Origin of the sequence: Buttiauxella sp. B2 (genome assembly GCF_006376615.1) — a bacterium.
GTDB lineage: Bacteria > Pseudomonadota > Gammaproteobacteria > Enterobacterales > Enterobacteriaceae > Buttiauxella.
Genome location: NZ_VEXQ01000014.1, coordinates 57672 through 115342, shown reverse-complemented (window position 1 = coordinate 115342; position 57671 = coordinate 57672). Strand labels below are relative to the sequence as shown.

53 protein-coding genes (2 of these 53 cut by a window edge) are annotated in these 57671 nt (G+C 47.9%); 20 read left to right on the top strand and 33 right to left on the bottom strand.

Translation table 11 applies throughout. The features are described 5' to 3' along the window. Positions 1–611, bottom strand: partial view of an acyltransferase gene (locus FH968_RS16000; protein WP_139881279.1) — the 5' portion only. Its footprint begins 277 nt before the window's first position; 611 of the gene's 888 nt are visible here — the first part of the coding sequence; it begins with the start codon at positions 609–611; the stop codon falls past the left edge of the window. A gap of 444 nt (positions 612–1055) precedes the next feature. Here FH968_RS16000 and polA point away from each other — a divergent pair, with 444 nt between their 5' ends. Next, positions 1056–3848, top strand: a complete 2793-nt coding sequence (gene polA, locus FH968_RS15995) for a DNA polymerase I (RefSeq protein WP_139881277.1) — start codon at positions 1056–1058, stop codon at positions 3846–3848. A gap of 287 nt (positions 3849–4135) precedes the next feature. Here polA and yihA read toward each other — a convergent pair whose 3' ends face one another. After that, on the bottom strand, positions 4136–4792 hold the full coding sequence (yihA, locus tag FH968_RS15990) for a ribosome biogenesis GTP-binding protein YihA/YsxC (protein WP_139881275.1): 657 nt from the start codon (positions 4790–4792) through the stop codon (positions 4136–4138). Positions 4793–5128: 336 nt separating this feature from the next. On the opposite strand from yihA, the gene FH968_RS24080 reads away from it, so the two are divergent. The 3 genes from FH968_RS24080 to hemN all read left to right on the top strand — a co-directional run bounded on the left by FH968_RS24080 (position 5129) and on the right by hemN (position 7444). Next, on the top strand, positions 5129–5251 hold the full coding sequence (locus FH968_RS24080) for a hypothetical protein (protein ID WP_255431511.1): 123 nt from the start codon (positions 5129–5131) through the stop codon (positions 5249–5251). 125 nt (positions 5252–5376) lie between these two features. Beyond that, positions 5377–5922: a Der GTPase-activating protein YihI gene (gene yihI / locus FH968_RS15980; protein ID WP_139881273.1), complete on the top strand. Its 546-nt coding sequence runs from the start codon at positions 5377–5379 to the stop codon at positions 5920–5922. 148 nt (positions 5923–6070) lie between these two features. Beyond that, the gene (gene hemN / locus FH968_RS15975) at positions 6071–7444 is read left to right on the top strand and encodes an oxygen-independent coproporphyrinogen III oxidase (RefSeq protein ID WP_139881271.1); all 1374 of its coding nucleotides are present in this window, start codon (positions 6071–6073) and stop codon (positions 7442–7444) included. A gap of 45 nt (positions 7445–7489) precedes the next feature. Here the strand turns inward: hemN and glnG are convergent, their stop codons facing one another. The 3 genes from glnG to glnA form a co-directional block, all read right to left on the bottom strand. Continuing rightward, positions 7490–8899: a nitrogen regulation protein NR(I) gene (gene glnG, locus FH968_RS15970; RefSeq protein ID WP_139881268.1), complete on the bottom strand. Its 1410-nt coding sequence runs from the start codon at positions 8897–8899 to the stop codon at positions 7490–7492. A gap of 8 nt (positions 8900–8907) precedes the next feature. After that, positions 8908–9957, bottom strand: a complete 1050-nt coding sequence (glnL, locus tag FH968_RS15965; protein ID WP_139881266.1) for a nitrogen regulation protein NR(II) — start codon at positions 9955–9957, stop codon at positions 8908–8910. Positions 9958–10224: 267 nt separating this feature from the next. After that, the gene (gene glnA, locus FH968_RS15960; RefSeq protein ID WP_139881264.1) at positions 10225–11634 is read right to left on the bottom strand and encodes a glutamate--ammonia ligase; all 1410 of its coding nucleotides are present in this window, start codon (positions 11632–11634) and stop codon (positions 10225–10227) included. A gap of 375 nt (positions 11635–12009) precedes the next feature. Here glnA and typA point away from each other — a divergent pair, with 375 nt between their 5' ends. The 5 genes from typA to fabY all read left to right on the top strand — a co-directional run bounded on the left by typA (position 12010) and on the right by fabY (position 16879). Further along, the gene (gene typA, locus FH968_RS15955) at positions 12010–13836 is read left to right on the top strand and encodes a ribosome-dependent GTPase TypA (RefSeq protein WP_139881262.1); all 1827 of its coding nucleotides are present in this window, start codon (positions 12010–12012) and stop codon (positions 13834–13836) included. Between the two features lie 157 nt (positions 13837–13993). Beyond that, positions 13994–14590 carry a glucose-1-phosphatase gene (yihX, locus tag FH968_RS15950; RefSeq protein WP_139881260.1) on the top strand — a complete coding sequence of 199 codons (597 nt, stop codon included), beginning with the start codon at positions 13994–13996 and terminating at the stop codon, positions 14588–14590. After that, positions 14587–15459: a virulence factor BrkB family protein gene (locus FH968_RS15945; protein WP_139881258.1), complete on the top strand. Its 873-nt coding sequence runs from the start codon at positions 14587–14589 to the stop codon at positions 15457–15459. The genes yihX and FH968_RS15945 overlap by 4 nt, the downstream gene beginning before the upstream one ends. Then, positions 15456–15893, top strand: a complete 438-nt coding sequence (gene dtd / locus FH968_RS15940; RefSeq protein WP_139881256.1) for a D-aminoacyl-tRNA deacylase — start codon at positions 15456–15458, stop codon at positions 15891–15893. Before FH968_RS15945 ends, dtd begins: the two co-directional genes overlap by 4 nt. Positions 15894–15937: 44 nt before the next feature. Beyond that, positions 15938–16879: a fatty acid biosynthesis protein FabY gene (fabY, locus tag FH968_RS15935; protein WP_139881253.1), complete on the top strand. Its 942-nt coding sequence runs from the start codon at positions 15938–15940 to the stop codon at positions 16877–16879. A gap of 14 nt (positions 16880–16893) precedes the next feature. On the opposite strand, the gene FH968_RS15930 is transcribed toward fabY, so the two are convergent. Further along, positions 16894–18576, bottom strand: coding sequence for an AsmA family protein (locus tag FH968_RS15930; protein ID WP_139881251.1), 1683 nt, complete (start codon positions 18574–18576; stop codon positions 16894–16896). A 125-nt stretch (positions 18577–18701) separates the two neighbouring features. Next, positions 18702–20093: an NCS2 family protein gene (locus FH968_RS15925; protein WP_139881249.1), complete on the bottom strand. Its 1392-nt coding sequence runs from the start codon at positions 20091–20093 to the stop codon at positions 18702–18704. Between the two features lie 229 nt (positions 20094–20322). On the opposite strand from FH968_RS15925, the gene gltS reads away from it, so the two are divergent. After that, positions 20323–21525 carry a sodium/glutamate symporter gene (gltS, locus tag FH968_RS15920; RefSeq protein ID WP_139881247.1) on the top strand — a complete coding sequence of 401 codons (1203 nt, stop codon included), beginning with the start codon at positions 20323–20325 and terminating at the stop codon, positions 21523–21525. A 4-nt stretch (positions 21526–21529) separates the two neighbouring features. Here the strand turns inward: gltS and recG are convergent, their stop codons facing one another. From recG to gmk, 5 genes are read right to left on the bottom strand one after another with little or no spacing between them, the layout of a single operon-like run. Next, the gene (gene recG, locus FH968_RS15915) at positions 21530–23611 is read right to left on the bottom strand and encodes an ATP-dependent DNA helicase RecG (RefSeq protein WP_139881245.1); all 2082 of its coding nucleotides are present in this window, start codon (positions 23609–23611) and stop codon (positions 21530–21532) included. A 4-nt stretch (positions 23612–23615) separates the two neighbouring features. Further along, complete coding sequence (trmH, locus tag FH968_RS15910; protein ID WP_139881242.1) at positions 23616–24305, bottom strand: tRNA (guanosine(18)-2'-O)-methyltransferase TrmH; 690 nt, start codon at positions 24303–24305, stop codon at positions 23616–23618. A 4-nt stretch (positions 24306–24309) separates the two neighbouring features. Further along, complete coding sequence (gene spoT, locus FH968_RS15905; RefSeq protein ID WP_139881240.1) at positions 24310–26421, bottom strand: bifunctional GTP diphosphokinase/guanosine-3',5'-bis pyrophosphate 3'-pyrophosphohydrolase; 2112 nt, start codon at positions 26419–26421, stop codon at positions 24310–24312. Positions 26422–26439: 18 nt separating this feature from the next. Beyond that, a complete protein-coding gene (gene rpoZ / locus FH968_RS15900) occupies positions 26440–26715 on the bottom strand; it encodes a DNA-directed RNA polymerase subunit omega (RefSeq protein ID WP_034499980.1) in 276 nt (91 codons plus the stop codon). A 54-nt stretch (positions 26716–26769) separates the two neighbouring features. Further along, a complete protein-coding gene (gmk, locus tag FH968_RS15895; RefSeq protein WP_139881238.1) occupies positions 26770–27393 on the bottom strand; it encodes a guanylate kinase in 624 nt (207 codons plus the stop codon). 256 nt (positions 27394–27649) lie between these two features. On the opposite strand from gmk, the gene ligB reads away from it, so the two are divergent. After that, positions 27650–29341 (top strand): NAD-dependent DNA ligase LigB, encoded by a 1692-nt coding sequence (ligB, locus tag FH968_RS15890; RefSeq protein WP_139881236.1) that lies wholly within the window; start codon positions 27650–27652, stop codon positions 29339–29341. On the opposite strand, the gene FH968_RS15885 is transcribed toward ligB, so the two are convergent. Together FH968_RS15885 and FH968_RS15880 are read right to left on the bottom strand one after the other, a co-directional pair. Next, complete coding sequence (locus tag FH968_RS15885; protein ID WP_120064359.1) at positions 29335–29952, bottom strand: trimeric intracellular cation channel family protein; 618 nt, start codon at positions 29950–29952, stop codon at positions 29335–29337. The two genes, ligB and FH968_RS15885, sit on opposite strands and share 7 nt — an antisense overlap. A gap of 392 nt (positions 29953–30344) precedes the next feature. After that, positions 30345–31208, bottom strand: coding sequence for a YicC/YloC family endoribonuclease (locus FH968_RS15880; RefSeq protein ID WP_139881234.1), 864 nt, complete (start codon positions 31206–31208; stop codon positions 30345–30347). Positions 31209–31332: 124 nt separating this feature from the next. Between FH968_RS15880 and rph the strand changes: the two genes are divergently transcribed. Together rph and pyrE are read left to right on the top strand one after the other, a co-directional pair. Next, positions 31333–32049: a ribonuclease PH gene (gene rph / locus FH968_RS15875; RefSeq protein ID WP_139881232.1), complete on the top strand. Its 717-nt coding sequence runs from the start codon at positions 31333–31335 to the stop codon at positions 32047–32049. 191 nt (positions 32050–32240) lie between these two features. Then, positions 32241–32882 (top strand): orotate phosphoribosyltransferase, encoded by a 642-nt coding sequence (pyrE, locus tag FH968_RS15870; protein ID WP_139881230.1) that lies wholly within the window; start codon positions 32241–32243, stop codon positions 32880–32882. 30 nt (positions 32883–32912) lie between these two features. Here pyrE and slmA read toward each other — a convergent pair whose 3' ends face one another. The 3 genes from slmA to coaBC all read right to left on the bottom strand — a co-directional run bounded on the left by slmA (position 32913) and on the right by coaBC (position 35276). Further along, positions 32913–33509: a nucleoid occlusion factor SlmA gene (gene slmA, locus FH968_RS15865; RefSeq protein ID WP_139881227.1), complete on the bottom strand. Its 597-nt coding sequence runs from the start codon at positions 33507–33509 to the stop codon at positions 32913–32915. Positions 33510–33628: 119 nt separating this feature from the next. Continuing rightward, the gene (gene dut, locus FH968_RS15860) at positions 33629–34087 is read right to left on the bottom strand and encodes a dUTP diphosphatase (RefSeq protein ID WP_189389156.1); all 459 of its coding nucleotides are present in this window, start codon (positions 34085–34087) and stop codon (positions 33629–33631) included. Continuing rightward, complete coding sequence (coaBC, locus tag FH968_RS15855) at positions 34065–35276, bottom strand: bifunctional phosphopantothenoylcysteine decarboxylase/phosphopantothenate--cysteine ligase CoaBC (protein WP_139881299.1); 1212 nt, start codon at positions 35274–35276, stop codon at positions 34065–34067. Before coaBC ends, dut begins: the two co-directional genes overlap by 23 nt. 176 nt (positions 35277–35452) lie before the next feature. Between coaBC and radC the strand changes: the two genes are divergently transcribed. The 4 genes from radC to mutM all read left to right on the top strand — a co-directional run bounded on the left by radC (position 35453) and on the right by mutM (position 37633). Next, on the top strand, positions 35453–36118 hold the full coding sequence (radC, locus tag FH968_RS15850) for a DNA repair protein RadC (protein ID WP_139881294.1): 666 nt from the start codon (positions 35453–35455) through the stop codon (positions 36116–36118). Positions 36119–36334: 216 nt separating this feature from the next. After that, positions 36335–36571, top strand: coding sequence for a 50S ribosomal protein L28 (gene rpmB / locus FH968_RS15845; protein ID WP_064561498.1), 237 nt, complete (start codon positions 36335–36337; stop codon positions 36569–36571). A gap of 13 nt (positions 36572–36584) precedes the next feature. Beyond that, positions 36585–36752, top strand: a complete 168-nt coding sequence (gene rpmG, locus FH968_RS15840) for a 50S ribosomal protein L33 (RefSeq protein ID WP_002208990.1) — start codon at positions 36585–36587, stop codon at positions 36750–36752. A 71-nt stretch (positions 36753–36823) separates the two neighbouring features. Then, positions 36824–37633, top strand: coding sequence for a bifunctional DNA-formamidopyrimidine glycosylase/DNA-(apurinic or apyrimidinic site) lyase (mutM, locus tag FH968_RS15835; protein ID WP_139881225.1), 810 nt, complete (start codon positions 36824–36826; stop codon positions 37631–37633). 4 nt (positions 37634–37637) lie between these two features. Here the strand turns inward: mutM and coaD are convergent, their stop codons facing one another. From coaD to rfaQ, 7 genes are all read right to left on the bottom strand, one after another. Then, positions 37638–38132, bottom strand: a complete 495-nt coding sequence (coaD, locus tag FH968_RS15830; RefSeq protein WP_139881223.1) for a pantetheine-phosphate adenylyltransferase — start codon at positions 38130–38132, stop codon at positions 37638–37640. Next, a complete protein-coding gene (locus tag FH968_RS15825; RefSeq protein WP_139881221.1) occupies positions 38129–38905 on the bottom strand; it encodes a glycosyltransferase family 2 protein in 777 nt (258 codons plus the stop codon). Before FH968_RS15825 ends, coaD begins: the two co-directional genes overlap by 4 nt. Continuing rightward, positions 38905–40179 carry a lipid IV(A) 3-deoxy-D-manno-octulosonic acid transferase gene (gene waaA / locus FH968_RS15820; RefSeq protein ID WP_139881218.1) on the bottom strand — a complete coding sequence of 425 codons (1275 nt, stop codon included), beginning with the start codon at positions 40177–40179 and terminating at the stop codon, positions 38905–38907. Before waaA ends, FH968_RS15825 begins: the two co-directional genes overlap by 1 nt. Before the next feature lie 167 nt (positions 40180–40346). Beyond that, positions 40347–41348, bottom strand: a complete 1002-nt coding sequence (locus FH968_RS15815; RefSeq protein ID WP_139881216.1) for a glycosyltransferase — start codon at positions 41346–41348, stop codon at positions 40347–40349. 20 nt (positions 41349–41368) lie between these two features. Then, complete coding sequence (locus FH968_RS15810) at positions 41369–42469, bottom strand: glycosyltransferase (protein WP_139881214.1); 1101 nt, start codon at positions 42467–42469, stop codon at positions 41369–41371. Positions 42470–42472: 3 nt separating this feature from the next. Further along, positions 42473–43600 carry a glycosyltransferase family 4 protein gene (locus FH968_RS15805; RefSeq protein ID WP_139881292.1) on the bottom strand — a complete coding sequence of 376 codons (1128 nt, stop codon included), beginning with the start codon at positions 43598–43600 and terminating at the stop codon, positions 42473–42475. Further along, positions 43600–44673 (bottom strand): putative lipopolysaccharide heptosyltransferase III, encoded by a 1074-nt coding sequence (rfaQ, locus tag FH968_RS15800; RefSeq protein WP_370451516.1) that lies wholly within the window; start codon positions 44671–44673, stop codon positions 43600–43602. The genes FH968_RS15805 and rfaQ overlap by 1 nt, the downstream gene beginning before the upstream one ends. A 157-nt stretch (positions 44674–44830) precedes the next feature. Between rfaQ and FH968_RS15795 the strand changes: the two genes are divergently transcribed. Next, on the top strand, positions 44831–45793 hold the full coding sequence (locus tag FH968_RS15795; RefSeq protein ID WP_139881210.1) for a polysaccharide deacetylase family protein: 963 nt from the start codon (positions 44831–44833) through the stop codon (positions 45791–45793). A gap of 15 nt (positions 45794–45808) precedes the next feature. Here the strand turns inward: FH968_RS15795 and FH968_RS15790 are convergent, their stop codons facing one another. The 6 genes from FH968_RS15790 to rfaD are packed head-to-tail and all read right to left on the bottom strand — an operon-like array spanning position 45809 to position 52040. Then, positions 45809–47023, bottom strand: coding sequence for an O-antigen ligase (locus FH968_RS15790; protein WP_139881208.1), 1215 nt, complete (start codon positions 47021–47023; stop codon positions 45809–45811). Beyond that, a complete protein-coding gene (locus FH968_RS15785) occupies positions 47011–47931 on the bottom strand; it encodes a glycosyltransferase family 2 protein (protein WP_139881206.1) in 921 nt (306 codons plus the stop codon). The genes FH968_RS15790 and FH968_RS15785 overlap by 13 nt, the downstream gene beginning before the upstream one ends. 35 nt (positions 47932–47966) lie before the next feature. After that, positions 47967–49058, bottom strand: coding sequence for a glycosyltransferase family 9 protein (locus FH968_RS15780; protein ID WP_139881204.1), 1092 nt, complete (start codon positions 49056–49058; stop codon positions 47967–47969). Between the two features lie 6 nt (positions 49059–49064). Further along, entirely contained in the window at positions 49065–50042 is a 978-nt protein-coding gene (rfaC, locus tag FH968_RS15775; protein WP_139881202.1) for a lipopolysaccharide heptosyltransferase RfaC, read from the bottom strand. Further along, positions 50030–51091 (bottom strand): ADP-heptose--LPS heptosyltransferase RfaF, encoded by a 1062-nt coding sequence (gene rfaF / locus FH968_RS15770; RefSeq protein ID WP_139881200.1) that lies wholly within the window; start codon positions 51089–51091, stop codon positions 50030–50032. Before rfaF ends, rfaC begins: the two co-directional genes overlap by 13 nt. 16 nt (positions 51092–51107) lie before the next feature. Further along, positions 51108–52040: an ADP-glyceromanno-heptose 6-epimerase gene (gene rfaD, locus FH968_RS15765; protein WP_139881198.1), complete on the bottom strand. Its 933-nt coding sequence runs from the start codon at positions 52038–52040 to the stop codon at positions 51108–51110. 217 nt (positions 52041–52257) lie between these two features. On the opposite strand from rfaD, the gene kbl reads away from it, so the two are divergent. Together kbl and tdh are read left to right on the top strand one after the other, a co-directional pair. Further along, complete coding sequence (gene kbl / locus FH968_RS15760; protein WP_139881196.1) at positions 52258–53454, top strand: glycine C-acetyltransferase; 1197 nt, start codon at positions 52258–52260, stop codon at positions 53452–53454. A gap of 10 nt (positions 53455–53464) precedes the next feature. Next, positions 53465–54490 (top strand): L-threonine 3-dehydrogenase, encoded by a 1026-nt coding sequence (gene tdh, locus FH968_RS15755; protein WP_139881194.1) that lies wholly within the window; start codon positions 53465–53467, stop codon positions 54488–54490. A 51-nt stretch (positions 54491–54541) separates the two neighbouring features. Here tdh and FH968_RS15750 read toward each other — a convergent pair whose 3' ends face one another. From FH968_RS15750 to FH968_RS15740, 3 genes are all read right to left on the bottom strand, one after another. Further along, complete coding sequence (locus tag FH968_RS15750; protein ID WP_139881192.1) at positions 54542–55462, bottom strand: hypothetical protein; 921 nt, start codon at positions 55460–55462, stop codon at positions 54542–54544. Beyond that, on the bottom strand, positions 55455–56687 hold the full coding sequence (locus tag FH968_RS15745; RefSeq protein WP_139881190.1) for a glycosyltransferase: 1233 nt from the start codon (positions 56685–56687) through the stop codon (positions 55455–55457). The genes FH968_RS15750 and FH968_RS15745 overlap by 8 nt, the downstream gene beginning before the upstream one ends. A 464-nt stretch (positions 56688–57151) precedes the next feature. After that, positions 57152–57671, bottom strand: the 3' portion of a protein-coding gene (locus FH968_RS15740) for a divergent polysaccharide deacetylase family protein (protein ID WP_370451515.1). It continues 443 nt past the right edge of the window; only the last 520 of its 963 coding nucleotides appear in the window; the start codon falls outside the window, past its right edge; its stop codon occupies positions 57152–57154.

Below are 57671 nucleotides of genomic sequence, written 5' to 3'. Positions count from 1 at the left end.
TTTGGCGGAAGTAAGTTTTGAAAAGCTGACCGAGTCTGCAATCGTTTTTCTTTTGTGAATCTTGATCCCTCGACAAAATTCACAATAGTTGTTGGATGAGAACGGAATTTTTCGCAGGAGCGGCGGGTTGTTTCAACGTCTTTACCGCGTTGTTCTGGGTGGCGGAGTAAATAACCGCGCGAGTAGCGCTTCATAAATGGCATATCTAAAGCCCAACATGCCAGACCCATAAATGGAACCCAAGCGAGCTGCTGCTTTAAAAAGTACTTATTCATCGGGATATGTTTGCGAAACAGTACGCATAAAATGACGATATCTGCCCAGCTCCGGTGATTGCAAATCAGCAAGTACCAGTTTTTCTTACTAAGCTCATTGAGTCCTTCAACATCCCATTTTAAATGTGGATTAAGCTTGAGTAAGAATGCCAATCCCTCGCACCAGCAGTACATCATAAAATCAGCAAATGCCGATATTGAGCGCCAGATAATGGGTATAGGCAAAAGCAGCTTAATGATGCCAGCAATAATAATGGGGACTGAGCACGCTACAGTGACCAGAATGGTAAGAGTGACGCTCAGACACAGTGTTATCGCGGCGAATAATCTCGACATAAATAAATTTTTCAGATGATTAGGGAGTGTCAGATGCTGGAAAAAGGATAATAAGAGGAGAATTTTATCAGAAATTCATCACTAGTGATTAAACTAAAACCGCTGATAAAAAACGCGTGGTATTGGGCTTTCAATATTTTCTGTCTATAACATAATTAATTTTTATATCCACATTTATAGATCACTCATAAAATGTCTTCTCAGTGAGTGGTAAAAATATAACTAAATGATAATTATATATATTTACGTGGTTTTTGATTTCCTTAAAACACAACAATCAATTGCTTAAAGAATTATGCACAAACTTATCCACAATATTGATCTTGAGGTCGATCTCGAAGATCAACAAAACTTTTCACCTTATCTTGCTCAAAAGTTCATGTTTTCAGCCAGGCTATGGCATCCTTTAGATATAAACTAAAACCAAGCACGGAACGGAACATTATGGTTCAGATTGCGCAAAACCCACTTATCCTCGTTGATGGCTCATCTTATCTCTATCGTGCCTATCACGCTTTTCCACCGCTGACTAATAGCAGAGGTGAACCGACCGGGGCAATGTACGGTGTGTTGAACATGCTGCGCAGTCTGTTGCTGCAATATCAACCGACTCATGCCGCAGTGGTCTTTGATGCTAAAGGTAAAACCTTCCGTGACGAGCTGTTTGAGCACTACAAATCACACCGACCACCTATGCCTGACGATTTGCGACAGCAAATCGAACCCCTGCACGCAATGGTGAAAGCCATGGGCTTGCCTCTGCTTGCTGTTTCGGGTGTGGAGGCCGACGATGTGATTGGTACTCTGGCGCTTGAGGCTGAACGTGTTGGGCGCCCAGTGCTTATCAGTACTGGCGATAAAGATATGGCGCAACTGGTTACGCCGGGCGTTACGCTTATCAATACCATGACCAACACTATTCTTGGCCCAGATGAAGTCAGAACTAAATATGGCGTTCCCCCTGAGCTTATCATCGACTTCCTGGCTTTGATGGGAGACTCATCAGATAACATCCCTGGTGTTCCAGGCGTAGGTGAGAAAACAGCTCAGGCGTTGCTACAAGGCTTAGGTGGGCTAGATACGCTTTATGCGAATCCGGAAAAAATCGCAGAATTGACGTTCCGTGGTGCGAAAACCATGGCGGCGAAGCTTGAGCAAAGCAAAGACCTTGCTTACCTTTCGTATAAACTGGCCACCATCAAAACGGATGTGGAGCTCGAACTGGGTTGTGAACAACTGGAAGTTCAGCAACCAGCCGATGAAGAGCTGCTCAGTTTGTTCAAACAGTACGAATTTAAACGTTGGATTACTGACGTTGAATCGGGCAAGTGGATGCAAGTTAAGGGGGCGAAACCTGCGACACAATCCACCAAAACCATCGAGATTGAAGCTGAGGTTGAACCGGAAGAACCCGCCTGCGTACTTTCTTATGAAAACTACGTCACCATTCTTGAAGAAAGCGTGCTTGAGGAGTGGATCACTCGTCTGAAGAAAGCACCTGTGATTGCCTTTGATACTGAAACAGACAGTCTTGATAACATCAGCGCGAATTTGGTTGGCCTTTCATTTGCCACCGAACCTGGCGTTGCATGCTACATCCCTGTCGCGCATGACTATCTAGATGCTCCAGTGCAAATTACTCGTGAACGTGCATTGGAATTGCTGAAGCCATTACTTGAAGATGAAAGCATTCTTAAAGTTGGGCAAAACCTTAAATATGACCGTGGCATCATGCAGAATTATGATATTGAACTGCGCGGAATTGCCTTCGATACCATGCTCGAGTCGTACATTCTGGATAGTGTTGCAGGCCGCCATGATATGGACAGCCTGTCTTCTCGTTGGTTGAAGCACACCACCATCACCTTTGAAGAAATTGCCGGAAAAGGTAAAAAGCAGCTGACCTTTAACCAGATAGATCTTGAACAGGCTGGGCGTTATGCCGCAGAAGATGCAGACGTTACATTGCAGTTGCACCTCAAAATGTGGCCGAAGCTCGAAAAGCGTGAAGGTCCATTAAGTATTTTTAAAAATATCGAAATGCCGTTAGTACCAGTGCTGTCGCGCATTGAACGTAACGGCGTTAAAATTGACCCGGTTATTCTGCACACCCATTCTGAACAGCTGACAAAACGACTGGCGGAGCTTGAGATAAAAGCTCATGAACTCGCGGGCGAAGCATTTAATCTTTCTTCTCCGAAGCAGCTGCAGACCATTCTTTTTGAAAAACAAGGTATTAAACCGCTGAAGAAAACTCCAGGTGGCGCGCCTTCCACTTCTGAGGAAGTGCTCGAAGAATTGGCCCTGGATTACCCGCTGCCAAAAGTCATTCTTGAACACCGTGGCCTGGCGAAGCTGAAATCTACTTATACAGATAAGTTGCCACTGATGATTAACCCGAAAACCGGGCGCGTACATACGTCTTATCATCAGGCAGTTGCTGCGACAGGGCGTTTGTCATCGACTGAACCAAACCTGCAAAACATCCCGGTGCGTAATGAAGAAGGGCGCCGTATTCGCCAGGCATTTATTGCGCCAAAAGATTATCTGATAGTTTCCGCCGACTACTCGCAGATAGAACTGCGCATCATGGCGCATTTATCCCGTGACAAAGGGCTCCTCACCGCATTTGCTGAAGGCAAAGATATTCACCGCGCGACGGCTTCCGAAGTTTTTGGCACTCCGTTGGATAGTGTTTCTGGTGAACAACGTCGCAGTGCTAAAGCCATCAACTTTGGTCTGATTTACGGCATGAGTGCATTTGGTTTATCACGCCAGCTCAACATCCCTCGTAAAGAGTCCCAGAAATATATGGATCTCTACTTCGAGCGCTATCCGGGCGTGCTGGAATATATGGAACGCACTCGCAAGCAGGCGAAGGAGCAGGGCTATGTCGAAACATTAGATGGTCGCCGTCTGTATTTACCAGATATCAATTCCAGTAATGCGGCCCGCCGTGCTGGAGCTGAACGAGCGGCGATCAACGCCCCTATGCAGGGAACGGCTGCGGATATCATCAAACGCGCCATGATTGCAGTCGATGCCTGGCTTGAATCCGAGAAGCCACGTGTGAAAATGATCATGCAGGTGCACGATGAATTGGTGTTTGAGGTTCATCAGGATGATCTCGCGGCGGTATCACAAAAGGTACATGAACTGATGGAAGGCAGCATGAAGCTTGATGTGCCGTTGCTGGTGGAAGTCGGAAGCGGTGCAAACTGGGACGAAGCTCACTAATTAAAGCTGGTTATGTAACTAAGCAACATAACTCATAGCTTTTTGTGATGACCCTTCAAGATTGGTATGTAAAAGGTGAAAAAAAACTACAAAAAATGCTTTTTCAACCGAATAAAAAGGAGTAGAGTTATTCGCGTAGGGTACAGAGGTAAGATGTTCTATCTTTCAGACCTTTTACTTCACGTAATCGGATTTGGCTGAATATTTTAGCCGCCCCAGTCAGTAATGACTGGGGCGTTTTTTATTGCGCGCGAGTCAGGAAAAGCAAGGGCGTACCCATGCTTTATTTATTCCCCAGTTGTCTCGTCGTCTTCTGGTTCCGCATTTTCTTCTGTTGCTGGCTCGATATCGTTATACCAGCCATCAAGCTTATGACGCAGAATATCAACACCGATTTTCTTCAGTGATGAAAACACTTCTACCTGAACGTCACCGTTAAAATCTACAGCGGCTTCACGTACCATATTTAATTGTGCTTTACGTGCGCCAGACGCTAGCTTGTCAGCCTTGGTTAAAAGCAGCATGACTGGGATATTGCTCGCAACAGCCCAGTGAATCATCTGCTGATCAAGGTCCTTGAGCGGATGGCGGATATCCATCAGTACGACTAACCCTTTCAGGCTATTACGCTTTTGCAGATACTCGCCGAGCGCGCGTTGCCATTTCAGTTTTACTTCTTCCGGTACTTCGGCGTAGCCATAACCCGGTAAATCCACCAGACGTTTGCCTTCAGCGACCTCAAACAGGTTGATGAGCTGGGTACGGCCAGGTGTTTTACTAGTACGAGCCAGAGCTTTCTGATTGGTCAGCGTATTTAACGCGCTGGATTTCCCTGCGTTAGAGCGGCCTGCGAAAGCAACCTCAATACCGGTATCAGAAGGTAAATGGCGAATGTCCGGTGCGCTAAGCACGAAGTGGGTCAGTTGATAGTTCCAGTTTGTCAAAACGGTTGTCTCCCTCAGGATGAGCATTGTGGGGGATTATACCTGAACATGAAGAAAACGCCGTGTTTCTCGGCACGGCTTACCGGATTACAGAAATCCGCTCGAGGTTTGTAAGACATTGACCATTCATATTGACAGATAACGTAGTGTTGTTAGATGCAGGGATAATTAAAAGAATTTAAATAACAAGTAGTTATGAAATAATTATTTGATTGCATCAATGACTTAACACAAATACTCATCTTGTAGAATCACGGGCTAAGAGTAAAGTAAGTGGCACAGGCAAAGGAGAGCTACAAAGGATAGCAACTCAGGATGAGGGTTCAGGATCGCCTGATGGCGAAGAACCAAGGAATGCCAGGAGGCAACGTCTGGAGACGTTTAAAAGGGACAGGGAATTACATGGAAGTTGTTTGCAAAGGAAAGACAGGGCGTCGGGTGCAAACAGGGATTGTGTGACCTATAAAGGGTCCAGAGACAAGAAAAAGGCGACAGGTTAACCTGCCGCCTTTTTTCTTTGCTTGCTTTCTGCTAGATTCCGCCGCAATTCTATACTGAATAAAAACGGCTCAAGACAAATTATTATGAAGCAACAAAACTCAGCAGCACCCGGTTCCAAAGCACCTGGTTCCAAAGCACCTGGTTCCAAACCTTCAAAAGCACGTCGCAAAACGCGTGAAGAGATCGATCGTGAAGCTCGAGACCGCAAACGTGAGAAAAAAAGTAGCGGACATGCAGCAGGCAGTCGTGCAACTGGCGGTGTCGAGTCTAAAAGTGGAAGCAGCAACAAACAGGCAGCAGATCCGCGAATTGGCAGTAAAAAACCCATTGCCCTGGGCGTAACTGAAGTTCAGGTCAAAAAACCTAAACAGCACAAACCTAAAATCGAGAAACCTATGCTAACACCACAGGCTGAACTGGATTTGTTGGAAAATGATGAGCGCCTGGACGCGCTGCTGGAACGTCTTGAAGAAGGTGAAACCCTCAACGCCGAAGAGCAAGCTTGGGTTAACGCTAAGCTTGATCGCATTGATGCATTGATGGAAGAGCTCGGCATCTCCTATGAAGATGACGAAGATGAAGAAGAAAAAAGCGATGATTTAATGCGTCTGCTTAAAGGTAGTGATTAACGGTTACCCCTATGGGATTACCTGTTCTTTTCGTGGTTATTCCTCTGGTGTGTTATCTGCTGTGGTTATTCGTTAAACTACGGCGGTTGTCGCGATTGCAAAAATCGTTGCGCCGTCAACGAATGCGGCATCACCGGAGGAAGTGAGTATGTCTGAGCAGTTAATCGATTGGGATCTGGCCCTGATCCAGAAATATAATTATTCAGGGCCGCGTTACACCTCTTACCCCACTGCGCTGGAGTTCTCTGAAGGCTTCGGCGAGGCTGCGTTTCTTGAAGCGGTTGCTCGGTATCCTGAGCGCCCGTTGTCGTTGTATGTTCATATCCCTTTCTGTCACAAGCTCTGCTACTTCTGTGGCTGCAATAAAATCGTTACCCGCCAGACGCACAAGGCCGATCAGTATCTTGATGCGCTTGAGCAGGAAATTGCTCACCGTGCACCGCTCTTTAAGGGCCGTCACGTAAGCCAGTTGCATTGGGGCGGTGGGACACCTACTTACCTGAGCAAAGCGCAAATTAGCCGTCTGATGGGGCTTCTACGCGATCATTTCAATTTCAACGAAGACGCTGAACTGTCTATTGAAATCGATCCACGTGAAATTGAACTCGATGTGCTGGACCATCTGCGCCACGAAGGATTTACTCGCCTGAGCATGGGAGTGCAGGATTTCAACAAAGAAGTGCAGCGCCTTGTGAATCGCGAGCAAGACGAAGACTTCATCTTCGCACTGATTCAGCGTGCGCGTGAATTAGGTTTTACATCGACCAATATCGACTTAATTTATGGCCTGCCAAAGCAGACGCCAGAAAGCTTTGCTTTCACGCTCAAACGCGTTGCAGAACTTAGCCCACATCGTTTAAGCGTTTTTAACTACGCGCACTTGCCGACATTGTTTGCGGCACAACGCAAAATTAAAGATGCAGATTTACCGAGCGCTCAGCAAAAGCTCGACATCCTGCAAGAAACCATTGGCTCGCTGACTCACGCGGGATATCAGTTTATTGGCATGGATCACTTTGCTCGCCCGGATGATGAACTGGCTATCGCACAGCGTGAAGGGAAATTGCATCGGAATTTCCAGGGCTATACCACTCAGGGCGATACCGATCTGCTCGGAATGGGTGTTTCTGCAATTAGCATGATTGGCGACTGCTACGCGCAGAACCAGAAAGAACTCAAGAGTTACTACCAACAGGTCGATCAGCAAGGCGATGCGCTGTGGCGTGGCCTGGCATTAACTCGCGACGATTGCATTCGACGTGACGTTATCAAAGCGCTTATCTGCAACTTCCAACTTAAATTTGCGGAAGTAGAGCAGCGTTGGGATCTGAATTTTGAAGAGTATTTCACAGAAGATTTGAAATTGCTGGCACCACTGGCTAAAGATGGGCTGGTGGATATCGACGGCAAGCATATTCAGGTTACGGCAAAAGGCCGCCTGCTAATCCGTAATATTTGCATGTGTTTTGATAGTTACTTGAGGCAGAAGGCGCGGCTTCAACAGTTCTCACGCGTAATATAAAAAAACGGGCCAAATAAATGGCCCGTTTCTTCAATCAGTTCCGTGCTACTCCATGCCAAGCTCTTTTAGCTTACGTGTCAGAGTATTTCGTCCCCAACCGAGTAATCTTGCTGCTTCCTGCTTGTGGCCTTGTGTATGACGCAAAGCAGTCGTTAGTAGCGTGCGCTCCATTTCTGGTTGAGCTTCAGAAAGTAAATTCTGATGACCGGAGCGTAATGCGCGGTCTGCCCATTGTGCCAGAAGTGTAGCCCAGCTATCTGACTGAGAATGCGTCGGGCTATCCGGGATGGTTGTCTCGAACAATTCTGCGGGTAAATCCTGAATCAATACTTCCTGGCCCGCAGCCATCACTGTTAACCAACGACAAGTATTTTCCAGTTGGCGCACGTTTCCAGGCCAGGCTACTCGAGTTAAAGCATTTTCCGTTTCTGGATGCAGCAGCTTTGCTTCCACGCCCAGCTCCTGAGCGGCCACTTGCAAGAAATGGCGCGCAAGACGAGGAATATCTTCGCGGCGTTCGCGCAGTGGTGGCAGGTGCACGCGGATAACGTTGAGGCGATGGAATAAATCCTCACGGAATTTCCCTTCTTGTACGCGTAACTCAAGGTTTTGGTGCGTCGCAGCAATAATTCGCACATCGACTTTTACTGGCGCATAGCCGCCAACGCGATAAAACTGCCCGTCTGCCAGCACACGCAGTAAACGAGTTTGCACATCCAGCGGCATGTCACCTATTTCATCAAGGAACAATGTGCCACCGTCGGCTTGCTCAAAACGGCCCTGGCGAATTTGATTGGCGCCAGTAAATGCCCCTTTCTCGTGGCCAAACAGCTCGGACTCAATCAAATCCTTTGGTATAGCAGCCATATTCAGCGCGATAAAAGGCGATTTCACCCTTGGGCTATGGCGATGCAGAGCATGAGCGACCAGCTCTTTACCTGTACCCGATTCGCCGTTAATCAGCACACTTATTGATGAACGGGACAAGCGGCCAATAATGCGAAAGACGTCCTGCATCGCTGGCGCCTCACCAATAATATCGGTGGTCGGCCCATTAACTTGCACATTGCGTGGCTGTTGTTGTTCCTGATAGTGGCTGATGGCGCGTTCAACAAGCGCTACAGCTTCATCAATATCAAAAGGTTTCGGTAGGTAATCAAACGCACCTTGCTGATAAGCGCTCACAGCGGCTTCAAGGTCTGAATGAGCTGTCATTATGATGACCGGTAACATCGGGTGGCGTTGTTTAATCTGTTTTAGCAGCGCCAGACCGTCCATGCCGGGCATGCGAATATCAGACAACAAAACGTCCGGGGTTTTGGTTGCAAGAGCATTCAGGACTTCATTGCCACTTTCAAATGTGGTGCAGTTTAAACCCGCACCAGTTAGTGCGCGTTCCAGCACCCAACGGATGGAGCTATCGTCATCAACGATCCAAACTATCCCTCGTTGCATAAAGACCTCTACTTACGAATAGGCAGGAAAACCGAAAACTCGGTATGGCCTGGCCAACTGTTAAATTCGATTTTTCCCAAATGCTGATCGATCAAGTTGCGTGCAATAGAAAGACCTAAACCTGTCCCTCCCTCACGTCCGCTCACCATCGGGTAGAATAGTGTGTCCTGCAGATGGGCCGGAATTCCCGGACCGTTGTCTTCAACATCAATGCGTGCAGCCAGACGGTAGCGCGTGCCATGCAGCGTAAGTTGGAAAGCGGTACGTGTGCGTAACACAATCTCACCGCCATCACTTCCCAACGCCTGAAGCGCGTTGCGCACAATATTGAGTAAAATCTGTTCGATTTGGTCGGGGTCGTGCGCCAATTCCGGCAAGCTTGGGTCGTAATCTCTTACCAGCGTTACGTTAGCTGGCAACTCCATCGACACAAGTTTCATCACCCGTTCGGTGACTTTGTGAATGCTTTCGGTAACGTGCATTCCCGGTTGCTGTGGGCCTAGAAGGCGGTCGACTAAATTACGCAAACGGTCGGCTTGCTCAATAATCACCTTGGTGTATTCAGTCAGCGACGGGTCCGGTAAGGCTTTAGCCAGAAGCTGTGCGGCACCACGTAACCCACCGAGAGGATTTTTAATCTCATGAGCCAGCCCACGGACTAAGTCACGAGCAGCAATTTGCTGAGCATGCTGTAACTGTTCCTGACTTAAACGGCGTTGATTATCCATCGGTGCCATTTCCATCAGGATGTACCCTTCCGGTAAACGTTGTGCTGTCAGGGAAAGAATATGGGAGCGGCTATCGATAACCAATGTGACTTCGTTATCGGTAAAACCCTGGCCTGCAGTCAGGCTTTCCTGCATTAAGCCAATATTTAGCGAAAAGTAACTCAACAGCTCCGGTAGGGGGGTGCCGTACAGCTTGCGCGAACTCTGCGCCAAAAGTTGCTGTGCAGCCGGGTTGGCGTAATGCACCGCCAGCTCGTCATCGACCAATAAAATGCTGTTGATTAAAGAATTTAGGATCTGCCCAGCATCGGGCAGCGTGCCGGTTGCCATAAAGCAGTCTCCGATAATTTGCACTGTGATGGTGCATTATAGTTTCCTGTTGGCAAAAGACATCGCGGCAACAGGTTATTTGTGGAGAAAAAAGCCCATCATGAGATGGGCCAAAAGTTTCCACGGCAACTAAATCTCTGCATCTTTCACGTTGCTGCTGAGTTGGCTACTTTCGTTCGCCCAAATCACTTAGTGGACTAAGCTCATTGGGACTTACTCAGTTGCCGCCTTTCTACAACGCGAAATCCATCAGAGATTACTAACTCATTAAACGCTGTAATACAGTTCGAACTCTACCGGGTGCGGAGTCATACGCACACGGTCGTTTTCTTCGATACGCAGAGCGATGTAAGCATCAATAGCGTCATCAGTGAACACGCCACCCGCAGTCAGGAACTCGCGGTCTTCGTTCAGGCAGTTCAGTGCTTCTTCCAGAGAGCCAGCAACTTGTGGGATCTCTTTTGCTTCTTCTGGCGGCAAGTCATACAGGTTTTTGTCCATTGCTTCGCCCGGATGGATTTTGTTCTTGATACCATCAAGACCAGCCATCAGCAGTGCTGCGAAGCACAGGTACGGGTTGGCCGCTGGGTCTGGGAAGCGTACTTCGATACGACGTGCTTTCGGAGAGGCAACCACTGGGATACGGATAGAAGCAGAACGGTTAGCCGCTGAGTAAGCCAACATAACAGGAGCTTCATAACCCGGGACCAAACGCTTGTAGGAGTTGGTTGTTGGGTTAGCCAGGGCGTTGATGGCTTTAGCGTGTTTGATAACACCGCCGATGTAGTACAGCGCTTGCTCAGACAGGCCAGCATATTTGTCACCAGAGAAGGTGTTTACACCATTCTTGGACAGGGACATATGGCAGTGCATACCGGAACCGTTATCACCAAACATTGGTTTTGGCATAAAGGTCGCAGTTTTACCGTAAGCGTGAGCAACGTTGTGCACCACATATTTGTAGATCTGAATTTCATCTGCTTTTTTGGTCATGGTGTTGAAGCGGGTAGCCACTTCATTCTGACCAGCAGTTGCCACTTCGTGGTGATGAGCTTCAACAACCAGCCCCATTTGCTCCATAGTCAGACACATTGCAGAACGCAGGTCCTGGCCTGAATCAACCGGTGGAACTGGGAAGTAACCGCCTTTAACCGCTGGACGGTGACCTTTGTTGCCGCCTTCATATTTGGTACCAGTGTTCCATGCGCCTTCGATATCATCGATAGCAACGTGGGAACCATTGATAGCGCTGCCGAAACGAACGTCGTCGAACAGGAAGAATTCTGGTTCTGGCCCGAACAGCACGGTGTCGGCAATGCCAGTGGAGCGCAGGTAGTCTTCGGCACGTTTTGCGATAGAACGTGGATCACGGTCGTAACCCTGCATGGTGCCTGGTTCGAGGATGTCGCAACGGATGATCAGCGTGGAATCAGCGAAGAACGGGTCAATGACAGCCGTGGTTGGGTCTGGCATCAGCACCATGTCAGATTCGTTAATGCCTTTCCAGCCACCAATCGAGGAGCCATCAAACATTTTACCTTCTTCGAAGAAGTCGGCATTAATCTGATGAGCAGGGATAGTGACGTGCTGTTCTTTCCCTTTGGTGTCAGTGAAGCGCAAATCAACAAATTTCACTTCATGCTCATTCAGCATCGTCAATACGTGTTCAGCGGACATACTTAAATCTCCCGGATTGGTCATTGTCGTCGTGGTAACGAGGTGTTCAATACTTTCTTAATTGGCTTTTCGCCCTGAAATGATTAAAGCGAAATCTGTGCCAACTTTTAAATTACCCCAAAAAGGCGCTATCATGCGCGGTATAGTGCAAAAGGGCTGCACCACGATGGATAGTTTGCACCAATGTAGTGCTTCAGTCTGAGAATTGAGCACCATATTGGTGCAATTTTCGTTGTGGCTCCCTTTTTTGCTCCGTGAAAGCGATCACAAACCCTTACTTTCAACATTGTTTGTAAAGGTTCTTTGTGATCCTGTTCTGTCCTTCGATTAATACGTGTACAATAACGCGCTATTTCTAATGCCTGAGGCAAAGTTGTGATCGAAAATCTGCGTAACATCGCCATCATCGCGCACGTTGACCATGGTAAAACTACCCTGGTTGATAAGCTGCTACAGCAATCTGGTACTTTCAGTAACGATCGTGCTGAAGCCACCGAACGCGTGATGGACTCCAACGATTTGGAGAAAGAGCGTGGGATTACCATCCTCGCTAAAAACACCGCTATCAAATGGAATGACTACCGTATCAACATCGTTGATACCCCTGGACACGCCGACTTCGGTGGTGAAGTTGAACGTGTAATGTCCATGGTAGACTCCGTTCTGCTGGTCGTTGATGCAATGGATGGCCCAATGCCGCAGACGCGCTTCGTAACCAAGAAGGCTTTTGCCCATGGTTTGAAGCCAATTGTTGTAATCAACAAAGTTGACCGTCCTGGCGCGCGTCCAGATTGGGTTGTTGATCAGGTCTTCGACCTGTTCGTTAACCTCGACGCAAGCGACGAGCAACTCGATTTCCCAATCATCTATGCATCTGCATTGATGGGTATCGCGGGCAACGACCACAATGAAATGGCGGAAGACATGACTCCGCTGTATCAAGCAATCGTTGACCACGTTAAAGCACCAGACGTTGACTCTGATGGTCCGTTCCAGATGCAAATCTCCCAGCTTGATTACAACAACTACGTTGGCGTTATCGGCATTGGTCGCATCAAACGCGGTAAAGTGAAACCTAACCAGCAAATCACCATTATCGACAGCGAAGGTAAAACTCGTAACGGTAAAGTCGGTAAAGTACTGACCCACCTCGGTCTGGAGCGTATTGAATCCACCGAAGCGGAAGCAGGCGACATCATCGCGATTACCGGTCTGGGCGAGCTGAACATCTCCGATACACTTTGCGATACGCAAAATGTTGAAGCGCTGCCAGCACTGTCTGTTGATGAACCAACTGTTACCATGTTCTTCAACGTCAATACCTCTCCGTTCTGTGGCAAAGAGGGTAAATTCGTTACCTCTCGTCAGATTCTTGACCGCCTGAACAAAGAGCTGGTGCACAACGTTGCGCTGCGTGTTGAAGAAACCGAAGATGCGGACGCATTCCGTGTATCCGGCCGTGGCGAACTGCACCTGTCTGTACTGATCGAAAACATGCGTCGTGAAGGCTTCGAACTGGCTGTGTCCCGTCCGAAAGTAATCAACCGTATGATCGATGGCCGTATGCAAGAGCCGTTCGAAAACGTAACTCTGGACATCGAAGAACAGCACCAGGGTTCTGTAATGCAGGCGATGGGTGAGCGTAAGGGCGATGTCAAAGACATGATCCCTGACGGCAAAGGCCGTATCCGTCTGGATTACCTGATCCCAGCACGTGGCCTGATCGGCTTCCGTACTGAGTTCATGACCATGACTTCTGGTACTGGTCTGCTGTACTCCACATTCAGCCATTACGACGACGTGAAACCAGGCGAAATCGGCCAACGTCAGAACGGCGTGCTGATCTCTAACGGCCAGGGTAAAGCGGTTGCGTTTGCTCTGTTCGGTCTGCAAGATCGCGGCAAGTTGTTCCTGGGCCATGGTGCAGAAGTTTACGAAGGCCAGATCATCGGTATTCACAGTCGTTCTAACGACCTGACTGTAAACTGCCTGACCGGTAAGAAACTGACCAACATGCGTGCGTCCGGTACTGACGAAGCAACAACTCTGGTTCCTGCATTGAAGATGTCTCTGGAGCAAGCTCTGGAATTCATCGATGATGACGAACTGGTAGAAGTGACTCCGACTTCCGTACGTATTCGTAAGCGTCACCTGACTGAAAACGACCGCAAACGCGCAGGTCGTGGCGGCAAAGAAGCGTAAGTTTCTTTTTCTGCTAAATCGTATTGAAGCCCTGCCTTTTTAGGCGGGGCTTTTTTTTGCCCAATAGTTCGCAGAATCTGGAAAGCATTTGCACCAACGTTAGTCAAAGGCACCCTTTACCGCTACAGTTATTTGTCCATGCGCAAAGGAGAGGCTTATGCTGTATATCTTTGATTTAGGCAACGTCATTGTTGATATCGACTTCAACCGCGTGATGGGGGTTTGGAGCGATTACAGCCGCGTACCACTAGCGAATTTGCAAAAAAGTTTTGTAATGGGAGAGGCATTTAAGCGCCATGAACGCGGGCAAATTACCGATGAGGAATTCGCCGCGGCAGTATGTGAAGAAATGGGTATGGCATTGAGTTTTGATCAGTTTTCCACAGGCTGGCAGGCGATATTTGTTGGCTTGCGCCCAGACGTTATCGCTGTCATGAACAAGCTGCGCGAGCAGGGCCATCGCGTTGTTGTGCTCTCTAATACCAACCGCTTACACACTTATTTCTGGCCGGGCGAATATCCTCAAATTGCCCAAGCTGCAGATAAAATATATCTGTCTCAGGAAATGGGGATGCGTAAACCAGACGTCGAGATCTATCAAAAACTGCTCGAGACAGAAGGTTTTTCTGCGAATGAGGCGGTCTTTTTTGACGACAACGCCGATAATATTAAGGGAGCCCAACAGTTGGGTATCACCAGCATTTTGGTGACCGGAAAAGACACGGTGCCCGGATATTTCGCAAAAAATCTATGATAAAAGACGTTCATCGTAAAGCGAGCCAACACCTCAGGCCGTATATCGCCTGGGGTAAGTTGCTCTGGCATCGTATCGACCACGACAATATGACTACGCTTGCAGGTAACCTTGCTTACGTGTCATTGCTCTCGTTGGTGCCATTGGTTGCAGTCGTGTTTGCCTTGTTTGCTGCTTTCCCCATGTTTGCTGATATCAGCGTTCAGCTCCGGCACTTCGTTTTCTCAAACTTTATGCCCGCCACGGGCGATATCATCCAGCGCTACATTGAACAGTTCGTTGCTAACTCCACCAAGATGACTGCTGTGGGAGCTTGTGGGTTGATAGTCACCTCGCTACTTTTGATGTACGCCGTCGATAGCGCTTTAAACACTATCTGGCGCAGCACGCGTACGCGGCCAAAAATCTACTCTTTTGCCGTTTACTGGATGATTTTAACGCTTGGTCCGTTGCTGGCCGGGGCGAGTCTGGCGATCAGTTCGTATTTACTGTCATTGCGCTGGGCTACAGGTTTTAACAGTGTAATTGATGAGGTATTGCGCATCTTTCCGCTGCTGTTGTCCTGGCTATCATTTTGGATGCTATACAGCATTGTCCCCATTGCCCGGGTTCCAGTCCGCGATTCGTTAATCGGTTCTTTGGTGGCGGCAGTTTTATTTGAACTGGGGAAAAAAGGCTTTGCCCTCTACATCACCATGTTTCCCTCTTATCAATTGATTTACGGTGTGTTAGCCGTGATCCCCATATTATTTGTTTGGGTCTACTGGACCTGGTGTATCGTGTTGCTCGGAGCCGAAATTACTGTCACTCTCGGCGACTACCGCAGGCTTCGCAGCGAAGCGCAGCAGGAAGAATTGGAAGAACCATGATTGCATTAATTCAGCGCGTCACCCACGCTCGCGTCACCGTGGACGGTGAAGTGACGGGTGAAATTGGCCCAGGACTTTTGGTGTTATTGGGTGTCGAAAAAGAAGATAACGAGCAAAAAGCGAATCGTCTGTGCGAACGTGTTTTGGGTTACCGTATTTTTGGCGATGAAAACGACAAAATGAACCTGAATGTCCAGCAAGCAGGTGGCAGTGTGTTGGTGGTTTCGCAGTTTACCCTCGCTGCGGATACCGAGCGCGGCATGCGTCCGAGCTTCTCGGGTGGCGCTGCGCCTGAGCTTGCAGAAGAGTTATATGAATACTTTATTAAGCGCTGTCGACAACAGGGCATTGTGGCCGAAACCGGGCGCTTCGCTGCCGACATGCAGGTCAGCCTGACTAATGATGGCCCGGTGACGTTTTGGTTACAGGTCTGAATTCGCAGCATTTACGGTCCCGCGTAATAAGAGAGAGTACATGTATGTATCACCTTCGCGTACCGCAAACCGAAGAAGAGCTTGAGCTCTACTACCAATTTCGTTGGGAAATGTTGCGCAAGCCGCTGCATCAACCCAAAGGCTCCGAGCGCGATGCGTGGGATGCCATGGCCCATCATCAAATGGTGGTGGATGAAGAAGGCAACCCGGTAGCCATTGGCCGCTTGTATATCAATGCAGATAACGAAGCGGCAATCCGTTTCATGGCGGTTCACCCTTCTGTGCAAGATAAAGGGCTAGGTACGCTGGTGGCGATGACGCTTGAGTCGGTTGCGCGCCAGGAAGGGGTCAAACGCGTGGTATGCAGCGCACGTGAAGATGCCGTAGAGTTCTTTGCCAAGTTGGGTTTTGAGAACCAGGGTGAAATTACCACGCCTTCAACCACACCCATTCGCCATTTCTTGATGATTAAACGTATTGCCTCGCTGGATGATATTCTCCACCGCGCCGATTGGTGCGGGCAGCTACAGCAGGCGTGGTATGAACACATTCCATTAAGCGAAAAAATGGGTGTGCGCATCTTGCAATACACTGGGCAAAAATTCATTACCACCATGCCGGAAGCGGGCAATCAAAATCCGCATCAGACCTTGTTCGCGGGCAGCCTGTTTTCACTGGCAACGCTGACTGGATGGGGGCTGATTTGGCTGATGCTTCGTGAACGTCATCTCGGTGGCACAATTATTCTTGCCGATGCGCATATTCGATATAGCAGCCCGATCACCGGAAGGCCTGGCGCGATTGCCGATCTCGGTTCGCTAAGTGGCGATCTTGACCGCCTGGCGAGGGGCCGCAAAGCTCGCGTTGCGCTGCAAGTTGAGCTTTTTGGCGATGAAGAACAAGGGGCTGTATTTGAAGGTGTGTATCTGGTGCTGCCAGCTAAACCTTTCGGCCCGCTTGAAGAAGGTGGCAACGAAGAAGAATAACAACTACCCGGCACTTACGCGCCGGGTACTTCCCCATTCTGCATTGTTTGCTGAACTTGTTTGCCATCTGCGCTTGTAACCTGCAATGTCCCGTGCGCCGTGGGTTTCAACGGTGTTTGCGCGGCAAGGCTAGCCGTAACGGACAGCTGCAAATTACCGTTGCCCTCCAGTGGCAAAACAGGCCATCCCCATTGCTGCAACACATTGACTGGCACTGAACGCCCACGCAGATTAATCGCCGTATTTCGTAGAGGCGTTTGTGAGATTGCCCCAGTCGCTTCCAGCATTCCATCTCCGGTGAAAGCACTCAGCTCAGTAATCGAAATCTGGCTATCGGTGGCCGTCAATGAAATCGATGGGCGACGAACATCTACGCGGTTGAACGTTGCTGCCGACGCGTTTAGCGTGGCATTGCCGCTCCAGATACCCCATTGGTGATTGCGCACGACTTCGATATTATCTGCCGAACCGTCTAATGCGGTGAACTGGAACGGGAAGGCGGGATCGATGTCGATAACCAGATTTCGGTTTGCCGACAGCTTTTTAATTGTCACCGTATTTAGCCATTCCGGTAATGGCTCCATCCAGCGTGCTTTCCAGTCTGCGGGCAGCGTGTATTCAAGCCCGGCAAAAACCAGCTCATCAAGCGCCAGCTTTTTCTCATTGCGTTGCCATTCACCCGAGGCGCGAACCATCCCTTTTTCCCAGCGGGAAGTGAACTGGCGCAGTGTGGCGGTTTGCTGGTTAAAGTCGATATTCACAATCGGATCGTTCAAATGCAGTGCACCGTTGATGAAATCACTGGCATTCATCGATAGCCGCCCGTCATCGCTTTGCCAACCGCCATTTGCCAGCGTCAGGTTTCGCAAACTCAGATCTAAATCGGTCATGGCCCAGTCTTTGCCTTCCAGGCGCGCATCCGTAACTTCGAGGCTATCAATAGTGAGAGAAGGCACGGTGGTGAGTGGTGCCAGGAAATCGGCAATGGATTTGTCTGTTTGCAGGCGAATGTCGTTCAAACGCAGGCTGCCAATTTGCCATGAGCCATCTGCAAGGCGATTTGCACTGCCGGTAAGTGAGCCTCGGGCAATATCAGCACCGATATTTGAGAGCGTTACCTGTTCGTTATTAATCGCACCTTGCAACAATACGTTGGTGGCAGGAACACCGTTGAGCGTCATAGAGCCGGCGCTAAATTGAATATCTGCAGTATTTCCCAGTACTTTTCCTTTCTGTGGCTGCCAGGGGATAACGCCACCATTGACGCGTTGGGCATGTAAATCCCATTCAGTATTTGGGCTGTTGAGGGCCATATCGCTTAATTGCAGCATATCGGCCTGGAATGGCAATGGAGCAGCATCGGGGCTGATGTTTAGCGTTCCATTTTGCAGCAGAATTTTGTCGACATGAAACGGCTCTGAAAACTGACGCGAGCTCAAGTCGATATCGATATTTTGCGCCACCAGTGTTGCTGGCTGGCCTTTCCGCCCGAAAGTAACCTTCGTCAGCGTGACATGTGTGGGCGATGTCCAACGGTGATTCATCTCTTCAAAAGAGAAATTGTAGTCACTCTTATCTTTGACCCAACTGCTTATCTGGCTGGCTCCCCAACGAGTTTGAAGCAAAAGATAGCCGGCAAGCAGCAGCACAAGTATGACAACCAATAACGCAATAATTAGCTTTCCGAGAAATTTCATTGTCTTCCATCCCATGAAGTTTCGGTAAGGGTGTTATGCCCCATTTACCGTTATAGCTCAAGGATGGGATTGTCAGGAGGGGTAACACGCGCCGGAGCGAACAAATCACCAGCGCGTGAAGTACATCAATTTTTCTCAGGCGGGAAAATCAGGTTTAACACGATGGCGGTGATACCACCGGCAGCAATACCGGATGAGAGTAACGTTTTCAACCAGTCAGGAGCGAACTGTAGAATCAGTGGCTGTTGAGACACACCCATACCGACTGCCAGTGACAGTGCAATAATCATAATCGCACGGCGATTGAGTGGCTCGCGGGAAACAATTCGCACGCCGGATGCGGCGATAGTGCCAAACATCACGATAGTCGCGCCACCTAAAACTGGCTCAGGAATGTGTTGTACAAACCCGCTCACTGCCGGGAACAGACCCAGGACAATCAACATCAACGCCACCACAAAACCGACATAGCGGCTGGCAACGCCAGTAAGTTGAATCACACCATTGTTCTGACCAAAGCAAGAGTTCGGGAAGGTATTGAACACGGCGGAAACACAAGAGTTCAGGCCGTTAGCCAGTACGCCACCTTTCAAGCGTTTCATATAAAGCGGGCCGGATACGGGTTGTTCGGAAACGTCAGATGTTGCTGTGATATCACCAATGGTTTCCAGTGAAGTCACCATAAAGACCAGCATCAGCGGGATAAGCAGATTCCAGTCAATGCCCAGACCGTAGTAAAGCGGCGTTGGTACCATAATCAGGTCAGTATTGGTACTTGGAGCAACGTCAGGCAACATGTCCATTGCCCAAGCGAGCGCATAACCCGCAGCCATAGCGATAACTAGCGAAGCCACGCGTAAGTAAGCGTTGCGCTGACGGTTAAGCAAAATAATAACCAGCAGAACCGCACCCGCCAGCAGCAGGTTTTTCGGCGCGCCAAATGTATGGTCGCTCATGGCCGCATAACCACCGCCGATAGACGTCAGGCCAACCTGAATCAAGGAAAGACCTATAATCATAACCACCACACCGGAAACCAGCGGTGTGATAATGCGGCGAGCCAAATGCAGGAAGCGCGATAACAGCATTTCCGTGCAGCTTGCCAGCATTAATGTGCCAAACAGAGCCGCCATCATAGTTGGGACGTCGGCCCCGCCATTTTTCAATGCCATGCCACCCATTATTAGCGGTGACACAAAGTTAAAACTGGTGCCCTGAATAGACAGAAGCCCAGAGCCAACCGGGCCCCAGGCTTTAATCTGGATAATCGATGCAACACCTGATGCGAACAACGACATACTGATGATGTGTTGGGTATCTTCAGCTGGAAGTCCCAGAGCCTGGCAAATCAACATTGCCGGCGTGATCACCGCAACAAACATGGCTAATAAATGCTGACCAGCAGCAAAAAGAGTTTGTGGGAGAGGCGGTCTGTCCTCGAGGCGGTAAATCAATTCACTGGAACGAGCCTGAGCAATCGGTTGCGTATCTTCAGGCTCAACAGCATTAACAGACATCAGAAATTATCCCTTGGTGAAAAGATGCTGATTTTAGCGGACTGAAGGGTAAAAGCAAACGTTTGCTTGTGATGTTCCCTAAGATAAAAAGTATATATGCCGAGCTTTTTATATAACTTTCTACTGTTTTTTGGTTAAAATCCGGCTGCTGACTTTTCTAGAACCTGAAATTCCAGTGAAGGATAATTAAAAGCGTCTGTGAGAAATATGCGCAAACAGGAGCACTAATATGTTTTATCTCGACACCCTTTCTACCCTTGTTGCTGCAACTCTCGTGTTGTTATTGGGCCGAAAAATGGTCCACACCATACCGCTGCTAAAAAAATACACAATCCCTGAACCGGTCGCGGGTGGCCTGTTAATAGCCCTTGCCTTGCTGGTGCTCAAAAAAAGCGTCGGCTGGGAATTTGAATTTGATATGAGTCTCAAAGACCCATTGATGCTCGCTTTCTTTGCCACTATCGGCCTGAACGCGAACCTTTCCAGCCTGCGTGCAGGTGGCAAAGTTGTCGGTATTTTCCTGGTTGCGGTAGTGGGTTTGCTGGTAATGCAAAACGCTATCGGTATTGGTATGGCGAGCCTGTTGGGGCTTGATCCATTAATGGGATTACTGGCGGGTTCAATTACGTTATCTGGTGGGCATGGTACAGGTGCCGCCTGGAGTAAGCTGTTTATCGAGCGTTACGGCTTCCAGAATGCGACCGAAGTGGCTATGGCTTGCGCAACATTTGGTCTGGTTCTGGGTGGTTTGATTGGCGGGCCGGTGGCACGATATCTGGTCAAACACTCATCAACACCCAATGGCTCCCCTGAAGATAGCATTGACCCAACGGCCTTCGAAAAACCCGCTGTAGGGCGCGTAATCACCTCTATGGTGATGATCGAAACCATCGCGTTAATTGCCATCTGTCTGACTGCCGGTAAATTTGTGGCGCACCTGATTCAGGGCACTTCTTTCGAGTTACCAACGTTTGTTTGTGTGCTGTTTATCGGGGTTATTCTCAGTAATTCCCTGGCGCTTCTCGGTTTCTATCGCGTCTTTGAACGTGCAGTATCCGTGCTGGGTAACGTGAGTTTATCGTTGTTCCTTGCGATGGCGCTGATGAGCTTGAAGTTGTGGGAACTGGCGTCACTGGCATTGCCGATGCTGGCAATTCTGACGGTGCAAACCATCTTTATGGCGTTGTACGCGATATTTGTGACCTATCGCCTGATGGGGAAAAACTACGATGCAGCGGTACTTGCTGCTGGGCATTGTGGATTTGGCCTGGGGGCAACACCAACGGCTATCGCCAACATGCAGGCGATTACCGAACGTTTCGGTCCGTCGCACATGGCGTTCCTGGTGGTTCCGATGGTCGGTGCGTTCTTTATTGATATCGTCAACGCGTTGGTTATCAAGTTGTACTTGATGTTGCCGTTGTTTGGCTAAGTCATCAAGCGTTTGAATAGCGTTCCGTTTCAGGCATCCAGCGCTCAATGAGCGCGGTTGCCTGTTCCGGGAAACGTTCATGGATATGGCGTGCAAGGCGCTGTACTTCCGGAATCATTGCCTGATCACGTAGCAAATCTGCCACTTTAAACTCGGCATTCCCCGTCTGGCGCGTGCCAAGTAATTCCCCTGGTCCACGAATTTCCAAATCCTTTTGTGCAATCACAAAACCATCGTTGCTATCGCGCAGTACTTGTAAACGCAGTTGTGCCGTTTTCGACAGCGGTGACTTATAAAGTAACACGCAGTGCGATGCCACCGCGCCACGGCCCACACGGCCACGAAGCTGATGGAGTTGCGCAAGGCCCAGACGCTCAGGGTTTTCGATAATCATCAGGCTGGCATTGGGAACATCAACGCCGACTTCAATAACGGTTGTGGCAACCAGCAAATGAATCGACCCTTCTTTGAACGCCTGCATCACAGTCTGCTTTTCTTGCGGCTTCATGCGGCCATGAATCAGGCCGACATTCAGATGAGGCAGGGCGATTTTTAGCTCGTCCCACGTGACTTCTGCAGCCTGTGCTTCTAACAATTCAGACTCTTCAATCAGGGTACAAACCCAGTACGCCTGGCGGCCTTCATCGCTGCAAGCAATGCGTACACGATCAATAATATCGTTGCGCCGCGAGTCTGGAATCGCGACGGTGGTGACTGGCGTGCGGCCTGGTGGCAGCTCATCAATCACTGAGGTGTCCAGATCGGCATAAGCGGTCATGGCCAATGTGCGCGGAATCGGTGTTGCGGTCATGATTAATTGGTGCGGGTGGAATCCTTGGATTTGCCCTTTTTCCCACAGCGCCAGGCGCTGGTGGACACCAAAACGATGCTGTTCATCGATGATAACCAACGCAAGTTGGGAGAACTGCACCTGTTCCTGAAAGATAGCGTGTGTTCCCACTACCATTGATACTTGGCCGCTGGCTATTGCATCTTGTTGTGCGATTCGCGCTTTGCCTTTTTGCTTACCTGCAAGCCAACCCACCTCAATACCTAATGGCGCAAACCATTGGCGGAAGTTATTGGCATGTTGCTCGGCGAGCAATTCAGTGGGTGCCATCAGTCCCACCTGTTTGCCATGTGCAATCGCACGCAGTGCAGCAAACGCGGCAACTAAAGTTTTACCCGAACCCACATCACCTTGCACCAAACGCATCATTGGCACATCCAGCGCCATGTCGTGCTCGATTTCTGCCACGACACGCTCTTGTGCACCAGTCGGCTTAAACGGAAGAGCTGCTAACAGGCGGTTTTTTAATTCATCATGATTATGCAAAGGCAAAGCGTGGTAGCGCTGCGCGCCTGCGCGTAGTGCGAGCATACTCAGGTTATGTGCCAGAAGTTCTTCAAGAATTAAACGCTGCTGAGCCGGATGTTTCCCTGTTTCCAGATCGACCAATTGCATAGATGGAGGTGGGCGATGCAATGTTCGCAGGGCCTCTGGCAGACTCATCATCCCTTTGCTCAAATCAGCGGGGAGTAATTCGGCAATAGCGCAGGTATCCAACAGTTCCAGAGCCTGGTCAGTCAACTTACGCAAAGTCGCCTGGCGAATACCTTCAGTGGTGGGATAAACAGGTGTCAGAGTTTCCTGCAATTCAGGCGTACTGAGATCGCCCTGAATGCGGTACTCCGGGTGAATCATCTCGGCACCTTGTTGGCCGCGTTTGGCTTCGCCGTAGGCAAGAACACGCTTACCGGTCGAGAGACTATTTTTCATCGCTGCATTGAAGTTGAAAAACCGCATGGTCAGGATGCCGGAGCCGTCAGTAATCTGACAGGTCATCATCCGGCGGCGGCCAAAACTGATATTACAGTTCAGCACTTCCCCTTCCACCGTGGCGTAAATACCCGGCAGCAGGTCGTTAATTGGGTAGAGTTGTGTGCGGTCTTCGTAGCGTAGCGGCAGGTGGAGAAGAAGATCTTGAATGGTGTGCAGGCCAATTTTCGCCAGTTTACCGCTCTGGCTAGCGCCGACTCCGGCAAGCGTGCTTAACGGTATGGCATCCAGCAAACGGCCTTTCATCTGACTACTCCGCAGATTGCATTGTGGCCCACCATGCGGCATCAGCTTCTATCTCACCTTGCTGATTCACATGCGGGTAGGGCAACGCTTTACGACGGGAAACTCGTGCCAGCACCGGATAGCCACCTTCAAACAGTAAGCGCTGTTGTTCAGATTCAGGCAGTGTGCTGTTTTCGCGTTGATACATTCCGGCATTCTGACGTTGGCGCTGCGCTTCGTAGAGAATGAGTGCGGAGGCCACGGAAACATTCAGCGATTGCACCATCCCGATCATCGGAATAATGATGTCCTGGTCTGCCAGCGCTAATGCTTCCTGAGTAATACCGGTTTTTTCCTGGCCCATCAAAATACAGGTCGGGCGCGTGTAATCAATTTCACGGAAATCGACGGCTTTATCAGAAAGGTTAGTGGCGAGGATTTGCATCCCGCTGTTTTTCAGGTGGCTAACGGCATCACCAATATTACGGTGCGTTTTAACTTCAACCCAGGAGTTACTTCCTGCAGCAGAAGAGGCCATGGTACGCATGCGATTACCGGGCCAGACCGCATGGACTTCATGTACGCCCACCGCATCTGCCGTGCGAATTATCGCCGAGACGTTATGAGGCTTATGGACTTGCTCCATGCAGACGGTCAGATCTGGCTGACGCCTGGCGAGCATCTCGCAAATACGCGCATAACGTTGAGGATTCATAACACTAATTTCGGTTGCGGGTAACTTTAATGACATCCGGCATCACGCGGATTTTCCGCATAATATTGGCCAGATGAACACGGTCACGGGCGGAAAGACGGATGAACGCGCTATAGACGCGACCATCTTTTTCTTCGGTATTCAGACTGTGAATATTGGAGCCCGCAGTATTGATTGCCGCAGTCAGATTTGCCAATGCACCTTGATGGTTGAACATATCCACTTTGATTTCAGTGATAAATTCCTGTTCTGTCTCTTTATCCCATTCCACAGCCATAAACTTCTCGGCTTCTTTCTGGTAGCCACGAATGTTACGACAGGACTCATGGTGGATAACCAACCCTTTACCAGGACTGACATGGGCAACAATTGGGTCACCAGGGATTGGACGACAGCACTTAGCGAAGGTAATCAGCACACCGTCAGCGCCTTTGATAGGCAAGTGGCTGTGTGGGGACGTATTCGACTGCTGAATCACTGAAGATTCACCTTGCAGATTCTTCGCCACCACAACACTCATGGCGTTGCCGAGGCCAATTTCAGCCAGTAAGTCGTCAAGCGTAGCGAGCTTCATGCGCTCAAGCTCACGTTGAATACTTTCCGGTGGGACTTCAGCTAATTTACGGCTGCCACCTAAAGCATGATTAAGCAGGCGACGGCCAAGGCTGACCGAGTCGTCACGCTTAAGGTTTTTCAGCATCTGGCGGATTTTGGCTCGCGCTTTGGAGCTCACCACAAAATTCAGCCATGCGGCATTAGGACGGGCACCAGGTGCAGTGATAATTTCGATAGTCTGGCCGCTGCTGAGCGACTGAGATAGTGGATAGGGTTGTCTGTCGACACGTGCACCGACACAAGCGTGACCGATGTCAGTATGCACCGCATATGCAAAATCGACAGGTGTTGCGCCAGCCGGCAATTCGACAATGCGCCCTTCCGGGGTGAAAACGTAAATTTCGTCCGGGAACAGATCGGATTTCACACTTTCGATAAATTCAAACGAGCTACCGGCACTTTGCTGTAATTCCAGCAGGCTTTGCATCCAGCGCTGAGCACGGATTTGCGCGGTAGTGCCACTTTCACCTTGCTCTTTATAAGCCCAGTGAGCGGCAACCCCCATCTCTGCCATCTGATCCATATCCTCGGTGCGGATTTGCACTTCAACAGGCACACCGTGTGGGCCAATCATTGAAGTATGCAGGGACTGATATCCGTTCGCTTTTGGAATGGCGATATAGTCCTTCACCCGTCCAGGACGTGGCTTGTAGAGGCTGTGCATCTGACCAAGAACGCGGTAACAGGTATCCATATCGTGGACAATCACGCGAAAGGCATAGATATCCATAATCGAATGGAAACGCTGCTCTTTGAGCGTCATTTTGCAGTAGATGGAGTAAAGGTGTTTTTCTCGTCCGCTGACGCGGCAGGGAATACCCGCTTCTTGTAAGCGCCCGTCGATTTCCGAGAGGATTTTTTGAATCATCTCTTTACGGTTACCACGAGCCGCTTTAACCACTTCTTTAATGACGCGGTAGCGATTCGGATAAAGCGCTTCAAAGCCCAGCTCTTCCAGTTCGGTTTTCAGATGATGAATACCAAGACGGTGCGCCAGAGGGCTATAAATTTCGAGGGTTTCGCGAGCAATACGCCTACGCTTGTCAGGACGTAACGCCCCGAGAGTGCGCATATTATGCGTACGGTCGGCGAGTTTGATCAGAATGACGCGGATGTCTTGCACCATCGCCATGATCATTTTGCGGAAGTTTTCAGCCTGAGCTTCTTTCTTGTCGCGGAATTTCAGTTTGTCGAGCTTAGATACCCCTTCCACCAGTTCGGCAACGCTTTTGCCAAACAACTGTTCCATATCCTGGTAGGTGGCAGGGGTGTCTTCGATCACATCATGCAGTAGGGCCGCCATTAACGTTTCATAATCGAGTTTCATCTCGGCCAGAATGCAGGCAACCGCTACGGGATGGGTGATATAGGGTTCACCACTTGAACGTGCTTGTCCCTCGTGAGCATCACGCGCAACAAGGTATGCTTGCCGAAGTCGCTTAATCTGCTCCTCGGGCAAGTATTGTTGAATCAGTTGATTCAGGCTTTCAAACAGATACAAGGGCTACCCGCAGGCTAATTAACGACGACCTTCAGCAATAGCGGTAACAGCCTGCAGTTCTGCGGCTTCCTGCTCTTGCTGTTCCTGGCGATCACGAACATCGAGAATCTGGTTGGTGATCAACCCTTCTTCGATTTCGCGCAGTGCGATTACAGTCGTTTTGTCGTTTTCTTCAGCGACTAGTGGATCTTTACCACCAGTTTGCATCTGACGAGCGCGACGAGCGGCGACCAGAACCAGGTCAAAACGGTTACCAATTTTCTCAACAGCGTCCTGAACAGTTACGCGTGCCATAATTAAAATGCTCCACAGATGAAGAAATGACTGGGCATGATACTGAAACTGGGCTCAGTCTGCCAATAGTTTGCTGATTAAAGCGTCATGTCGCGCTTTTTGGCGACCCATTCGTAGACGCTCGGCACGAATGATAATTTTTAAATCTGACAGTGCGGTGTCAAAATCGTCATTGACGATTAAATAGTCATATTCGGCGTAATGGCTCATTTCTGTAACGGCCTGCTCCATTCGCTTCGTAATAACTTCTTCACTGTCTTGACCGCGGCCGCGCAGGCGGCGGTCTAACTCGTCTTTTGACGGTGGTAGAATAAAAATACTGCGGGCTTGCGGCATTTTCTCACGAATCTGCTGTGCACCTTGCCAGTCTATATCCAGAAAAACATCCACGCCTGTTGCAAGAACTTGTTCAATAGCATGGCGCGAAGTTCCGTAGTAATTACCAAACACTTCAGCGTGTTCAAGGAATGCGTCTTCAGCAATCATCTGCCTGAACTCTTCTTTTTCCACAAAGAAATAGTGCTCGCCATGCTTCTCTCCCGGACGAATACCACGAGTGGTATGGGAGATAGAAACCTGCGTGTCATACAGCGGTTGTGTCTTTAACAAAGCCTGGATGAGGCTGGATTTCCCGGCACCACTAGGTGCGGAAACGATATAAAGTGTGCCTTGAGCCATGAGTTCTAACTTATTCGGTAAGCATAAAAAGAAGTGCGTATACGGGCCTATTATACACAGCGTCTTCAAGTCACGGTGAATTTGTCATGCCCTTCAGCAATATTTCTGCCGTTTTGCGTAGTACTTTCCAGACAACACATAGTGTTGCTGCAACAAATTAACTCCTTCTGAAAGCTCCTCGCCTCCCTTTCACTCCCCATTCGTATTGCTTGTTTCCTGGCGTTATACCTATCTTCGTTTCAACATGGAGGAAGTTATGAGGTGGATAGCAAAACTTATCGTGTTATTAGGATGGTTCAGCACAGTGGCGTTGGCGGCGTGCCCGTCCTGGACCCTTGGGCAAGCCCAGCAGGAGATGGCGAAATTAAACGAAAAGCTCAGTGAGTGGGATAAAGCCTATTACCAGCAAGGAAATAGTGTTGTCAGTGACGCGACATACGATGGACTACGTAGCCAATTCAATGAATGGCAACGTTGCTTTAGACCTGCTGACAAACTCCAACCGCCTTTACTTTCCACACAAGGTGAGGCGCTGCACCCGATTGCACATACCGGTGTTAAAAAATTGCCAGACAGAGCAACCGTTGCGCAGTGGATGAGAGGTAAAACCGATCTTTGGGTGCAACCTAAAGTGGATGGTGTGGCGGTGACATTGATTTACCAACAAGGGCTGTTGGTAAAACTTCTTAGCCGTGGAAACGGTGAGAAAGGGCAGGATTGGACAGCAAAAGCAAAAATGATTCCCGCCATCCCCAAAACCGTTTCCGGCCCACTTGCGGATAGTGTGTTACAGGGAGAAGTGTTCTGGAAAAAAGAAAATCACATACAAAAAACCATGGGCAGCAGCAATGCCAGAGGTAAGGCTGCGGGTGCCATGATGCGAAAAAGCTCTCCGGTCTTGCTCAATGAATTAGGGGTATTTATTTGGGCGTGGCCAGATGGCCCAAATCAAATGAACCAAAAGTTGAAAATGCTCGATCAGGCTGGTTTCCAACTGACTAAAGCCTGGTCTGTGCCAGTTAAGACAATTGAGGAAATTGCTGCGCAAAGAGAAGTCTGGTTTACGGCACCATTGCCGTTCGTAACTGATGGAGTTGTGGTGCGTGAAGCGGCAGAACCAGCAGGAAAGTACTGGCTACCAGGTAAAGCAACATGGGTTATGGCCTGGAAATATCCTCCAGCACAGCAAATTGCTGAAGTTAAGGGGATTCAATTTACGGTTGGGCGAACGGGGAAAGTCACGGTTGTCCTTAATCTGAAACCCTTACAGATTGATGATAAGCAAGTTAAACGAGTGAATATTGGCTCAGTCAAACGCTGGCAGTCTCTCGACATTGCTCCTGGCGATCAGGTGATGGTGAGTCTTGCGGGGCATGGTATTCCACGAGTTGATGAGGTGGTATGGCGAATTAGTCAGAGGAGCAAGCCGCAACCGCCGATGGAAAAAATGATTACACCGTTCAGTTGCCTTTACTTTGAGCCCTGGTGTCGTGAACAGTTTACTGCACGACTTGCCTGGATAAGCTCACTAGCTGTATTGAATATCGATGGTGTGAGCGTACGCTCCTGGCAGCAACTTCAACAACATCTTCACCTTGAACACATCTTTTCATGGATAAAGATTACTGAAGAAGAGTTATCTCAGATTAGCGGTATATCAGTGGCCAGAGCCGAGCATCTTTGGCAGCAATTTACGCAAGCCAGGCAGCAGCCATTCAGGCACTGGTTAATGGCTTTTGGGTTTCCACTTCCCGCAGCGGTACTCGCTGCATTACCAGATTCGCAGTGGTCGCATTTAGTGGCGCGCGATGAGCTCAGTTGGCAAAAATTACCGGGTATTGGTTCAGGAAGGGCAAAAAAGTTAGTCGAGTTTGTGAATCATCCCCAAATTGCTGCGCTAGCAGCTTTTCTGGCACAGCAAAGAATTCGGGGATTTACCAATCAGTGATCCGCGTGCTTGTAATGAAATACGGGCAGCCCTAACCGCAGGCGTAGTGCCAGTAAACGCGTGGTGAACCCAAAGATGAGGGTGGAAATGATGACGACATCCTGGTTCGAAACATAGTGCTGCAAAACGATATAAAGCACGGCGGAGGCAAAGGCTATACCGGCATACAATTCCTTCTGAAAAACCAAAGGGATGCGTTTACAAAACATATCGCGCAGGACGCCGCCAAACACACCAGTAACGACGGCTGCGATAATGGCAATGATTGGGCCTTCGCCCATATCCAGTGCTATTTGTGCACCAATAATAGAAAACACGACCAAACCTAAGGCATCCAGGACCAGGAAAAGACGACGCAAATGGGGCATTACGGGGGCAAATACCGTAGTAAGAACGGCTGCTATAGCCACAATTACGACGTATTCGGGATGTTTCACCCAACCTAGTGGGTAGTGCCCGAGCAGGATATCGCGAACAGACCCGCCGCCAAGGGCTGTAGCTGTGGCAATAATAATCACACCGAAAGTATCCATGCGGCGGCGGCCAGCAGCTAATGCGCCGGTCATGGCTTCGGCAGTTATACCGATTAAATAAAGAACATGTAACAACATGGATAACCCCCAATGGAAACATGAAGAGGGTAACGTTTTGTGAGCATTGTCACGATTGATTTTTTCTAAAGTGAATCAATTTGGATTAGTTATTTTAATGTATAAGTTGTCTTTTACACCTATGAATTCGGTTTTATATGTGAAGTGTATTTTATGAATGAATTAGTTTATTTATGTAAAGTGAAATGGATTCACAGTGATAAATACTCCAATGATATTGAGACTACTGGCAAATGGTGCCAACCCGGATACCGACGAGTTATGGAGGCGTGTCTGTGTTGTTATTCGACTTGAGAAAATAGGACTGATTACTGCTGATCAGCTCATGAGTTATCAGTGATAAGGATATAAAAAGGCCCGCATAAAGCGGGCCAGAGAAAAATGGCAGGTGGTTACTCGATGTTCTGAATCTGTTCGCGCATCTGTTCAATCAGCACTTTCAACTCAATAGCCGAATTGGTGACTTCTGAATTGATAGATTTCGAGGCCAGGGTATTCGATTCGCGGTTGAATTCTTGCATCATAAAATCGAGGCGACGTCCAACAGCTTCTTTTTTCTTAAGAATGTTGTATGTCTCTTTGACGTGCGCCTCCAGACGATCTAGCTCTTCGGCAACGTCAACTCGCTGTGCCATTAACACAAGTTCTTGCTCAAGGCGGTTATTTTCAAGCTGAACTTGAGCATCTTCCAGTTTGGCAACCAGGCGCTCACGTTGCCATTTCAGGACTTCAGGCATATGTGCACGCACTTTAACGACTTCGCCACTCACGCCTTCAAGGCGCTGCTCAATCAGTAATTTTAGTGCCTGGCCTTCAGTTTCACGGGCAACGATGAAGTCATCTAGCGCGCCATCAAGGGCCGCAAGAATTTCGGCGGTGATGGCATCAAGATCTTGTTCCTGTGCGGACATAACACCCGGCCAGCGTAAAATATCAACTGGGTTTATTTCACCTTCATCGCTTTGCATTTTTACCCAGTTAGCAGCTTCAACAAGCTGCTTCGCCAGTTTTTCATTAAGCAGCAAAGAACTCTGGGAGCGGGCATCAGGCTCGAAACGCAGGTTGCATTCTATTTTTCCGCGGGTTAAACGGGTGCGGATACGCTCGCGAGCGACAGGTTCGAGGCTACGGAACTGTTCCGGCATGCGGATGTAAGTTTCGAGATAACGTTGGTTTACTGAACGTAACTCCCAGGAGGCGCTGCCCCATTCGCCTTTTACTTCACGTCGGGCATAGGCGGTCATACTGCGGATCATATTTCGTAACCGTATTCTGTTATAGATGTGGGGATTATAGCCATGCCTGCCCTGGCAGGATAGGAATAAGCGAACGAAGCCCGTATAATGCGCAGCCACATTCGTTTTAGCCGGAGATAACCCCATGCGTCCATCAGGTCGTAGCGCCGAACAAGTGCGCCCAGTCACCCTGACTCGTAATTACACCAAACACGCAGAAGGCTCTGTGCTGGTAGAGTTCGGCGATACTAAAGTACTTTGCACCGCCACCGTTGAAGAGGGTGTACCACGCTTTCTGAAAGGCCAGGGGCAAGGTTGGATCACTGCTGAATATGGCATGTTGCCACGTGCGACCCATAGCCGTAATGCTCGTGAAGCGGCAAAAGGTAAGCAGGGCGGCCGTACTCTTGAAATTCAGCGCCTGATTGCTCGTTCCCTGCGTGCGGCTGTGGATTTGAAAGTCCTCGGCGAATACACCATCACGCTGGATTGTGATGTGTTGCAAGCAGACGGCGGCACACGTACAGCGTCCATTACCGGTGCTTGTGTTGCTTTGGCTGATGCGTTGAACAAGCTGGTGGCTGCGGGTAAATTGAAAACCAATCCTATGAAAGGGATGGTTGCAGCAGTTTCAGTGGGTATCGTTAATGGTGCGGCTATCTGCGATCTAGAATATGTTGAAGACTCTTCTGCTGAAACCGACATGAACGTCGTGATGATGGAAGATGGTCGCATGATTGAGATTCAGGGAACCGCTGAAGGCGAGCCGTTCACCCATGAAGAGCTGCTGGCGCTGCTGGCGTTGGCGCGAGGGGGAATAGAATCCATCGTAACGTCGCAGAAGGCGGCGTTAGAAAATTGATTTTTAAGGCGACTCCAGTAGTCGCCTTTTTTATACCCTTCATACTTCAGGCTGCATCTTTTTTGTTGGCTGCGTTCGCTCACCCGAATCACTTACTTATGTAAGCTCATCGGGGTTCGTTCTCATGCGGCCACAATGCAACCCGAATTATTTTGGGTAAATATCTACATGAAATGCAAAGGAGCAAATCCATGAAACCGTATCAACGCCAGTTTATTGAGTTTGCGCTTAACAAGCAGGTACTCAAGTTTGGTGAGTTCACGCTGAAGTCTGGGCGTACCAGCCCTTATTTCTTCAATGCTGGGTTGTTTAATACCGGGCGTGATCTGGCACTGTTGGGCCGTTTTTATGCCGCAGCGTTAATGGATTCCGGTATTGAGTTTGATTTGCTGTTTGGGCCGGCTTACAAAGGAATTCCAATCGCTACGACCACAGCGGTTGCGCTGGCAGAACATCATGAGCGTGATCTGCCATATTGCTTTAACCGTAAAGAAGCAAAAGATCATGGCGAAGGCGGAAGCCTGGTAGGCAGTGCACTCCAGGGGCGTGTGATGCTGGTGGACGATGTCATCACCGCTGGCACAGCAATTCGTGAATCAATGGAAATCATCGCGGCGAACAATGCATCTCTGGCAGGTGTGTTGATTTCGCTGGACCGTCAGGAACGTGGCCGTGGTGAGATTTCTGCGATTCAGGAAGTGGAACGTGATTATCAGTGCAAGGTGATTTCAATCATCACGCTTAAAGATTTGATTGATTATCTGGAAGAAAAACCTGAAATGGCCGGGCATTTAGCCGCCGTGCGGGAATACCGTACTCAGTACGGGGTGTAAGAAAAAGGGCCTTTCAAAGGCCCTTTTTAATTAACGAAGCTGCGTGGCAATCAGCGGCCAGCGGGTATCAAAATCATCGGTAGGCATATAGCGGAACTCGCTACGGACAAAACGCGACAAGGTCCCCTCGCAGAAGGTCAGAAGAAGGCTTGCCAGTAGCGATTCATCCGTGCTGTAACCTTCACCTTCACGCATCTTCTTTTCGCGCATGACCTGACGCAACTGCACCTCAATACGTTCAAAAAGCTGATTGATGCGACTCTGTAGGCGGTCTTGTTCAAACATCAGCGCATGCCCAGTGAGAATACGGGTCAGTCCAGGATTTTTTTCACCGAAACCCAGGATAAGTAAAACAATTAAGCGCAGACGGGCGTGGGTATCTTTCTCATCTTTCAGGATAAGGTTGATACGGGTAATCAGGGTGTCTTCAATAAATTCGATAAGACTATCGAACATTTTCGTTTTGCTGGGAAAATGCCGATACAGAGCAGCTTCAGATACACCAACAGTCGCCGCGAGCTTGGCGGTAGTAATTCGCTGGCTTCCATCGCTGGATTCAAGCATTTGGGCCAGAGACTGAAGTATTTCTTCGCGACGATTCCGTTTCGCAGTTTGTTTTTCTGCCATGTTCTAAAATACCCCTGAAATAACGCACTTGTCAGGCAAGTAGCCACACAGCGCTCGCAAACTTAAAGTTTGCGGTTTTTCAAATTTTTTACGCTGTGGGGTTACGTTTATAAACGAAGTTACTGGCGGCCCGAATGGCCGAAACCACCTTCGCCCCGGTCGCTAGAATCGAAATCTTCAACCAGATTGAATTCAGCCTGAACGACTGGCACAAACACCATTTGAGCAATGCGCTCGCCTGGCTCAATAGTGAAGTTATCTTGTCCGCGGTTCCAGACCGAAACCATCAACTGACCCTGATAATCTGAGTCTATCAAGCCAACAAGGTTACCGAGCACAACGCCATGCTTATGACCAAGGCCTGAACGAGGCAGAATAACTGCCGCCAAAGCAGGATCGGCTATGTGGATAGCCAGCCCGGTTGGAATCAGCTTGGTTACACCAGGAGCAAGTTCTACGGCGTCATCCAGACAGGCACGTAGGTCAAGACCCGCAGAGCCGGAAGTTGCATAAGTCGGCAATGGGAATTGTTGGCCAACGCGTGGGTCCACAATCTTAACGTCGATTTTTTTCATCATAACGGGTAACTATCTCGTTCAGTAAAAGATGGCCAAGGAGTTCCTTACGCTCAAGAGGTAAGACTTTATCCCCTTCCTGCCAGAAAAGGTGCAGTGCATTGTTTTCGCTATTAAATCCCTGACCTGCTTGTGAGACATCGTTCGCACAAATCAGATCGAGGTTTTTACTCATACGTTTTTGCCGGGCGTATTCTTCCACATTATTTGTTTCGGCGGCAAACCCAACAACATAAGGTCGATTAATTAAAAGTGCTGCGACGCCGGCGACAATATCCGGGTTTTTTATCATTTTTATTGTAATTTCATCGCCTTGCTTTTTAATCTTTTCATCGGCTACTGCGGCTGCACGATAGTCTGCAACTGCGGCACAACCAATAAAAATTTGTTGCTCGTGGACATGTTGTTGAACTGCTGCCTCCATTTCCAGAGCGGTGGTCACATCAATACGTTTTACCCACGGCGGAGTTGGCAAAGACACTGGGCCTGAAACTAACGTCACATTCGCCCCGCGTGAAGCGGCTGCTGCTGCGATCGCATAACCCATTTTCCCTGAGCTATCGTTGGTAATATATCTCACTGGGTCTAAACGTTCGCGGGTAGGGCCGGCTGTAATCATGACATTCAGATGTTTCAGATCTTTGATGACCGTAAAATGTTGTGCGGCCATTTCCACAATGCTTAGTGGGTCAAGCATACGGCCAGGGCCAACATCGCCACAGGCCTGGCTGCCACTATCCGGCCCCCATATCAACAAACCGCGTGAGGAAAGAACCTCAAGATTATGCTGAGTTACCACTGCTCGATACATCTGCTGATTCATGGCAGGGACAACGGCAACGGGTGCAGGTGTGGCAAGACAAATTGTGCTTACAAGGTCATTTGCCATACCAGCGGTAATGCGGGCAATTAAATCCGCTGTAGCGGGTGCAAGAATAACTAAATCGGCCCATTTGCCTAATTCGATATGACCCATTGCCGCTTCTGCTGCGGGGTCTAACAAGCTGTCTGACACCGGATAACCTGACACGGCTTGTAAACTCAATGGTGTAATAAAGGCTTTGGCAGCCTCTGTCATTACTACCCGAACCTCCGCACCACGTTCGCGCAGGCGGCGTACCAGCTCCGGTGTTTTATAGGCAGCGATTCCGCCACTCACACCCAGAACAATTTTTTTGCCAGAAAACCCCATCATGATTTTTCCACCAGAAGTCACAGTCATCTGAATATTTTACCACACTCATTCGGTATCGACTTTTTGCAGTTTGCGAGGCATCCCGCATGGTGCAGATCTGCATATCGTGTGTGCATGTTGAGTTGTGCACAATGGTGGCAGAGAAGGGCAAGGAGGTTCTGATGAATGAGGCTATAGAGCAAGAAAAGGCGAGCATGCCACGCGAAAAACTGCTGAGATTTGGTGCTAATTCATTATCTGATGTGGAATTGCTGGCGCTTTTTTTGCGTACGGGTTGCAGAAATATGAACGTATTAGTGTTCGCACAAAGTTTGTTGTCGCAGTTTGGCTCACTGAGTAATCTCTTGTCAGCTGATTATTCGCAATTTAAAGATGTGAAGGGCATTGGTGATGCTAAATACACGCAGTTGAATGCCATTGCTGAGTTGGCAAAGCGTTATTACTATTCCCGTGGTGTTGAAGAATTAATCTTAAAGGGGCCTGATTCAGTCAGGGAATTTATTCAAAGCCAGCTGACAACAGAAGAACGCGAGGTCTTCATGGTAATTTTTCTGGATAACCAGCATCGGGTTATTAAACACAGCCCAATGTTTTCTGGAACGCTGACCCATGTTGAGGTCCATCCAAGAGAAATTGTGCGTGAAGCGATGAAATCCAATGCAGCGGCGCTAATACTCGCGCATAATCACCCTTCTGGTCGAGCAGAACCGAGCAAAGCTGATCGTGTTATTACCGAACGTATCGTAAAAGCTTGCCTGTTTATGGAAATTCGAGTGCTTGATCATCTTGTTATTGGCCGTGGAGAGTACGTTTCTTTTGCCGAACGTGGGTGGATTTAGACCGAATTGCGCGATCCTTAGGGATCTTTGTCTGTTCGGGACTTGAGCACATGCGTCAGGCAGCGTATACTACGCCACCTTTGAGAATCTCGGGTTTTGGCATTATGCGCCTGGCACTGTGGTTCACATTGAACCGCCAGGGACCAGGCTTGCGGCCTGACGAGGCGCCATAACCCTATACGAAGCTCGAGCTAATTTGATTTTTGGAGAATAGACATGTCCCGAGTCTGCCAAGTTACTGGCAAGCGTCCGGTGGCGGGTAATAACCGTTCCCACGCAATGAACGCGACTAAACGCCGTTTCCTGCCGAACCTGCACTCTCACCGTTTTTGGGTTGAGAGCGAAAAGCGTTTTGTCACACTGCGTGTATCTGCTAAAGGTATGCGTGTAATTGATAAGAAGGGTATCGAAACGGTCTTGGCCGATATGCGTACCCGTGGCGAGAAGTACTAAGAGGAATTAAGTCATGGCTAAAGGTGTTCGCGAGAAGATCAAGCTGGTTTCTTCTGCTGGTACTGGTCACTTCTATACCACCACGAAGAACAAGCGTACTAAGCCGGAAAAACTGGAACTGAAAAAGTTCGATCCAGTTGTCCGTCAACACGTACTGTACAAAGAAGCTAAAATTAAATAATTTTAGTGACTTTGATGAAACCTCGCTTCGGCGGGGTTTTTTTGTTTTAGAGCTTTCATTTTGGAGGACAGATGCCTGAGTTACCTGAAGTTGAAACTAGCCGCCGCGGCATTGAACCGCATCTGGTCGGTGAAACCATTCTGTACGCCATAGTCCGTAATGGCCGGTTGCGTTGGCCTGTCTCAGATGAAATCCATACTCTTAGTGATAAACCTGTTTTAAGCGTACAGCGCCGCGCTAAGTATCTGCTGCTCGAACTTCCCGATGGTTGGATTATTATCCATCTTGGAATGTCCGGTAGTTTGCGCATCCTTCCTGAAGAATACCCAGCAGAAAAGCATGACCATGTCGATTTGGTCATGAGTAACGGCAAGGTGCTGCGTTATACCGACCCGCGTCGTTTTGGTGCCTGGTTGTGGGCAAAAGAATTAGAAGGCAGTAATGTGCTGGCCCATCTCGGACCAGAACCTTTGAGCGGCGATTTTTCAGCGGATTACCTGCGTGAAAAATCCTCAAAAAAGAAAATAGCGATTAAGCCCTGGCTAATGGATAACAAACTGGTCGTTGGTGTGGGTAACATTTATGCCAGTGAATCGCTGTTTGCTGCGGGAATCCATCCGGATCGCACGGCTCAGTCACTTACTCAAATTGAATGCGAATTACTGGTTAAAACGATTAAAGCGGTTTTGCTACGTTCTATTGAACAAGGTGGGACGACGCTAAAGGATTTTTTACAATCCGATGGCAAACCTGGGTATTTCGCTCAGGAGTTACAAGTTTATGGGCGAGCAGGAGAACCGTGTCGGGCCTGTGGTGCGCCAATTATTATCAGCAAGCATGGGCAACGCAGCACGTTTTATTGCCGCCATTGCCAGCATTAAATCTTTAGTCCGCCGCATCCTGCTTGAGCCTTTCCAGTAATGCTTTGCATACCGAATCAGGCAGGAAATATGCAACATCGCCATGATGGCGTGCCACTTCTTTTACCAGCGATGAAGAGACAAAAGACCACTCTTTCGACGGCATCAGAAACACACTTTCAAGCTCTGGCATTAAGTGACGGTTCATATGAGCCAGTTGCATCTCATATTCAAAATCTGCCGCAGTACGTAGCCCTCTGACCAGAACGTTAGCCTGTTGAGTTTTCGCGAAGTTCGCCATCAGATCGCCAAAGCCAACCACCTGAACGTTAGGCAAATGCGCTGTAACACCTTGCGCCAGCTGGACTCTTTCTTCCAGCGTGAACAGGGTTTTTTTGTGCGGGCTGTTCGCAATCGCCAGAATCAGGGTATCGAACATCATTGCTGCGCGAGTCACGATATCCAGATGGCCGTTGGTAATCGGATCAAACGTTCCAGGGTATATCGCTTGCGTGGTCATAGAGGTTTTTTTTCCGTGTGGCCTTGATTCAGTGCCCAGAGTTCAGCGTATTTATTAAACGTATACTGTGCATTGACGACAGCAAGAAGCCAACCCTGTTTCCCATCGAGGAAACCTGCACGTAACAGCAACGTTTTACAAAATGCACCCAATGTGTGGCCAAAAATACCGGCAATGGAGACTCGCTTGCCGCGTTGATGACGTTCTTGCGCCCAGGCTGTTGCGTAATTTAGCTGTTTACGCTGGAAACTGGCGAAGTCGCGGCAGGTCAGATGGAGCAAATCCCCTTTGAGTGGGATAACTTTTGCCCCCGGAGCTTTGAGTGATTCATGAACCTGATTGTCATTATAGCTATAGCGTGTACGGGCATAGAGGCGAGTCACGCGATCCGGATACCATCCGCTATGACGCATAAAGCGCCCAAGGAATAAGTTGCGACGCGCAATACTGTAAACGGTATCCGGCTGAGGGTTTTCCAATACAGATTTAAGCGTGCTGGCTAACTCAGGCGTGACACGCTCGTCTGTATCGATCATCAGAATATAATCGTGGCTGGCGTAGCTCTGCGCGATCTGGCGCTGTTTGCCAAAGCCCTGCCACTCTTCATTAATGAAAACTTTCGCGCCAGCCTGGAGAGCTATCTCAACGGTAGAATCAGTACTACCCGAATCCAATAAGACTACTTCATCTGCCCATGCGACTGAAGCCAGACATTCTGGCAATACATCTGCCGCATTTTTAGCGATCATCACGACGGATAAACGGTTGGGCATTAATGGCTCCGTTGTGGCAGGTACGGTTGCAGTAATTGTAGCAAGCGTTGCAGAGCGCCTTGGTTCTGGTGAAGCACTTCCACGGCGTGACGGCCATAATAAAGACGATAATCTTCATCCGTCAGCAGGGTGGTGATTTCGTTAACCAGTGAAGCAGCATCGGTGACGGTAATCAGACCATCAGCCCGTTGTAATCTGGCGCAAATATCTTTGAAGTTGAAAGTATGCGGACCCATCAGCACAGGAATAGCGTGAGCGGAAGGCTCAAGCGGGTTATGACCACCGCGTTCAACAAGGCTGCCACCTACAAACGCGAGATCGGCAATACCGTACAACATCATCAGTTCGCCCATGGTGTCACCAATCACGACTTGCGTGCTGCTGGATGGTTTTTCTCCACTGCTGCGCATGATGTAACTGAAACCGGATTTTTGCGCCATATCCCGCGCGTCTTTAAAACGCTCTGGGTGACGTGGCACAAGGATTAACAGTAAATCAGGAAACTTCGCTAATAACTGGCGGTGAGCATCAAGAATAATACTTTCTTCGCCATCATGGGTGCTGGTGGCAATCCAGACTTTACGATGCGGTGCCCACTGGCGGCGTAGCGTAATAGCACGTGCGGCCAGTTCTGGAGTAACGGATATATCAAACTTCAGGCTACCGGTGACCGTTAATTGCGAACGTTTCAGACCAAGCTCAATGAAACGACCACCATCTTCTTCATTCTGGGCCGCAATTAGCGTGATTTTACTCATCAGACGGCGGGTGAAATTACCGAGTTTTTTATACCCTTTTGCCGAGCGGGCAGAAAGACGAGCATTGGCGATGACCAGCGGAATCTTACGCTTATGTAATTCGTTGATCATGTTGGGCCACAATTCTGTTTCCATTACGATAACCAGTTTTGGGCGCACGGTATTGAAAAAACGCTTCATGGCGCAAGGGAGATCGTAGGGCAAATAAACATGATGGACGTTTTGCCCAAACGCCGATTGAGCACGTTCTGAGCCTGTTGGCGTCATGGTTGTAACAGTAATTGGAATTGTCGGGTAACGGTGGCGCAAGGCGCGAACCAGCGGAATCGCCGCCAGTGTCTCCCCTACGGAAACTGAATGCAGAAGAATACCATCGGGCTCCACTTTTCCACGGCAATAGCCGTAACGTTCAGCCCAGCGTTTACGATACGCAGGAGCTTTACGGCTACGGAGTAATAGTCGCAGCCACACAAAGGGCTGGATAAGATAGAACAAGGTGGTATACAACGATTCCAAGCGAATTTTCCGTATTTTCATTATCGGCGGGCAAATTCTAAGCATTCGGGAAGCGTAAAGCTATTGTTTTGGTGACTTCACGAAGGCATTGCTTAGGATTCAGGTTAGTTAGTGTTTGTATTGCAGGAATGGCGGGCAGCAAGGACTACCCGCAAAGGAAATTATATTCAGCCAGGTATTTGCGTTGCTTTTTTTAGTTTCAGGTATCGACGACCCAGGCGCCAGCGTAGCCGGAACCCACGGGCATTTTTCCAAATCAGACGCCAGATCCCGCGATCAAAAAACTCCTGGATGATCATCTTCTTCTTATGCGGGTCTTTCATATTATTGAAAGTATGCAGTATCCCAAGCCCTTCTTTCGCAATTTGCCAGTTACAGGCTGGGATGCTTTTCACAGCATCCGGGTAACGCTGGTTAATGGCATCCAGCATTTCCAGTATTTTCATATAGTGGCGTGCAGAACGGATCAGCGTGTCATCGGTATCGGGTTTATGCGAAACCGAGGCTGAATGGATGTAGTAATCGTAAAATTTTTCATCAGTATATTGAACGCGCTCCGCTGCTAATAAAACTTCAGTTGTCCACGGAATATCCTGATGGCGTAAACCTGGTTCAAATGTAAAACCATGTGCGCGAATAAAATCATGGCGATAAAGGTTCAGCCACGTAACATGCAGAAACTTACGTGAATCTAGTGCACGTTTAAGCCACTCTGGGCCTGTCAGAACGCCGGTGGACTGTAGTTTGTCCTGCGGAAAAATTGGGCGCGAAGGTTTCTTATTGTTTTCATAAACATAGTTACCATTACAGGTAACGACATCTAGATTGCTTTTCAGCGCCAAATCAAGCAGATGACGGTACATGCCGGGTTTAAAGTCATCATCGATATCCGGGAATGAAAGATATTGGCCCGTCGCGACCGCAAGCCCAGTATTTCGAGCAATAGAAACACCTTGGTTTTCCTGCTCGATAATTTTCATGCCAGGAAACTTACTGCTCCAGGACTCAATAATCGCCATAGAGCCATCGGTTGAACCATCGTTCACCATAATGACTTCCATGTTGTCTATGTTCTGAGCTTCCAGACAGGCGAAGAATTTTTCCAAAAATTGTTCGCCGTTATAAACAGCAACGACAACGCTTAGAACTGGACGCAGGGACTGTTGCATAAAATTACCTGAAAATTTCGTTATCTTTCTTCTGTTGCCAGCGACAAGTACTGCTGGCAGATGGCACCAATGCTATATGACTCAATTGTCGTGGTATCAATAATCGGTGGATTGTTATAAATATCCAGCATGGTATTGGCAAGTTCCTGAGCACTCATGCCTGAAAGACCCCGAGCAAGTTCCCCAGTAAGGATCTCCGCAGGCCCACCCGGGCAATTGGTACTGACCGCTGGAGTTTGACAAATCAGCGCTTCAACCAGCACATTGCCAAAACCTTCGCAATCCGAGCTCAACAGTAGCATACGTGCATTGGCAATCCACGGATAAGGGTTAGGAACGAATGCTTTCATAATCACTCGGTCAGCAATACCTTCAGCCGAGGCTATTGATTTTAACTCGACAATACGTGCATCACTGCCGTTACCCATCAAGACCAATGGTGCTTGAATCCCACTAAGTGCATAGGCGCTGATTAGCCGGTCATGCCGTTTATGCTCATGGAAACGACCCACGTGGATCAGATAGTCCTGACCCGCCATTTCACACGGTTCTTTTGCTCGCAGATGGATTCCGTCGATATCGAACGGGTTATGTATAACCGTACCTTTGGACAACGTAATGCCAAAGCCCGAACTAATATCATTCAGTACAGCCTGAGAAACGGCGACCACATTACTATTCTGGTAAACGTTCTTAATTTTCTTACGTTTTAGCCAACGAGAGAAGCCATGGCGATGCTGAAGGTAAGAGAAAGAGAACATGCCATGTACGCAATACCAGAGCTTTTCGCGCGGAATATATTTTGTGTGTGCAACAATGCGATCGGTTTTATGCAGGTGCGAAAAGACGAGGTCAAAATTGCCTTTTTTCTGCGCTTCCTCTACTGCACTATCGAGCAGGGCAGCACGACGGGAGAGTTCTGTCAGCTTGCGCCACGGTTTTTTGCAGGTATCAAGAATCACCTGATAATCAACCCCTTCAGGGATCTCATAGTCACAGACACGGCGCAGAGAAAAAACGGAAACCTGATGACCCATACCCACCAAACCTTTCGATAAGGTTAGTACGGTTTTTTCAGCACCGCCGCCAGGTAAACCATCAATAATCATTAGGATACGCATTGTCTAATCCAGTATGTTTTGATACAGCGAAATCAGTTGCTGTGAAAGTTTTTCCGGTGTCGCATCCCTGACACGTTCGCGTGCGTAAATTCCCATTTTCTCGTCAACAAAGCGCGATGGTATGGCCATTACCGCTTCGGACAATTGTGAGATATTAAGAGCATCGCAAACATATCCATTTTGTCCGGTTATTATAAATTCAGCCCCACCACAAGTGGGTGAGGTAATAACCGGTAAACCGCATGCCATTGCTTCAAGTATCACATTAGGGAATGGATCATATAGCGTTGGCAGTAATAGTCCATCAACAGCTTGATAGAAAGGCAGAGTATTTTTTTGCATTCCCATAAACCGAATACGGTTCTGGCACCCCAGAGACTGGGCCAGCGCCTGATACTGTTTATCGGCTTTATCTTGCCCAACGACAATAAGATAACGATCACTGTTCGCTATAGCCTTTATGGCACTGGCAAGACCTTTGCGTTCAAACCCTGAGCCTACAAACACCAATGCCACTGCATTTTGTGGGATATCCATTTCATTGCGCAGCTTCGCCCGTAATTCTTCGTTTGCCGGAACGAAGCGGGAAGAGTCAATGGCATTATAGATGACATGTATCTTGTTAGCAGGTATGGAAAAATCTTCGATAATTTCTTGCTTCACCATTTCGGCATTGCAGATAACGGCTTTTAACTCCGGAGCCCGGTACATGGCACGTTCAGCCTGCATGACATAGCGATGGTATCTGTCCAGGAATAACCATTTCCCACGCCAGCCGGGTAAAATTCTGGCTCGCTGCATTAACCAACGATGGTGAACACCATCACCTGCCCGATAAATATCACAGCCAGCTATGCGTTCATGGCTTTGAACAATATCGAATTTCTCGTGTTGCCAAAGTTTTCTGGCAGCGTCTGCAAAGCCTTTTTCACGGCTAATTCGACCTAACTTCATCGGGTCACAAATATGGATGTGCCAATTATCCTGGCGCTCACCCTGCCATTGCCGGGTGATAACGTTGAGTTCCATATCATGTGCACTTAATGCTTCAAGTGCGCGCGAAACGAAACGCTCAGCGCCTCCATCCGGGCGATATTTTTGGCGGACAATGGCCAGACGGCAGCGTTTCATCACAATTGTTTCCTTGCGGCGGTTACAACGATATCGACCGGAATGGCATCGAGATAGCGTTCTTTTGTATTGGTATCAATTTTGTCGGGATCGGGAAGTTCACCGTAATCTCCCGCCCAGATAACTTCGCCAACGACTTCCCACGGGCTCCAGAAAGTCAGTTTTGAAGGACCAAATAAAGCGACGCAGGGCGTTTTTAAAGCGGCAGCCATATGCATTGGCACGGAATCGACGCCAATAAACAGGCGAGCATTATCGATAAGCGCTGCTAATTGACGCAGTGTTAGCTCACCGGCCAGAGAATAAATACGCTCTGGTGGGCATAATGCGCGGATGTCCTCAATCATCGACTTTTCATTCTTGTCGGGCCCGGAGGTCAAAACCAGAGTATGTCCATCATTTTGTAGTGCTGTGATAGTTTGCGCCATTTTGCTTTCATCCCAGCATTTGAAGAACCAGCGGGATGTGGGCTGTACCACAATATATGAACCTTCAATACCTTTGCTTTGCAGTTTGGTTTGCACAACCTGCCAATCGTCAGGTTGATAACTCATCGTGACGGTATTGCTGCCAGGAATGCCAAGGGGAGCAAGAATGGATAAATTTTGTTCAACGGTATGCAGTGTCTGATGCCCAAAAACGGAAGCAAGTTGAGTATGGCAGTTCTGCCAGAACCATCCCCTTCGCTTATTGAAATCGAAACCGATACGCGTAGGCGCACCGGTAAAACGAGTCACAATGGCGCTACGCCACTGATCGGCAAGGTTGATAACCAAAGAGTATTTTTGTTCTCGCAGCATCTTGAGTAGCTGCCATTCTCTGCACAAATGCTGGCGAGTGCCAAGTTTGCGCCATTTACGATCAATCCCATAAATACGATGAATGAATGGGTGAGCCGCTAGCATATCTCGCGTTTCTTCATATAGCAGAACATCAATATCTGCCTGTGGCCATGCCTGATGTAGTGCGTTAACAACCGGCGTTGTGAGCAACATGTCACCATGGTGGCGCAACTTTATCAGTAAAATACGAGCTGGCGGCTCGACTGCGAGAGAATTCAAAGCGTTATTCATTATCATCTTTAGGTGATTAACCAAAGGCTGATTCTAATAGACCTTGAGTATGGTTGCTACATTTGTGCTCAGGAGTCAGAGATTTGAACGTAAGCGGTTTGCCCTTATCTGGCAGGCTGCGTAACATGACGTAAACATCGATAGCTCAGAGACGGAAATGACCACTCCTGCATTTATCATCACCATTGATACCGAAGGCGATAATCTGTGGCAAAACCACCGGCAGATCAAAACTGAGAATGCTCGTTTCTTGCCTCGTTTTCAGTCGCTATGCGAGAAATATGGTTTTAAACCGGTTTGGCTGACAAATTATGAAATGGCTATCGACCCTGATTTCATTGCGTTTGCAAAAGATGTGATTGCCCGTGGTCAGGGTGAGGTGGGTATGCACTTGCATGCCTGGAATAGCCCACCTGATTATGATTTAACTGGTGATGACTGGCGCTGGCAGCCTTATCTCATTGAATATCCTGATGAGATCCTGCGTGAGAAAGTGGTTTATATGACCACATTGTTGGAAGAAACCTTCGGAAAAAAAATGGTTAGCCACCGAGCAGGGCGTTGGGCATTTGATAGCCGCTACGCAAAATTGCTGGTGGAGCTGGGTTATAAAGTGGATTGCTCTGTGACACCACGAGTCAACTGGCGAAATGCAAAAGGTTCACCCGCAGGAAATGGTGGCACAGATTATCAATATTTCCCCACACAAGCTTATTTCATGGATCTGGATAGTATTAATCAGCCAGGAAATTCTTCACTACTCGAAGTTCCTATGAGTATTCAGTATAAGCACAGTACGCTGATGAATACCTTCAAACAAGGTTACGATCGGCTGCGTGGGAAATATCGCAGCCCTTCAGTTAATTGGCTGCGCCCCTCGGGCGGCAATGCTGCGCAAATGATAGCTGTTGCGGATAAAACATTAGCTCAGGGAAATGACTATGTAGAATTTATGCTTCACTCGTCAGAATTTATGCCGGGCGGCAGTCCGACATTTAAAGATGAAGCAGATATTGAACAGTTATACCAGGATCTGGATGCATTATTCTCCTGGCTCGCAAAGCGAACCAAGGGAATGACGTTGGCTGAGTATTATATGTTTAAAAAAGCCGGAAAATAATCCGGCTGTTTCTTACTACGCTTCCTTTTGTGTTGCGGGAAGCTTTATCCCGCACACTCCAATGAGGGCGATATAAAATAAAATAGCTTCTGAGCTTAAAAGTAGTACGTCACTCATGCCATATGCAATTAAGCAGTTCATTGTAAACAACAATGGTGTATTACGTTCGCGTAAAGCTACCCAGGATATACTCAGATAGAACCATAGCAACGCTAACCCACCGAATATCCCTTGTAGTGATAATGTGTCAATCATCTCATCATGTAGATGAACGTTGATAAAACCCATTGTCGATCTATATTGAGGATGCTGCAATGTATATGCATCTGAGTAATTAAATCTTGACTGCAGAGACTGTCCTAATGGAGCATTAACAAAATTCTTGACACCTACTGTCCACATAGAGAAACGAGACCCCAGAGATGTATTATCTTGTCCTTCCTGGTAGAGTGTCACTTCATTATAGGTTTGTTCAATTTTAGGATGAATATAATTTTTATATAAAGAGAAAATAGCGATGGCTGAAATAAATAAGACAACTAATATCGATTTCAGGTGAATTTTTTTGAAATAGAAAGTTGTCATAATAATGATGATCAATAAATGGAGTATGATCGCTGCACGAGTTCCTGTTAAGATGGTTACTACAAATGACAGAATAATGGCAAGTGCTGCAATAATATAACTCGAGGGTTTTTTCTGAACATAAAGTAAGTAAATAAAAATTATGCTCAACGTTGAGTAAACATACGCAGAGATTGTCGCGCGATTAATAGCCATCTCAGCGCGTCCCATACCATGAAAGGATTGCCAGAAAGCGTAACAAGATGCAGAAATGAAAGCAGCACCTATTATAGCAAGCATCACATTTTTATATTTTATAGCTCTAATATAGTGACTACAGTGTGTTAAATACAAAACCAGAACGCCACCTAACACCAGCTTCTTACCTGCACCTAGCTGATCGCTATAGATATTATATCCATTCTCATCATGTCCAAGCCATAAAAACCATATCAGTTTTATAACCCCGAGTAGTATTATCGGATATGCGATATTGAACTTTTTAAAATTAATGACTTTGTGTTCAAGGATAAGACCAACAATACTCAAATAGATAGAGATATAGAAGAAATCTCTCTGCCTGCCATTACTCAATAATGCAAATGAAATAGAAAGTGCTGCAAAAATAAAAGCTGTAATGTATAAGTGAGATTTTAATTTTTCCATAATGTACTCAAAGCTTTTCTCTTATAACTAAATCGAACGAGTTTATTTAGAAAAAACCCAAATGAGTGAGTCATCAATACATGATTTTTAACGAGACGTTGATGCTCACTTTCCGTTAGTAAGTCGTAGTATTTAAGATAAATATCTAACCAATGACACAGTATGAGATGATGAAATTTTACTGGTAAATCATTTTCCATTTTAACAGTGCAAGTGAGAAGGTTAGTTATTTTATCTCGATCTAATGCGGTAGATAAACTACCCGGTCGCTTTATATAGTAATAATGGCTGTCAAACTGAAAGTATATATTAATCGCAGCCATCAACATCCTTGGAAACACATAGAAATCCTCATAACAAGTCATAGAAGGGATTTCATTGTTAAGATAAATATCACGTTTAATAAATTGACCTATCAGATGGGCTTGGAGATCTTTATGGATTAGGAAACGAGTGATGGCTTCATCTTGGGATATTTTATCAGGATGCAGTCCTGACCAGGTATGATCAATTTTACTGAGATCACGAATTTCATGGAGCCGAGTTAGTAGTATATCCGGATCGACATCACGCAAAAAAGTAAAAATAGAAGGTAAGCTTCCCGCTTTGAGTATGTCGTCACTATCCAGCATTGTAATGTACTTCCCATGTGATAAGGAAATACCATGCTGGCGAACCTGTCCAACATTCTTATAATTTACAGTAGAGATTACAACTTGTGAGCATTCATTTGAGTAACGAGCAATTTTCTCTGCTGTTGAATCTTCTGAACCATCATTAATGATAATAATTTCAGATTGTACTATCTCAGAACCTAACGCACACAGCAGACTCTGAAACGTAGCATCAATAGTTTTTTCACAATTATGTGCGGCAATAATTATGCTTAGGAGAGGATTATTGGCCATATACCTACTCATTAGTAGAAAAATATGAAATTGTATTACTTTTTGAAGGTTTCATTTTCATGAGAACTATTTTTAATGAAATTATTAATTGCATTAAGATCTTTCTCACTCAATGCAAACATATCTTCTCTTGAATAATCAAAGTAGTAAGGTGCTTCGAAAATATATGATTTTTCATATTCTTCACTTCCGAGCAGTAACACTTTCCCCAATGGGCGTTGCTCTTTAATACAACATGGACCATAAATGAGCACAATAGGGACGCCCACAGCATCGGCTATGTAAACGTTACCCGAGTCTGATGCAATGTAGAAATCCATTTTACTGATTGCAAAGGGTACATCTTCTAAAGGAAGGTCACCGACCAGACTCACAATATTTTCTTGCATACCGACTTCACGGTACAAGTCATCAAGCCAGACTTGTTCACTTTGAGGGCCAAAAATGTAATAAATACAATTTAGCTCGCCCAACGTATCAAATATCTTTTTCCAAACACTCGCAGGAATAGTTTTTGATTTGTTTCCTGCTGAGATACTTAGACCAATTTTGATAACGTTTTGTTTATCAAGCGATGCAGGATAGATTGCGGGCTTTCTCAAAGGTAAAGTAGCGTGCTTGGGAGCATCACGCCAGGTTAGGCTACGATCAGCGAGCTTGAGATAATCGTCAACTGTTAACTGGTCTTTGCGATGTTCTACAACACCATGAGCAGTCAGATAAAGCAAAGCCTGATACCAGCGGCGTGTATAAGTAGATAAATACTGTTTGTTCGTAGCATTGCAGACTGATGCGAAGAAAAGGTTCGTACTATTAGGTTGCAGCAAATAGACATTTTCGTAGCGGTTCATCAGTTTGAATGCCAGACGAAATTTACGCCACAGACTCTTTTTATGTTCTTCGATCAGGAAAATAGTATCGATGGTTTCATCGTACTTAGCCAAGGGGAGAACAGTTTTGCTTATTAAAACGTCGCTATGCTTCAGATGGGCAAGCAGAGGCGTTACGTTTATGAAATCACCTATTTTTGCCGTTTGAATCAACAAGTGTCGGCCTGTCTTTTTATAAAACAATTTGCCGAGTAACTTGAACGGGAGAAAGAGGATGAAGAGGAATAGATAGCTCATTAATCGTTATTCTGTGGCTAAGTGACTAATTTTCTGTAATGCAGCAAATGTATCTGCAGCGGTAATGTTAGCCATGTTTTTTCCTGCGCCTCTAAGTTCATGCTGGTTTTCACCATAGCCACCAATCAAACCCGGATCGGTAGGGCCGTACAATGTTATATTTGGTCGACCGAGTGCGGCGGTCAGATGGCTTAATCCTGTATCGACAGAGACTACAGCCACCGCGCCCGCAAGCTGTTTGGCTACTTGTTCAAGAGGCAAACGTGGCAGCACCTCAACATTATCAAATCCTTCGGCTAAACGGATTGCCCGTTCGTGCTCGTGATTCGCACCCCACGGGAGTTTAATAGCTAAACCTGTTTTATGCATTAATTGAATAAGATCTCGCCAGTTCGATTCTGGCCAGTGTTTTTCATCACGAGTAGTTGCATGCAGGAAAACCATATACTGTTCCATATCGGATGGGACGGTGGCCCGGAAGTGCCGCGCAATGGCGTAATCTCCCTGCTGGGTAGGTTTCTGATAGTCGATGCTTTTAGCGAACAACTCACGCGTACGTTCAACCGCATGTTGTTGCTTCGAAATTGAGTGCCGACGATTGTAGAACAGACTGGCGAGTGGTTCACGGGCGCTGTTCCAGTCCAGGCCATGTTTAATCCCCCTGGCTTTTCGGGTCACCAGTGCAGCACTTTTGATCAATCCCTGGGCATCAATAATAAGATCGTAATTTTCAGCGCGTAGTGCCTGATAGAAGGCGGCCCGTTCGGCTTTAATGGGGGCTGAAAACCAGTTTTTACGCCAGCGGCGAATGGCTACTGGCAGAACTTTATCGACTGCGGGATGCCAGGTGGGGATTTGTGCAAAACCTTCTTCAACTACCCAGTCGAAACGAATGCCCGGCATAGCATGCATCGCATCTGTCAGAGCAGGTAACGTATGCAGGACATCACCCATGGATGATGTTTTGACAATCAGGACCCGCATTCCGTTTCCTTCTCAGCCAGGAGCAGAGCGGTTAGCTCACCCATTACGCGTTCAGGCGCAATATCAATCAAGCTCTGATGATACCCTTCCGCTGCATCGCCTTTACGAATCTTGTGATAACCACTGATTAGTCGAATCACTCGCGCTTTATGCGAAAGCGGCGGCGTAAAGTCCGGGCTGCTTGGACCATACAACGCAACAAGAGGGCGATTGAGTGCTGCGGCAACATGCATTAAACCTGAATCATTGGTCACTACAGCCTGGCAAGCGGCAAGCAAAATAACGGCCTGCTCAAGTTCTGTATCACCCGCCAGATTGCGACAATATGCCTGCTGCAGAGTTGTCAGTGTGGCAACAATGTCATTCCCTGCTTCTTTGTCTTTTGCAGAACCAAACAACACAACCTGATAACCGTCATCAATGAGTTTACCGGCCAGTGTTGCGTAGTGATAGTGCGGCCAGCGTTTAGCGGGGCCGAATTCAGCACCAGGGCAAAAACCAATAATCGGGCGCTTAGCATCGAGATTAAAAGCCTTACATGCCTGTTCTTTTTCACCCTCACCAACCTGCAATTGAGGCCACAGCAATGGTTGGGGAAGATCTTTTGCCGACTGCATTCTGCCTTTGTCATAAGCCAAAGCTATGTAACGCTCGACCATTAACGGCCAGGCTTGCTTATCCAGAGTGCGGGCATCGTTGAGTAATCCGTAACGCATTTCACCGCGCCATCCGGTGCGTTGCGGGATATTGGCAAAGAAAGGAACGAGTGCCGACTTAAATGAATTTGGTAGCACATAGGCCTGATCGTAACGCTTAGCTCGTAGTGCGTGCCCAAGACGACGACGTTCACCAATCTCCAGGGCGCCATGCCCAAGTGGCATTGCCAGCGCTTCATTAACTTCTGGCATACGTGATAATAATGGACGGCACCAGGCCGGTGCCATCACATCAATAATTGCCTGGGGATAGCGCGCCTTTAGCGTGCGATAGAGACTTTGCGACATCATCATGTCGCCTACCCATGACGGGCCAATCACCAGTATTTTCATGCGTCAGGCTACCTGCTTATGCGTCACGGTTCAGCCAGGCCATATATTCTGTTACGCCCTCGGCAACAGTTTTAAATGGCTTGTCGTAACCTGCAGCACGCAGATTGGTCAAATCAGCCTGAGTAAATGTCTGATAGCGGCCTTTGAGTTTTTCCGGGAATGGGATGTACTCAATACTGCCTTTTTTATGGAACGCCAACGCTGCATCAGCTATCGCCTGGAAGGATTCTGCACGACCTGTACCGCAGTTATAAATCCCGGATACACCGTTTTGCCAGAACCACAGGTTAACTGCGGCTACATCACCCACGTAGATGAAGTCGCGTTTAAAGCTATCGCTGCCTTCAAACAGTTTTGGGTTTTCGCCATTGTTCAACTGAGTGTTCAGATGGAACGCAACGCTTGCCATGCTGCCTTTATGGCCTTCGCGCGGTCCATAAACGTTGAAGTAACGGAAGCCCGTAATCTGTGAGTTTGCTTCAGGCAGGATTTGGCGCACATATTCGTCGAAAAGGAATTTGGAGTAGCCATAAACATTAAGTGGCTGTTCGTATTCACGAGACTCGATGAAATCGCTGTTGCGACCACCGTAGGTCGCGGCAGAAGAGGCATACAGGAACGGGATTTCGTGTTCCAGGCAGTAATGCAGGACTTCTTTTGAATACTGATAGTTGTTGTCCATCATGTATTTGCCATCCCACTCAGTGGTGGATGAACAAGCACCTTCATGGAAAATGGCTTCAATGTCGCCGAATTCTTCATCAGCCATAATCTGGATTAAGAAGTCTTCTTTATCCATATAATCGGCAATATTCAAATCGACGAGGTTGGCAAATTTGGTACCATCTTTGAGGTTGTCTACGACGAGAATATCCGTGCGACCTATATCATTCAATGACTTAATGATGTTGCTGCCAATCAGGCCAGCACCGCCGGTGACAATAATCATGAGCGAAACCTTAAAAATTAGAGGCAGTGAGGCCCAATACCTCACGCGTTGATGGTTCTTATCATACCATTACCGGAATTGTCTTTCCTATAAACCAAATTTTGGAAAGCACCTCGTGATTTATGCTGCAAATTTCAATTTCATTGAAGCGTCATCTCGTCTCCAGGTTATGGTTTGGGTAATATGTGCCAAAATTAGCCATGCCTGGAGAATCGTAATGCGCGGAGATTTTTACCAACAGTTAACATCCCAACTTGAAACTGCACGAGCGGAAGGGTTGTTTAAAGAAGAACGTATTATCACTTCTGCCCAGCAGGCAGATATCACCGTCGCTGACGGCAGCCATGTTATTAACTTCTGCGCCAATAACTATCTGGGGCTCGCTAACCACCCGCAACTGATCGATGCCGCTAAGCAAGGCATGGATACTCATGGTTTTGGGATGGCTTCTGTTCGTTTCATTTGCGGAACACAAGACAGCCACAAAGAACTGGAAGGCAAACTAGCCGGTTTCCTTGGGATGGAAGATGCAATTCTTTATTCTTCCTGCTTTGATGCCAACGGCGGTTTGTTTGAAACGCTGCTTGGCCCAGAAGATGCCATTATTTCTGATGCACTGAACCACGCTTCTATTATTGATGGTGTACGTCTGTGCAAAGCGCAGCGCTATCGCTACGCAAACAATAATATGCAAGAGCTCGAAGCTCGCCTGAAAGAAGCGCGTGCTGCCGGGGCCCGTCACATCATGATCGCCACCGACGGTGTGTTCTCTATGGATGGTGTGATTGCAAATCTGAATGGGGTTTGTGATTTGGCTGACCAGTATGACGCCCTGGTGATGGTTGATGATTCTCACGCAGTTGGTTTCGTTGGTGAAAACGGTCGTGGTACGCATGAATATTGCGATGTGATGGATCGTGTAGACATTATTACTGGCACGCTGGGTAAAGCACTTGGTGGTGCTTCTGGTGGTTATACCGCAGGCCGAAAAGAAGTCATTGAGTGGCTGCGCCAGCGTTCTCGTCCGTATCTTTTCTCTAACTCTTTGGCTCCGGCTATTGTTTCTGCATCCATTAAAGTTCTGGAGATGCTGGAAACTGGCGCGGAAATGCGTAATCGCCTGTGGGCTAACGCCAGCCTGTTCCGTGAAAAAATGACCGCGGCTGGGTTTACCCTGGCGGGTGCCGATCACGCGATCATTCCTGTGATGTTAGGTGAAGCGGTTGTGGCGCAGAACTTTGCTCGTGAACTGCAAAAAGAAGGAATTTATGTCACTGGGTTCTTCTACCCGGTAGTACCAAAAGGTCAGGCGCGCATTCGTACTCAGATGTCTGCGGCTCATTCGACTGAACAAATTGAACGTGCGGTTAGCGCATTTACGCGTATCGGTAAACAGTTGGGCGTTGTCGCCTAAGGGAGCGGTCATGAAAGCATTAGCGAAACTGAAAGCAGAAGAAGGCATCTGGATGACGGATGCACCCAAGCCGGAAATGGGTCATAACGATCTGCTGATTAAAATCCGTAAAACCGCGATTTGCGGTACCGATGTGCATATTTATAACTGGGATGAATGGTCACAGAAGACAATTCCGGTTCCGATGGTTGTTGGTCATGAATATGTTGGCGAAGTTGTCGAAATCGGCCAGGAAGTAAAAGGTTTCAAAATTGGCGACCGCGTATCTGGTGAAGGCCATATTACCTGTGGCCACTGCCGTAACTGTCGTGCAGGCCGTACTCACCTGTGCCGTAACACCACCGGTGTAGGCGTGAATCGCCCAGGTTGTTTTGCTGAATACCTGGTGCTGCCAGCCTTTAATGCTTTCAAAATTCCTGACAATATTTCTGACGATCTGGCTTCTATCTTTGACCCGTTCGGTAATGCGGTTCACACCGCACTGTCTTTTGATCTGGTAGGTGAAGATGTGCTGGTTTCAGGTGCAGGCCCGATTGGCATTATGGCTGCGGCTGTTGCGAAACACGTGGGCGCGCGTAACGTCGTCATTACTGATGTGAACGAGTATCGCCTTGAGCTGGCACGGGAAATGGGTGTGACCCGTGCGGTTAACGTCAGCAAAGAGAATCTGACTGACGTGATGAGCGAGTTGGGCATGACCGAAGGCTTTGATGTGGGTCTGGAAATGTCTGGTGCACCACCTGCGTTTCGTACCATGCTAGATACCATGAACCACGGTGGCCGGATTGCGATGCTGGGAATTCCGCCGTCAGATATGTCCATCGACTGGACGAAAGTCATCTTCAAGGGATTATTCATCAAAGGGATTTACGGGCGTGAGATGTTCGAGACCTGGTACAAAATGGCTGCATTAATTCAGTCTGGTTTGGACCTGTCACCGATTATTACCCACCGTTTTGGTATCGATGATTTCCAGAAAGGCTTTGATGCCATGCGTTCCGGGCAGTCTGGCAAAGTGATTCTTAGCTGGGATTAATCTTCCAAAGACTTTCAAAAAAGGCCGGGAAACCGGCCTTTTCACATTTCATTACTCGCTCGCGGTTTGCTTTTCTGCGTCTGTCAGATAACGCACTTTACGAGTGTAATCTTGCCCTTTAAACAGTAACTCACTATCTGGTGAGACAAGATACTTTTGCCATTCAGAAAGCGGGAAACCGCCATGCGCGCCAACAACTGGCTTTGGAATAACAGCAGGGGAGCCGCCAATTTTTTTAGATACCGGCCAGTTCATCCAGTCACCTAAATTCACCGTTCTGATATCAAGCATATCCAGCAGTGCAGCCAACGGCAGTTGATCTGTTGGTGGTTGGTTGTCGTCCATCAGTTCCCAGGTATCCTGGAATAACGTGAGCCATAATGGGCAAATACGGCGCCAGGTTTTACGCGAAGCGGCGAGGAATGCCCCGTTAACGTGATCGACAATGTATGGACGCACCGTATCTTTATAATATGCAGGTACTTTATCAGCCGGTGCTTTATCCAGTTTGGCAATCATTTTCCCCTGACGGAAACTGGAGTAAATATGGTGGTCTTCAATTTTAAAGCGCGGCATTTGCAGCAAATTGAGATCAGAATCGATCATCAAAATACCCTCGGTACGAGCTTGCAACGGCGCGTTTAATTTGATTAAACGGCTAAGGTAAATTTGCTTATAACGATAGCCTTCCTCACGCTGAGGAAGCTCAAGCGTTACAACTCTGGTTTTCGGTGGCAATTCACCAAATTCTTGTGCAGGGCGATCGGAAACAATCACGATCTCTTCAACATCAGGAGCAAATCGCGCGGCGAATGTCGCGGAAAGTAACCCTTCTTCGATGTAATCAGCACCGGAACACGGAATAACTATCGACGTTACCGGCACTGCAGAACTTCCGGCAGCGGGGTCCTGGTAAGGGATATTATGTCGCGCCGTAATATGGCGATATTTTGCATTCAGAAATTTAAACATATTCATTCCGGGTAGGTTTCACGGTGCTAAGAATGGCTTCGACACCTGCAACATAGTGTTCAATAGCATAATTATCAATCACGAGCTGATGAGCAGCCTGCGTGAGGGCATCACGTAAAGCACAATCTTGCCATACTTGCTGAAGATGTGAGGCGAGCGTAACTGTGTCACTATAAGGATAAAGCAGGCCAGTACGCCCTGAGTCGATTAACTCCGCAGTGCCTGTCACATTAGAACCGATAACCACTGTTTTGAGTAGCATGGATTCGAGGATAACACGCGGCAAACCTTCACTTTTAGACGCAAGAATAAAGGCATCAAACGCAGCAAGATAATCCAGCGGGTTATTACGAAAGCCCGTAAAGATGACCCGATCAGCAAATCCATAATCAGCAGACAGGCTTTTTAATTTTTCGCGATCATTCCCTTCACCCACTAGCACAAACTTCCATTTCGCTTCGGGATGTTGCAGCTGAAAACGATGCAAAGCTTCCAGAGTATGATGGCAGGATTTTCTTGGAATCAATGACCCAATACTACCAAACAGGAATATGCTCTCGTCAATTCCGAGCGACTTGCGTATCGCCTGGCCCGAGGGTAATGGTTGGTGGATATCAATGGCGTTAGGAACGGTCGTGCAGAGCGACTTTTTCACGCCATGGTTAAGCAGTACGCTTTCTACGCCATGAGAAACTGCGATCACTGCGTCGCCTACGCGATTCACCACTTTTGTAATTGAGTGGCTCATTACTGGCTCAATACGACAGTGTTGCACCACTGCAACATTGAGCGGTTCTGCCGCCAGATAACCTTCTAAATTGGAGCCCGGCTGGTTATTCATATACAAAATATCGTAGCCATCTTTTTGCAATATTTTGCGTAAAGCCGTCGCGTTCGGTTTGATACGCCACTGCGTATCAATGAATGCGGTTATCTTTTTGCGTCCAACTTTGCTGAAGAACAAAAATGCGCGAGCCACTTCCTTGCTGATTTTTGCCAAGCCTGGTTGTTTGCGTTGTGGGATGAAAATGACAGGGATCTGAATGCTATTCAGCACCTTCTCAATAGTTTCACCTTCACCGCGAGCATAGTTGTAATAAAAACAGCACGTGACATCAAACCGTTGTCGGTCAATACGTTTGAGCAGTTCCAACATGCTGTTGGTACCGCCTCCCCACTCTTTACCGTTATCCAGCAAGAGAATTTTATGCCGCTGTTGCGTCATCGTAGACCGACCCCTGTAGCATTAGTAACGCGGCATTATAAAGGCTGTATTGAGTGATAACTAACTCTTTCGGCGAGTCTTGTAGAAGAGATATTTATTATACAAAAAGTAGAAATTCTAATTTCGAATCTGGATGGGTAATTATTGCGGGTAATGTAATAAGATTTTTGACGTTAAAACAATAATGCTTAAATTTTCATTTTGTGTTCTGGCTTATAATTTTGCACGTTGAATTCTGGATGGGTATTAATAAAAGTCGCAGATGAATTTATCATTTTTGGATCAGGACATATTGACGATACCATCAATACTTCTCGTGCTAATGGTATTTATTTAGCGATGACGGGAGAAAGGGAAGGGATAGGATTTTATAGTTTTCTGAAATATGCCAAAGCATGTTGTTGGAACGGTGGATTAAAGAGTCACACGCGCAAAGAAAATGCTTCCTCTGCGCGCTCACAGCATCAGGACTGAGTAGTAGACTTTTCTTTTCCCCAGCCTTGCCATTGCAACTGCATATATTTCAACAACTGGCTCTGGCTAATGCTTTCACTTAATACGGTAAAGAACGTCGTTGCGTAGACGGGCTGCAAAGGTTGTTTCGGCTTGCAGAGACTCACACCTTTAAATGGATTGCGCGGTTGCTCAATTGGTTTGCCAGGAACGGCAGGGTGTGAGTTATTCGGTCTTGAAGTATCAACCTGGGGTTCGTTGAGTAAACTACTCGGGCGTACTAGCGTGATATCCGCAGGTAAGTTGTACACCATCTGTTGCAGTACGCGTACCGTTGCCGGATGCGGATGGCCAATGGCAATCGCAGAGCCATTACGGCGAGCCAGCTCAATTGCACGATTAAACTGGAAACGGATATCGGCTTCGTTTTGCGTATCGTCGAGGAAGACTTTGCGCTTGATAACTTTGACATTGGTTCCAGCCGCTGCACGCATTGACTGACTATTGCCGATCGTCATGCTGTCGAGAAAA

What these genes read in the sequence shown, in the direction of transcription:
- coaD (WP_139881223.1), bottom strand. Translation starts at nt 38,132, where the DNA reads ATGACCACGCAAGCGATATACCCTGGAACGTTTGATCCGATTACCAAC.
- FH968_RS15925 (WP_139881249.1), bottom strand. Translation starts at nt 20,093, where the DNA reads ATGTCTGTTAATGCTGTTGAGCCTGAAGATACGCAACCGATTGCTCAG.
- kbl (WP_139881196.1), top strand. Translation starts at nt 52,258, where the DNA reads ATGCGCGGAGATTTTTACCAACAGTTAACATCCCAACTTGAAACTGCA.
- recG (WP_139881245.1), bottom strand. Translation starts at nt 23,611, where the DNA reads ATGAAAGGCCGTTTGCTGGATGCCATACCGTTAAGCACGCTTGCCGGA.
- fabY (WP_139881253.1), top strand. Translation starts at nt 15,938, where the DNA reads ATGTATCACCTTCGCGTACCGCAAACCGAAGAAGAGCTTGAGCTCTAC.
- glnG (WP_139881268.1), bottom strand. Translation starts at nt 8,899, where the DNA reads ATGCAACGAGGGATAGTTTGGATCGTTGATGACGATAGCTCCATCCGT.
- pyrE (WP_139881230.1), top strand. Translation starts at nt 32,241, where the DNA reads ATGAAACCGTATCAACGCCAGTTTATTGAGTTTGCGCTTAACAAGCAG.
- FH968_RS15880 (WP_139881234.1), bottom strand. Translation starts at nt 31,208, where the DNA reads ATGATCCGCAGTATGACCGCCTATGCCCGACGTGAAGTAAAAGGCGAA.
- hemN (WP_139881271.1), top strand. Translation starts at nt 6,071, where the DNA reads ATGTCTGAGCAGTTAATCGATTGGGATCTGGCCCTGATCCAGAAATAT.
- FH968_RS15885 (WP_120064359.1), bottom strand. Translation starts at nt 29,952, where the DNA reads ATGTTGTTACATGTTCTTTATTTAATCGGTATAACTGCCGAAGCCATG.
- trmH (WP_139881242.1), bottom strand. Translation starts at nt 24,305, where the DNA reads ATGAATCCTCAACGTTATGCGCGTATTTGCGAGATGCTCGCCAGGCGT.
- ligB (WP_139881236.1), top strand. Translation starts at nt 27,650, where the DNA reads ATGAGGTGGATAGCAAAACTTATCGTGTTATTAGGATGGTTCAGCACA.
- FH968_RS15780 (WP_139881204.1), bottom strand. Translation starts at nt 49,058, where the DNA reads ATGAGCTATCTATTCCTCTTCATCCTCTTTCTCCCGTTCAAGTTACTC.
- rpmB (WP_064561498.1), top strand. Translation starts at nt 36,335, where the DNA reads ATGTCCCGAGTCTGCCAAGTTACTGGCAAGCGTCCGGTGGCGGGTAAT.
- dut (WP_189389156.1), bottom strand. Translation starts at nt 34,087, where the DNA reads ATGATGAAAAAAATCGACGTTAAGATTGTGGACCCACGCGTTGGCCAA.
- rph (WP_139881232.1), top strand. Translation starts at nt 31,333, where the DNA reads ATGCGTCCATCAGGTCGTAGCGCCGAACAAGTGCGCCCAGTCACCCTG.
- FH968_RS15825 (WP_139881221.1), bottom strand. Translation starts at nt 38,905, where the DNA reads ATGCCCAACCGTTTATCCGTCGTGATGATCGCTAAAAATGCGGCAGAT.
- FH968_RS15945 (WP_139881258.1), top strand. Translation starts at nt 14,587, where the DNA reads ATGATAAAAGACGTTCATCGTAAAGCGAGCCAACACCTCAGGCCGTAT.
- slmA (WP_139881227.1), bottom strand. Translation starts at nt 33,509, where the DNA reads ATGGCAGAAAAACAAACTGCGAAACGGAATCGTCGCGAAGAAATACTT.
- tdh (WP_139881194.1), top strand. Translation starts at nt 53,465, where the DNA reads ATGAAAGCATTAGCGAAACTGAAAGCAGAAGAAGGCATCTGGATGACG.
- FH968_RS15790 (WP_139881208.1), bottom strand. Translation starts at nt 47,023, where the DNA reads ATGGAAAAATTAAAATCTCACTTATACATTACAGCTTTTATTTTTGCA.
- rfaF (WP_139881200.1), bottom strand. Translation starts at nt 51,091, where the DNA reads ATGAAAATACTGGTGATTGGCCCGTCATGGGTAGGCGACATGATGATG.
- glnA (WP_139881264.1), bottom strand. Translation starts at nt 11,634, where the DNA reads ATGTCCGCTGAACACGTATTGACGATGCTGAATGAGCATGAAGTGAAA.
- yihX (WP_139881260.1), top strand. Translation starts at nt 13,994, where the DNA reads ATGCTGTATATCTTTGATTTAGGCAACGTCATTGTTGATATCGACTTC.
- FH968_RS15815 (WP_139881216.1), bottom strand. Translation starts at nt 41,348, where the DNA reads ATGCAACAGTCCCTGCGTCCAGTTCTAAGCGTTGTCGTTGCTGTTTAT.
- rfaC (WP_139881202.1), bottom strand. Translation starts at nt 50,042, where the DNA reads ATGCGGGTCCTGATTGTCAAAACATCATCCATGGGTGATGTCCTGCAT.
- rpmG (WP_002208990.1), top strand. Translation starts at nt 36,585, where the DNA reads ATGGCTAAAGGTGTTCGCGAGAAGATCAAGCTGGTTTCTTCTGCTGGT.
- FH968_RS15805 (WP_139881292.1), bottom strand. Translation starts at nt 43,600, where the DNA reads ATGAAACGCTGCCGTCTGGCCATTGTCCGCCAAAAATATCGCCCGGAT.
- yihI (WP_139881273.1), top strand. Translation starts at nt 5,377, where the DNA reads ATGAAGCAACAAAACTCAGCAGCACCCGGTTCCAAAGCACCTGGTTCC.
- gltS (WP_139881247.1), top strand. Translation starts at nt 20,323, where the DNA reads ATGTTTTATCTCGACACCCTTTCTACCCTTGTTGCTGCAACTCTCGTG.
- rfaD (WP_139881198.1), bottom strand. Translation starts at nt 52,040, where the DNA reads ATGATTATTGTCACCGGCGGTGCTGGCCTGATTGGCAGCAACATCATT.
- FH968_RS15745 (WP_139881190.1), bottom strand. Translation starts at nt 56,687, where the DNA reads ATGACGCAACAGCGGCATAAAATTCTCTTGCTGGATAACGGTAAAGAG.
- FH968_RS15810 (WP_139881214.1), bottom strand. Translation starts at nt 42,469, where the DNA reads ATGCGTATCCTAATGATTATTGATGGTTTACCTGGCGGCGGTGCTGAA.
- coaBC (WP_139881299.1), bottom strand. Translation starts at nt 35,276, where the DNA reads ATGGGGTTTTCTGGCAAAAAAATTGTTCTGGGTGTGAGTGGCGGAATC.
- polA (WP_139881277.1), top strand. Translation starts at nt 1,056, where the DNA reads ATGGTTCAGATTGCGCAAAACCCACTTATCCTCGTTGATGGCTCATCT.
- rpoZ (WP_034499980.1), bottom strand. Translation starts at nt 26,715, where the DNA reads ATGGCACGCGTAACTGTTCAGGACGCTGTTGAGAAAATTGGTAACCGT.
- FH968_RS15750 (WP_139881192.1), bottom strand. Translation starts at nt 55,462, where the DNA reads ATGTTTAAATTTCTGAATGCAAAATATCGCCATATTACGGCGCGACAT.
- mutM (WP_139881225.1), top strand. Translation starts at nt 36,824, where the DNA reads ATGCCTGAGTTACCTGAAGTTGAAACTAGCCGCCGCGGCATTGAACCG.
- FH968_RS15795 (WP_139881210.1), top strand. Translation starts at nt 44,831, where the DNA reads ATGACCACTCCTGCATTTATCATCACCATTGATACCGAAGGCGATAAT.
- glnL (WP_139881266.1), bottom strand. Translation starts at nt 9,957, where the DNA reads ATGGCAACCGGCACGCTGCCCGATGCTGGGCAGATCCTAAATTCTTTA.
- FH968_RS24080 (WP_255431511.1), top strand. Translation starts at nt 5,129, where the DNA reads ATGGCGAAGAACCAAGGAATGCCAGGAGGCAACGTCTGGAGACGTTTA.
- rfaQ (WP_370451516.1), bottom strand. Translation starts at nt 44,673, where the DNA reads ATGAATAACGCTTTGAATTCTCTCGCAGTCGAGCCGCCAGCTCGTATT.
- FH968_RS15930 (WP_139881251.1), bottom strand. Translation starts at nt 18,576, where the DNA reads ATGAAATTTCTCGGAAAGCTAATTATTGCGTTATTGGTTGTCATACTT.
- gmk (WP_139881238.1), bottom strand. Translation starts at nt 27,393, where the DNA reads ATGGCTCAAGGCACACTTTATATCGTTTCCGCACCTAGTGGTGCCGGG.
- dtd (WP_139881256.1), top strand. Translation starts at nt 15,456, where the DNA reads ATGATTGCATTAATTCAGCGCGTCACCCACGCTCGCGTCACCGTGGAC.
- FH968_RS15785 (WP_139881206.1), bottom strand. Translation starts at nt 47,931, where the DNA reads ATGGCCAATAATCCTCTCCTAAGCATAATTATTGCCGCACATAATTGT.